At 73.6% G+C, this 55,738-nt stretch carries 52 protein-coding genes (2 of these 52 cut by a window edge); 20 read left to right on the top strand and 32 right to left on the bottom strand.

Features of this window, described 5'->3' with window-relative positions; genetic code table 11:
• The 8 genes from pgsA to thyX all read right to left on the bottom strand — a co-directional run.
• Nucleotides 1-389, bottom strand: partial view of a CDP-diacylglycerol--glycerol-3-phosphate 3-phosphatidyltransferase gene (pgsA, locus tag FHR78_RS13955; protein WP_166761201.1) — the 5' portion only. Its footprint begins 241 nt before the window's first position; 389 of the gene's 630 nt are visible here — the first part of the coding sequence; it begins with the start codon at nucleotides 387-389; its stop codon lies off the left edge, out of view.
• A 13-nt stretch (nucleotides 390-402) separates the two neighbouring features.
• Nucleotides 403-3,324: an FtsK/SpoIIIE family DNA translocase gene (locus tag FHR78_RS13950; RefSeq protein WP_166761120.1), complete on the bottom strand. Its 2,922-nt coding sequence runs from the start codon at nucleotides 3,322-3,324 to the stop codon at nucleotides 403-405.
• Nucleotides 3,325-3,400: 76 nt separating this feature from the next.
• The gene (locus FHR78_RS13945) at nucleotides 3,401-4,630 is read right to left on the bottom strand and encodes an ABC transporter permease (RefSeq protein ID WP_166761119.1); all 1,230 of its coding nucleotides are present in this window, start codon (nucleotides 4,628-4,630) and stop codon (nucleotides 3,401-3,403) included.
• Complete coding sequence (locus FHR78_RS13940; protein ID WP_166761118.1) at nucleotides 4,627-5,370, bottom strand: ABC transporter ATP-binding protein; 744 nt, start codon at nucleotides 5,368-5,370, stop codon at nucleotides 4,627-4,629. Before FHR78_RS13940 ends, FHR78_RS13945 begins: the two co-directional genes overlap by 4 nt.
• Entirely contained in the window at nucleotides 5,370-6,368 is a 999-nt protein-coding gene (locus tag FHR78_RS13935) for a biotin/lipoyl-binding protein (protein ID WP_166761117.1), read from the bottom strand. The genes FHR78_RS13940 and FHR78_RS13935 overlap by 1 nt, the downstream gene beginning before the upstream one ends.
• 124 nt (nucleotides 6,369-6,492) lie before the next feature.
• Nucleotides 6,493-8,169, bottom strand: a complete 1,677-nt coding sequence (locus tag FHR78_RS13930) for a ribonuclease J (protein WP_166761116.1) — start codon at nucleotides 8,167-8,169, stop codon at nucleotides 6,493-6,495.
• Nucleotides 8,170-8,237: 68 nt separating this feature from the next.
• A complete protein-coding gene (dapA, locus tag FHR78_RS13925) occupies nucleotides 8,238-9,215 on the bottom strand; it encodes a 4-hydroxy-tetrahydrodipicolinate synthase (protein WP_166761115.1) in 978 nt (325 codons plus the stop codon).
• A gap of 41 nt (nucleotides 9,216-9,256) precedes the next feature.
• Complete coding sequence (thyX, locus tag FHR78_RS13920; protein WP_347878222.1) at nucleotides 9,257-10,039, bottom strand: FAD-dependent thymidylate synthase; 783 nt, start codon at nucleotides 10,037-10,039, stop codon at nucleotides 9,257-9,259.
• A 146-nt stretch (nucleotides 10,040-10,185) separates the two neighbouring features.
• On the opposite strand from thyX, the gene FHR78_RS13915 reads away from it, so the two are divergent.
• The gene (locus tag FHR78_RS13915; protein WP_166761114.1) at nucleotides 10,186-11,088 is read left to right on the top strand and encodes a TIGR01777 family oxidoreductase; all 903 of its coding nucleotides are present in this window, start codon (nucleotides 10,186-10,188) and stop codon (nucleotides 11,086-11,088) included.
• Between the two features lie 79 nt (nucleotides 11,089-11,167).
• On the opposite strand, the gene FHR78_RS13910 is transcribed toward FHR78_RS13915, so the two are convergent.
• Nucleotides 11,168-11,614, bottom strand: a complete 447-nt coding sequence (locus FHR78_RS13910) for a tetratricopeptide repeat protein (protein WP_166761113.1) — start codon at nucleotides 11,612-11,614, stop codon at nucleotides 11,168-11,170.
• Nucleotides 11,614-12,345: a 4-hydroxy-tetrahydrodipicolinate reductase gene (gene dapB / locus FHR78_RS13905; protein WP_166761112.1), complete on the bottom strand. Its 732-nt coding sequence runs from the start codon at nucleotides 12,343-12,345 to the stop codon at nucleotides 11,614-11,616. Before dapB ends, FHR78_RS13910 begins: the two co-directional genes overlap by 1 nt.
• A gap of 54 nt (nucleotides 12,346-12,399) precedes the next feature.
• On the opposite strand from dapB, the gene FHR78_RS13900 reads away from it, so the two are divergent.
• Nucleotides 12,400-12,927 carry a GNAT family N-acetyltransferase gene (locus tag FHR78_RS13900; RefSeq protein WP_166761111.1) on the top strand — a complete coding sequence of 176 codons (528 nt, stop codon included), beginning with the start codon at nucleotides 12,400-12,402 and terminating at the stop codon, nucleotides 12,925-12,927.
• Here FHR78_RS13900 and FHR78_RS13895 read toward each other — a convergent pair.
• Complete coding sequence (locus FHR78_RS13895) at nucleotides 12,924-13,526, bottom strand: histidine phosphatase family protein (RefSeq protein WP_166761110.1); 603 nt, start codon at nucleotides 13,524-13,526, stop codon at nucleotides 12,924-12,926. The genes FHR78_RS13900 and FHR78_RS13895 overlap by 4 nt on opposite strands.
• A 14-nt stretch (nucleotides 13,527-13,540) precedes the next feature.
• Nucleotides 13,541-14,899, bottom strand: coding sequence for a M16 family metallopeptidase (locus FHR78_RS13890; RefSeq protein WP_166761109.1), 1,359 nt, complete (start codon nucleotides 14,897-14,899; stop codon nucleotides 13,541-13,543).
• Between the two features lie 243 nt (nucleotides 14,900-15,142).
• On the opposite strand from FHR78_RS13890, the gene FHR78_RS13885 reads away from it, so the two are divergent.
• Complete coding sequence (locus FHR78_RS13885) at nucleotides 15,143-15,757, top strand: TetR family transcriptional regulator (RefSeq protein ID WP_166761108.1); 615 nt, start codon at nucleotides 15,143-15,145, stop codon at nucleotides 15,755-15,757.
• A gap of 96 nt (nucleotides 15,758-15,853) precedes the next feature.
• On the opposite strand, the gene FHR78_RS13880 is transcribed toward FHR78_RS13885, so the two are convergent.
• Complete coding sequence (locus tag FHR78_RS13880) at nucleotides 15,854-16,891, bottom strand: aldo/keto reductase (protein WP_347878221.1); 1,038 nt, start codon at nucleotides 16,889-16,891, stop codon at nucleotides 15,854-15,856.
• Nucleotides 16,892-17,165: 274 nt separating this feature from the next.
• Complete coding sequence (locus FHR78_RS13875; RefSeq protein WP_166761107.1) at nucleotides 17,166-19,439, bottom strand: polyribonucleotide nucleotidyltransferase; 2,274 nt, start codon at nucleotides 19,437-19,439, stop codon at nucleotides 17,166-17,168.
• 339 nt (nucleotides 19,440-19,778) lie between these two features.
• On the opposite strand from FHR78_RS13875, the gene FHR78_RS15295 reads away from it, so the two are divergent.
• Complete coding sequence (locus tag FHR78_RS15295) at nucleotides 19,779-21,026, top strand: coiled-coil domain-containing protein (RefSeq protein ID WP_243862573.1); 1,248 nt, start codon at nucleotides 19,779-19,781, stop codon at nucleotides 21,024-21,026.
• A gap of 90 nt (nucleotides 21,027-21,116) precedes the next feature.
• On the opposite strand, the gene rpsO is transcribed toward FHR78_RS15295, so the two are convergent.
• Together rpsO and FHR78_RS13860 are read right to left on the bottom strand one after the other, a co-directional pair.
• Nucleotides 21,117-21,386, bottom strand: coding sequence for a 30S ribosomal protein S15 (gene rpsO, locus FHR78_RS13865; protein ID WP_056262814.1), 270 nt, complete (start codon nucleotides 21,384-21,386; stop codon nucleotides 21,117-21,119).
• A 110-nt stretch (nucleotides 21,387-21,496) separates the two neighbouring features.
• Nucleotides 21,497-21,955: a VanZ family protein gene (locus tag FHR78_RS13860; RefSeq protein ID WP_166761106.1), complete on the bottom strand. Its 459-nt coding sequence runs from the start codon at nucleotides 21,953-21,955 to the stop codon at nucleotides 21,497-21,499.
• Between the two features lie 118 nt (nucleotides 21,956-22,073).
• Here FHR78_RS13860 and FHR78_RS13855 point away from each other — a divergent pair, with 118 nt between their 5' ends.
• Nucleotides 22,074-22,817, top strand: coding sequence for a M50 family metallopeptidase (locus tag FHR78_RS13855; RefSeq protein WP_166761105.1), 744 nt, complete (start codon nucleotides 22,074-22,076; stop codon nucleotides 22,815-22,817).
• Between the two features lie 17 nt (nucleotides 22,818-22,834).
• On the opposite strand, the gene FHR78_RS13850 is transcribed toward FHR78_RS13855, so the two are convergent.
• Nucleotides 22,835-23,374, bottom strand: coding sequence for an adenine phosphoribosyltransferase (locus FHR78_RS13850; protein ID WP_166761104.1), 540 nt, complete (start codon nucleotides 23,372-23,374; stop codon nucleotides 22,835-22,837).
• A 117-nt stretch (nucleotides 23,375-23,491) separates the two neighbouring features.
• On the opposite strand from FHR78_RS13850, the gene FHR78_RS13845 reads away from it, so the two are divergent.
• From FHR78_RS13845 to FHR78_RS13835, 3 genes are read left to right on the top strand one after another with little or no spacing between them, the layout of a single operon-like run.
• Nucleotides 23,492-24,535 (top strand): M4 family metallopeptidase, encoded by a 1,044-nt coding sequence (locus FHR78_RS13845; RefSeq protein ID WP_166761103.1) that lies wholly within the window; start codon nucleotides 23,492-23,494, stop codon nucleotides 24,533-24,535.
• Between the two features lie 31 nt (nucleotides 24,536-24,566).
• Complete coding sequence (locus FHR78_RS13840) at nucleotides 24,567-24,923, top strand: protealysin inhibitor emfourin (protein ID WP_166761102.1); 357 nt, start codon at nucleotides 24,567-24,569, stop codon at nucleotides 24,921-24,923.
• Nucleotides 24,924-24,927: 4 nt separating this feature from the next.
• Nucleotides 24,928-25,527, top strand: coding sequence for a hypothetical protein (locus FHR78_RS13835; RefSeq protein WP_166761101.1), 600 nt, complete (start codon nucleotides 24,928-24,930; stop codon nucleotides 25,525-25,527).
• Nucleotides 25,528-25,642: 115 nt separating this feature from the next.
• On the opposite strand, the gene FHR78_RS13830 is transcribed toward FHR78_RS13835, so the two are convergent.
• From FHR78_RS13830 to FHR78_RS13820, 3 genes are all read right to left on the bottom strand, one after another.
• Nucleotides 25,643-27,925 carry a HelD family protein gene (locus FHR78_RS13830; RefSeq protein WP_166761197.1) on the bottom strand — a complete coding sequence of 761 codons (2,283 nt, stop codon included), beginning with the start codon at nucleotides 27,923-27,925 and terminating at the stop codon, nucleotides 25,643-25,645.
• A 130-nt stretch (nucleotides 27,926-28,055) separates the two neighbouring features.
• Entirely contained in the window at nucleotides 28,056-28,886 is an 831-nt protein-coding gene (locus FHR78_RS13825) for an aldo/keto reductase (protein WP_208393218.1), read from the bottom strand.
• Nucleotides 28,886-29,260, bottom strand: coding sequence for an FKBP-type peptidyl-prolyl cis-trans isomerase (locus tag FHR78_RS13820; protein WP_166761100.1), 375 nt, complete (start codon nucleotides 29,258-29,260; stop codon nucleotides 28,886-28,888). The genes FHR78_RS13825 and FHR78_RS13820 overlap by 1 nt, the downstream gene beginning before the upstream one ends.
• Before the next feature lie 99 nt (nucleotides 29,261-29,359).
• Here FHR78_RS13820 and FHR78_RS13815 point away from each other — a divergent pair, with 99 nt between their 5' ends.
• Entirely contained in the window at nucleotides 29,360-30,709 is a 1,350-nt protein-coding gene (locus tag FHR78_RS13815; protein WP_166761099.1) for an MFS transporter, read from the top strand.
• Here FHR78_RS13815 and FHR78_RS13810 read toward each other — a convergent pair.
• Nucleotides 30,706-32,151 (bottom strand): PrsW family intramembrane metalloprotease, encoded by a 1,446-nt coding sequence (locus FHR78_RS13810; protein WP_166761098.1) that lies wholly within the window; start codon nucleotides 32,149-32,151, stop codon nucleotides 30,706-30,708. The genes FHR78_RS13815 and FHR78_RS13810 overlap by 4 nt on opposite strands.
• A gap of 86 nt (nucleotides 32,152-32,237) precedes the next feature.
• Here FHR78_RS13810 and FHR78_RS13805 point away from each other — a divergent pair, with 86 nt between their 5' ends.
• On the top strand, nucleotides 32,238-33,368 hold the full coding sequence (locus FHR78_RS13805; protein ID WP_166761097.1) for a YihY/virulence factor BrkB family protein: 1,131 nt from the start codon (nucleotides 32,238-32,240) through the stop codon (nucleotides 33,366-33,368).
• A gap of 27 nt (nucleotides 33,369-33,395) precedes the next feature.
• Here FHR78_RS13805 and FHR78_RS13800 read toward each other — a convergent pair whose 3' ends face one another.
• The gene (locus tag FHR78_RS13800; RefSeq protein WP_166761096.1) at nucleotides 33,396-35,003 is read right to left on the bottom strand and encodes an aspartate ammonia-lyase; all 1,608 of its coding nucleotides are present in this window, start codon (nucleotides 35,001-35,003) and stop codon (nucleotides 33,396-33,398) included.
• A 230-nt stretch (nucleotides 35,004-35,233) separates the two neighbouring features.
• On the opposite strand from FHR78_RS13800, the gene FHR78_RS13795 reads away from it, so the two are divergent.
• Nucleotides 35,234-36,760, top strand: a complete 1,527-nt coding sequence (locus FHR78_RS13795) for an MFS transporter (protein ID WP_166761095.1) — start codon at nucleotides 35,234-35,236, stop codon at nucleotides 36,758-36,760.
• 364 nt (nucleotides 36,761-37,124) lie between these two features.
• Here FHR78_RS13795 and FHR78_RS13790 read toward each other — a convergent pair whose 3' ends face one another.
• The 3 genes from FHR78_RS13790 to FHR78_RS13780 form a co-directional block, all read right to left on the bottom strand.
• On the bottom strand, nucleotides 37,125-37,337 hold the full coding sequence (locus FHR78_RS13790; protein ID WP_166761094.1) for a hypothetical protein: 213 nt from the start codon (nucleotides 37,335-37,337) through the stop codon (nucleotides 37,125-37,127).
• Entirely contained in the window at nucleotides 37,334-38,641 is a 1,308-nt protein-coding gene (locus tag FHR78_RS13785) for an inorganic phosphate transporter (protein ID WP_166761093.1), read from the bottom strand. The genes FHR78_RS13790 and FHR78_RS13785 overlap by 4 nt, the downstream gene beginning before the upstream one ends.
• A 105-nt stretch (nucleotides 38,642-38,746) precedes the next feature.
• Nucleotides 38,747-40,294, bottom strand: a complete 1,548-nt coding sequence (locus FHR78_RS13780) for a carboxylesterase family protein (protein ID WP_166761092.1) — start codon at nucleotides 40,292-40,294, stop codon at nucleotides 38,747-38,749.
• 155 nt (nucleotides 40,295-40,449) lie between these two features.
• Here FHR78_RS13780 and FHR78_RS13775 point away from each other — a divergent pair, with 155 nt between their 5' ends.
• Both FHR78_RS13775 and FHR78_RS13770 read left to right on the top strand, forming a co-directional pair.
• Nucleotides 40,450-42,162 (top strand): cation:proton antiporter, encoded by a 1,713-nt coding sequence (locus tag FHR78_RS13775; protein ID WP_166761091.1) that lies wholly within the window; start codon nucleotides 40,450-40,452, stop codon nucleotides 42,160-42,162.
• Nucleotides 42,163-42,223: 61 nt separating this feature from the next.
• Complete coding sequence (locus FHR78_RS13770; RefSeq protein WP_166761090.1) at nucleotides 42,224-43,525, top strand: ABC transporter permease; 1,302 nt, start codon at nucleotides 42,224-42,226, stop codon at nucleotides 43,523-43,525.
• Nucleotides 43,526-43,598: 73 nt separating this feature from the next.
• Here the strand turns inward: FHR78_RS13770 and FHR78_RS13765 are convergent, their stop codons facing one another.
• Together FHR78_RS13765 and FHR78_RS13760 are read right to left on the bottom strand one after the other, a co-directional pair.
• On the bottom strand, nucleotides 43,599-43,904 hold the full coding sequence (locus FHR78_RS13765; protein WP_166761089.1) for a hypothetical protein: 306 nt from the start codon (nucleotides 43,902-43,904) through the stop codon (nucleotides 43,599-43,601).
• A 157-nt stretch (nucleotides 43,905-44,061) separates the two neighbouring features.
• Nucleotides 44,062-44,544, bottom strand: a complete 483-nt coding sequence (locus FHR78_RS13760; protein WP_166761088.1) for an 8-oxo-dGTP diphosphatase — start codon at nucleotides 44,542-44,544, stop codon at nucleotides 44,062-44,064.
• A gap of 99 nt (nucleotides 44,545-44,643) precedes the next feature.
• Here FHR78_RS13760 and FHR78_RS13755 point away from each other — a divergent pair, with 99 nt between their 5' ends.
• The 4 genes from FHR78_RS13755 to FHR78_RS13740 all read left to right on the top strand — a co-directional run bounded on the left by FHR78_RS13755 (nucleotide 44,644) and on the right by FHR78_RS13740 (nucleotide 48,596).
• A complete protein-coding gene (locus tag FHR78_RS13755; RefSeq protein WP_166761087.1) occupies nucleotides 44,644-44,994 on the top strand; it encodes a hypothetical protein in 351 nt (116 codons plus the stop codon).
• Nucleotides 44,995-45,105: 111 nt separating this feature from the next.
• Nucleotides 45,106-45,903 (top strand): hypothetical protein, encoded by a 798-nt coding sequence (locus FHR78_RS13750; RefSeq protein ID WP_166761086.1) that lies wholly within the window; start codon nucleotides 45,106-45,108, stop codon nucleotides 45,901-45,903.
• A gap of 33 nt (nucleotides 45,904-45,936) precedes the next feature.
• Nucleotides 45,937-48,045 carry a S9 family peptidase gene (locus tag FHR78_RS13745; RefSeq protein WP_166761085.1) on the top strand — a complete coding sequence of 703 codons (2,109 nt, stop codon included), beginning with the start codon at nucleotides 45,937-45,939 and terminating at the stop codon, nucleotides 48,043-48,045.
• Nucleotides 48,046-48,053: 8 nt separating this feature from the next.
• Nucleotides 48,054-48,596: a DUF1697 domain-containing protein gene (locus tag FHR78_RS13740; protein WP_166761084.1), complete on the top strand. Its 543-nt coding sequence runs from the start codon at nucleotides 48,054-48,056 to the stop codon at nucleotides 48,594-48,596.
• Between the two features lie 78 nt (nucleotides 48,597-48,674).
• Here the strand turns inward: FHR78_RS13740 and FHR78_RS13735 are convergent, their stop codons facing one another.
• Nucleotides 48,675-49,490 (bottom strand): CYTH domain-containing protein, encoded by an 816-nt coding sequence (locus FHR78_RS13735; protein ID WP_166761083.1) that lies wholly within the window; start codon nucleotides 49,488-49,490, stop codon nucleotides 48,675-48,677.
• Nucleotides 49,491-49,562: 72 nt separating this feature from the next.
• On the opposite strand from FHR78_RS13735, the gene FHR78_RS13730 reads away from it, so the two are divergent.
• The gene (locus FHR78_RS13730; protein ID WP_166761082.1) at nucleotides 49,563-50,918 is read left to right on the top strand and encodes a maltokinase N-terminal cap-like domain-containing protein; all 1,356 of its coding nucleotides are present in this window, start codon (nucleotides 49,563-49,565) and stop codon (nucleotides 50,916-50,918) included.
• An 84-nt stretch (nucleotides 50,919-51,002) separates the two neighbouring features.
• On the opposite strand, the gene FHR78_RS13725 is transcribed toward FHR78_RS13730, so the two are convergent.
• On the bottom strand, nucleotides 51,003-52,760 hold the full coding sequence (locus FHR78_RS13725; RefSeq protein ID WP_166761081.1) for a pyruvate dehydrogenase: 1,758 nt from the start codon (nucleotides 52,758-52,760) through the stop codon (nucleotides 51,003-51,005).
• A 130-nt stretch (nucleotides 52,761-52,890) separates the two neighbouring features.
• On the opposite strand from FHR78_RS13725, the gene FHR78_RS13720 reads away from it, so the two are divergent.
• Nucleotides 52,891-53,163, top strand: a complete 273-nt coding sequence (locus tag FHR78_RS13720; RefSeq protein WP_166761080.1) for a mycoredoxin — start codon at nucleotides 52,891-52,893, stop codon at nucleotides 53,161-53,163.
• Between the two features lie 23 nt (nucleotides 53,164-53,186).
• Here FHR78_RS13720 and FHR78_RS13715 read toward each other — a convergent pair whose 3' ends face one another.
• Together FHR78_RS13715 and FHR78_RS13710 are read right to left on the bottom strand one after the other, a co-directional pair.
• Entirely contained in the window at nucleotides 53,187-53,843 is a 657-nt protein-coding gene (locus tag FHR78_RS13715; RefSeq protein ID WP_166761079.1) for a hypothetical protein, read from the bottom strand.
• On the bottom strand, nucleotides 53,840-54,232 hold the full coding sequence (locus FHR78_RS13710; RefSeq protein ID WP_166761078.1) for a VOC family protein: 393 nt from the start codon (nucleotides 54,230-54,232) through the stop codon (nucleotides 53,840-53,842). Before FHR78_RS13710 ends, FHR78_RS13715 begins: the two co-directional genes overlap by 4 nt.
• 151 nt (nucleotides 54,233-54,383) lie before the next feature.
• Between FHR78_RS13710 and FHR78_RS13705 the strand changes: the two genes are divergently transcribed.
• Nucleotides 54,384-55,331, top strand: a complete 948-nt coding sequence (locus FHR78_RS13705) for a hypothetical protein (RefSeq protein ID WP_166761077.1) — start codon at nucleotides 54,384-54,386, stop codon at nucleotides 55,329-55,331.
• A 48-nt stretch (nucleotides 55,332-55,379) separates the two neighbouring features.
• On the opposite strand, the gene FHR78_RS13700 is transcribed toward FHR78_RS13705, so the two are convergent.
• A protein-coding gene (locus FHR78_RS13700) for a DEAD/DEAH box helicase (RefSeq protein ID WP_166761076.1) crosses the window boundary here: on the bottom strand, nucleotides 55,380-55,738 show its final stretch. It continues 1,774 nt past the right edge of the window; 359 of the gene's 2,133 nt are visible here — the last part of the coding sequence; the start codon falls outside the window, past its right edge; its stop codon occupies nucleotides 55,380-55,382.

Here is a 55,738-nt window from a genome sequence, read left to right as displayed (position 1 = left end):
CCGACCTCGCGGACGAGGATCAGGGCCGTCACCCACCAGGGCAGCTCGCCGAGGATCGAGAGCCCCACGAGGGCGCCCCCCACGAGCACCTTGTCGGCGATCGGGTCGACGATCTTGCCGAAGTCCGTGACGAGGTCGAGGCCGCGGGCGAGCATGCCGTCCAGGCTGTCGGTGAGGATCGCGACGACGAAGAGCACGGCCGCGGCGATGCGCAACGGCCCGCCGGCGCCGTCGTCGACGAGCAGCCACGCGATGAAGAGCGGCGCCATGAGGATGCGCACCACCGTGATCACGTTGGCGATGTTCGCCGTGCTCGCCGGGCCCGGGCCACGGCTCGCGAAGCGTCCCCGCCAGGGGAACGTCGCCGGGCGCGGGGTGTCGGGGGTCATCTCGTCGGTCACGTCAGTCCCTGCCGGTCAGGCCCCAGGCGTCGTCCGACCCCTCGTCGCCGTCGACCTCGTCGTAGCCCCGTGTCATGTCGGCGACGGGGTCGTCGCCGTAGTCGCCGGCGCCGAGCGCCGACGGAGCCGAGGAGGCGCCCGCCCCGCCCCGGGGCAGCTCGTCGCCCATCCCCCGCAGCTTGGCCAGCACGCCGGGCAGCTGCTCGTTCGTCACGAGCACGTCGCGCGCCTTCGAGCCCTCGGAGGGGCCCACGATGTCGCGCGACTCCATGAGGTCCATGAGCCGGCCCGCCTTGGCGAAGCCCACCCGCAGCTTGCGCTGGAGCATCGACGTCGAGCCGAACTGCGTGCTGACGACGAGCTCGGCCGCCGCGAGCAGCAGCTCGAGGTCGTCGCCGATGTCGCCGTCGATCTCTTTCTTCTCGACCACGGCCGCGACGTCGGGGCGGTAGTCGGGACGAGCCTGCCGGGTCACGTGCGCGACCACCTGCGCGACCTCGCTCTCCTGCACCCAGGCGCCCTGCACGCGCATGGCCTTGGAGGCGCCCATCGGCAGGAAGAGCCCGTCGCCCTGGCCGATGAGCTTGTCGGCGCCCGGCTGGTCGAGGATGACCCGGGAGTCGGTGACGCTCGAGACGGCGAAGGCGAACCGGGAGGGCACGTTGGCCTTGATGAGCCCGGTGACGACGTCGACCGAGGGCCGCTGCGTCGCCAGCACGAGGTGGATTCCCGAGGCCCGGGCGAGCTGGGTGATGCGCACGATGCTGTCCTCGACGTCGCGCGGCGCCACCATCATGAGGTCGGCGAGCTCGTCGACGACCACGAGCAGGTACGGGTACGGCTTGAGCGACCGTGCGCTGCCCGCCGGCAGCACGATCTCGTCGTTCACGACGGCGCGGTTGAAGTCGTCGATGTGCCGGAAGCCGAAGCTGGCGAGGTCGTCGTACCTCATGTCCATCTCCTTCACGACCCACTGCAGCGCCTCGGCGGCCTTCTTGGGGTTCGTGATGATGGGCGTGATGAGGTGCGGCACCCCGGCGTAGATCGACAGCTCGACCCGCTTCGGGTCGATGAGCACCATGCGCACGTCGGTCGGCTTGGCCCGCATCAGCAGCGAGGTGATCATCGAGTTCACGAAGCTGGACTTGCCCGAGCCCGTCGCGCCGGCGACGAGGAGGTGCGGCATCTTGGCGAGGTTCGCCACGACGTACCCGCCCTCGACGTCCTTGCCGACGCCGATCGTCATCGGGTGCACGCTCTTGGCCGCGGCCGTCGACCGCAGCACGTCGCCGAGCGACACGATCTCGCGGTCGGTGTTCGGGATCTCGACGCCGATGGCGCTCTTGCCCGGGATGGGCGAGAGTATCCGCACCTCGTTCGAGGCGACGGCGTACGACAGGTTCTTGCTGAGGGCCGTGACCTTCTCGACCTTGACGCCCGGACCGAGCTCGATCTCGTAGCGCGTGACCGTCGGGCCGCGGCTGAAGCCGACGACCTTGGCGTCGACCGAGAACTGACGGAGGACCTCGGTGATGGAGCGGACGATCTCGTCGTTGGCCTCGCTGCGGGCCTTCGCCGGGGGTCCGACGCTGAGCGTCGACGCCGCCGGCAGGCGGTACGGGGCGGCGGGCGAGTCGTCGACGTCGTCGAGCGAGGGCGGGGCGGGCTCGTCGTCGTCGACCGCGAGGAAGTCGGCGGCGACGTCGCTCTCGCCGGGCGCGGCGGCGGACGTGGTCGCCGGCACGGTCGGGAGGACGGTGGTGGCCGCCGTCGCGCCGCCGACACCGGCACCGGCACCGGCGGCGGCCGCGGCCGACGTCGTGGGGGCCGGCTCGTCGTCGTGCAGCGGCACGTCGATGCCGAACGAGCGCACCGCATCTTCGGCGGCGTCGAGGTCGTGCAGCAGGTCGTTCTGGAACACGTCGGTCGGGGCGTCCGACGCCGCCCCGGGGGCAGGCTCGTCCGCCCCGAGGGTCGCCCCGTGGTCGACGAACACGGGGCCGGCGGCACCACGTCGACGGGAGGCGCGACCACGGCGGTCGGCCCCGTCGCCCTCGGCGCCGCTCTGGGTGAGGACGGGGGTGTCGTAGGCGGGCTCTTCTTCGCGGCCGCTCTTGGTGCGGCGCCACCACGGCAGCGCGTCGGCGGCGTCGCCGTCGACCTCGGCCGTGCCCGCCGCGGCGGAGGCGTCGGCGGTGGTCTCGCCGAACAGCCACCGGTAGAGGTCGCCGAGACGGTGGCCGATGCGGTTCGGCGGCGTCTTGGTCATGATCAGCAGGGACAGCGCGAGCAGCACGACCACGACGGGCACGGCCACCCACTCGGTCGCGAGCGCCACGAGCCAGGAGGCGACGAGCCAGCCGAGCACGCCGCCGCCCGTCGCGAGGGCGCGCATGCCCTCGACGGCCTGCGGCTGCCCGCCGTAGATGTGGCAGAGAGCGCTGATCGAGACGATCATCAGGCCCAGCCCGATGCCGATGCGCGTGTTGTCGTGCACCGACGCCGGGTGCCGGAACAGCCAGCCGGCGAAGAGCACCATGATGACCGGCAGGGCGTAGGCGACACGGCCGACGAGACCGCCGAACGTGTAGGCGTCGAAGCCGACGGCGACGGGGCTCGTCGGGTTGAGCCACTCGACGACCGCGCCGGCGACGGCGAGCAGGACGAGCAGGAAGGGCACGCCGTCCCGGCGTTCGTCCCTGTCGAGGGACTCGCTGCCGAACAGCCGGAAGGCGCCGCCGGTGAGGTGGGCGAGGCCCATCCAGGCCGAGGCGAGCACGCCGGGCCCCTCGTCGACGGGCGCCGGCGGCTTGCCTGCGGGGAGCTTCTTGGTGGCCGCCGTCGCCCCGCGGGTCGCCGAGGCCCCCGCGGACGCGCCGCGGCCCGAGCGCGAGCGCGCGGTCGACTTGGTGGGCGTGGCCATGCCGTCGAGGCTACCGTCCGCCGCCGACGCCGACCGGAGGCGGTCGGCGCGGCGGACGGCCGCGGTGCGCTGGCCCTCAGTAGCGGATCGCGTCGATGACCTTGACCCTGACGGCCACGAGCGCCGGCAGGACCCCCGCCACGGCGCCGATGAGCGTCGCCGACCCCAGGCCCACCAGCGCGGCAGTGATCGGGAACGGAGGCAGGTCGTCGACAGACCCCTGCGCGATGAAGCCCTGGACCGTGCCGTTCTCGACGACGAGCACGGCGACCATGACGCCCACGACCCCGGCCACGACCGTGCCGGCGACGCTCTCGAGCATCACCGAGAAGAACACCCGCGGCGCCGTGGCCCCGAACGAGCGCCGGACGCCGATCTCGCGGATGCGCTGCCGCACCGTGACGAGGGCGATGTTCACGAGCCCGAGCCCGCCGAGCAGCAGCACCAGCACGCCGACCCCCGTCACGAGCAGCTTCACGGGCAGGAACGGGTCGGAGTCGCCGGCGAACGCCGCGTAGTCCGACCGGTTCACGTCGACCTGCACCTCGTCGCCGAGCGCCGCCGCCAGGTTGCCCTGGACCATGCCGCTGAGCTCGTCGCCCGACTCCGGCGGCAGCCACATCTCGTACTGCGGCGTCTCGACGTAGCCCGCCTGCGACGCGGGGACGAGGTCGCGGTCGTCCGAGGGCAGCAGGAACAGCGCCGGCGCCTCCCCGGGGTACTGGGCGGCGGTGACGCCGACGACGACCCCCGTCACCGAGTCGCCGCCGCGCAGCTGCACCGTGGGGTGGCCGGAGACCGGCGGACGGCCGAGCTGGTCCCACAGGGGCTCGTTCACGACGAGCGCCGGGGCCATCCGCTGCTCGTCGCCGTCGACGAACCACGACCCGTCGAGCACCGACACGCGGTGCATCTCGCCGTAGTCGGGATCGACGATCTGGGCCTGGACGTCGGTGAGCCCGACGGGCAGCTGCAGCGACCTCGTCGTGTACAGGTTCTCGGTGGACCACGAGACGTCGTAGCGCGCCATGGTCGAGCGGAACTCGTCGGCGAACTGGGCGGGGTCGAGCTCGGTCGCCCCCTGGCTGTAGGCCGAGACGGTGTAGGTGGCGGGGCGCCCGCCCGATCTCTCGGACGACTCGCGGGTGGACTGCTCGGCGAGGCTGCCGAGCCCCACCACGGCCGTGAGGGCCGCGACGGCCACGGCCACCCCGACGAGGCTGAGCAGCACCCGCAGCTTGTTCACGCGGAGCTCGGACCACGCCTCGACGAGCGCCCCGACGACGCCGGACAGCACGCCGTTCACGAGGCCGCGCCCGTGGCCGCGGGGACGAGGGCGGACGGCCCGGAGGGAGCCCCGCCCACCCGGGCGGCGGACAGGACGCCGGCGTCGAGCGAGTAGTGCCGTGCCGCCAGGCTCGCGACGGCCAGGTCGTGCGTGATGGTCACGAGGGCCGCGCCCGTCTCGGCCGAGATGTCGTCGAGGAGGCGCATGACCGTCGCCCCCGTCTCGATGTCGAGCGCGCCCGTCGGCTCGTCGGCGAGGATGACGCGCGGGTCGCGCACCAGCGAGCGCGCGATGGCCACGCGCTGCTGCTCGCCGCCGGACAGCCGGTGCGGCATCGAGTCGACGCGGTGCCCCAGCCCGACCTTCTCGAGCATCTCGGCGGCGATCGCCCGTCGTCGCCAGAACCGGCGCCCCCGCGCGTAGAGCAGCGGCGTGACGACGTTCTCGAGCGCCGTGCGCCCCTGCAGCAGGTTGAACTGCTGGAAGATGAACCCGACCTGCTCGCCCCGGAGGCGGTCACGGGCGCCCGAGCGCATGCCGCTCACGTCGACGTCGCCGAACAAGTGCGTGCCCGTCGTGGGGGCGTCGATCAGCCCGAGGATGTTCAGCAGGGTCGACTTGCCCGAGCCGGACCGGCCGACGATGCTCACGTGCTCGCCCTCGTCGACGACGAGGTCGACCCCGCGGAGGATGTCGAGGGTCGCGTCGTCGGCGAGGGGCACGGTCTTCGTGACGCCCTCGAGCCTGATGAGCGCCATCAGCAGTAGACCTCGCCGGTCGTCGGGTCGACGCAGCCGTCCTGCGGCGCCGCGGCGCCCGGCACGAACTCGAGGACGGAGTCGCCCTCGACCAGGCCCCCGGTGACCTCGACCGAGGTGCCGTCGTTGATTCCGAGGGTGATCTCGCGCTCCTCCTGCGTGCCGTCCGCGCCGACCACGGTGACGATGCCCTTGCCCGCGGCGCCCTCGACGGCGGTGAGGGGCACGGTGAGCACGTCGGTCGCGACGCCGGCGGGGATGGTCAGCTTCGTCGCCAGCCCCGCGAACACCGTGACGTCGCCCGGCACGGCGCAGGTGACGGACTGGCCGGAGCCGCCCGAGGCCGAGACGTCGCCCTCGGCGGGGGCGGCCGCGTCGCCGCCGCCGCCGACGGTGAGGCCGGTGCACGCGAACGGGGCCGGTCCGCCCTGGATCGACGCGGTCCCCTCGGTCGGCCGGCTGACGAGGCGGTACAGCTGGTCGGCCGCCAGCGCCCCGGTGACGTGGAACGTCGGAGGCGCCACCTTCGCGACGGCGTCGCCCACGGAGACCGCCTGGTCCTTGATGACGGGGAGCTCGGTGACGGTGCCCGCCGCGGGCGACGTGACCACGGCGGTCTTGACGATCGGGGCGCGCTCCGTGACCGTGCCGTCGGCCGAGACGAGCGCCTCCTGCGGGGTCTCGGACCGGAGGGACGCGATCTGGTCGCCGGCCGCGACGGCCTGGCCCTTCTCGACGAAGACCGTCACGACGGTGCCCGCGAGGGTCGCCGGCACCGTGGACGGCGCGTCGGCCTGGACCGTGGCGTCGACCGTCACGTCGTTCGTGACGATGCCGACCGCGACCGTGACCTGGGGCTCGACGGCCTCGCCGGTCGGGACGGCGACGGAGCCGGTGGCCGCGTCGGGTGCCGCGAAGAACGCGAGCTTCACGAGGGCGACGGCGATCACGAGGAAGATCAGGATGCGGAGGATCGGGAAGATCCAGGTCTTGGCCACGCGCACGGGCGACTCCCCCTTCGGAGCAACGGACGGAACGTCAACACCCTAGGAGCGGCAGGACGACGGAGGCCTCAGTCGCCGGGATGACTTCCCGACGGCCGAGGCCTCTCGTGCGGCGGGGTCAGGCGCTGATGACCACCGGGACGATCATGGGGCGGCGGCGGTGCTGCGTGGCGACCCAGCGACCGACCGTGCGGCGGACCACCTGGCTGAACTGGTGCGTGTCGCGCGTGCCGTTGCCGGCCGCCTCGAGGAGCGCGGCGACGATCTTGGGGCGCACGTCGTCGAAGACGCGGTCGTCCTCGGCGAAGCCGCGCGACTGGATCTCGGGGCCGACGACGGCCCGGCCGGTGGTCGGGTCGACCGCGACGAAGACGGAGATGAAGCCCTCCTCGCTGAGGATCCGCCTGTCTTTCAGGTCGGCGTCGGTGATCTCGCCCACGGTCGAGCCGTCGACGTACACGTAGCCGAGGTCGAGCTGGCCGACGACCGTGGCGACGCCGTCCTTGAGGTCGACGACGACGCCGTCCTCGCCGAGGATGGTGTTCTCGGCGGGCACGCCCGTGAGCTCGGCCAGGGCGGCGTTCGCGAAGAGGTGGCGGTGCTCGCCGTGCACGGGCATGACGTTGCGCGGGCGGAGCACGTTGTAGCAGTAGAGCAGCTCGCCCGCCGACGCGTGGCCCGACACGTGCACCTTGGCGTTGCCCTTGTGGACGACGCGCGCGCCGAGCTTGGTCAGGCCGTCGATGACGCGGTAGACGGCGTTCTCGTTGCCGGGGATGAGGCTCGACGCGAGGACGACCGTGTCGTCCTGTCCGATCTCGATCTGGTGCTCGAGGTTCGCCATGCGCGCGAGGACGGCCATCGGCTCGCCCTGCGACCCCGTGCTCATGTAGACGATGCGGTCGTCGGGGAGGTCCTTGGCCTTCTTGGCGTCGATGAGCACGCCCTCGGGCACCCTCAGGTAGCCGAGGTCGGCCGCGATGCCCATGTTGCGGATCATCGACCGGCCCATGAAGGCCACCCGCCGACCGTTCGCGTGCGCGGCGTCGAGCACCTGCTGCACGCGGTGGACGTGGCTCGAGAAGCTCGCGACGACGACGCGACGCGGAGCGCGGCGGATGACGTCGTCGAGGACCGGGCCGATGTCGCGCTCGGGCGCCGTGAAGCCCGGGACGTCGGCGTTGGTCGAGTCGGGCAGGAACAGGTCGACGCCCTCCTCGCCGAGGCGCGCGAAAGCCCGGAGGTCGGTGATGCGGTCGTCGAGCGGCAGCTGGTCCATCTTGAAGTCGCCCGTGTGCAGGACGAGACCCGCCGACGTGCGGATCGCGACGGCGAGGGCGTCGGGGATGGAGTGGTTGACGGCGACGAACTCGAGGTCGAACGGGCCGAGCGTCTCGCGGCCGCCCTCCTTCACCGCGAGCGTGTACGGGGAGATGCGGTGCTCCTTGAGCTTCGCCTCGATGAGGGCGAGCGTCAGCTGCGAGCCGATCAGCGGGATGTCCGCGCGCAGGCGGAGCAGGTACGGCACCGCGCCGATGTGGTCCTCGTGGCCGTGGGTCAGCACGACGGCGAGGACGTCGTCGAGCCGGTCGCGCAGGGGCGAGAAGTCGGGGAGGATCAGGTCGACGCCCGGCTGGTGCTCTTCGGGGAAGAGCACGCCGCAGTCGACCACCAGCAGCTTGCCGTCGATCTCGTAGATCATCATGTTGCGGCCGATCTCGCCGAGGCCGCCGACGGGGACGATCCGCAGCGTGCCGTCGTCGAGGGTGCGCGGGGTCTTGATGGTCGTGGGCATCTCGTCCTTCGGATCGGAGCGGGACCCGAGCCCCGCGGGCGTGTCTGGTGCGCCGGGGCGCGACGGGGTCAGCGCGTGGTGCCGTGGACCTTCGGCAGGGCGCCGCCGGCCGCCGCGTTGCGGTCGGGACGGAAGCGGCTGAGGTCGAGCCCCGGGATGTCGCCGACGTGCGAGAGCTCGTCCTCGATGAGGGCGGCCTCGCTGTCCTCCGGGCCGACGAGGGGCAGCCGGACACGGGGGCTCGAGATGCGGCCGAGGCCGTGGAGGATGTACTTCGCCGCCACCGTGCCGGGCACGTGCGTCATGACGGCGCGGACGAGGGGCTCGAGCATCTGGTGCACGGCGGTGGCCGTGTGCAGGTCGCCGGCGTTCACCGCGTCGATCATGGTGCGGTAGGGCGCGGAGACCAGGTTCGCGGTGACCCCGATGAGGCCCGAGGCGCCGATCGACAGGTGCGGCAGGACGTTGGCGTCGTCGCCGGAGAAGTACAGCAGGTCGGTCTGGTTGATGACGCGGCTGACCTCGGCGAAGTCGCCCTTGGCGTCCTTCACCGCGACGATGTTGGGGTGCTTGGCGGCGCGGAGCAGCGTCTCGTACTTGATCGGGATGCCGGTGCGCCCGGGGATGTCGTACAGGATGACCGGCAGGTCGGTCGCGTCGGCGATCATGCGGAAGTGCGTGAGCACGCCGGCCTGCGTGGGCTTGTTGTAGTAGGGCGTGACGATCATGACGCCGTCGGCGCCCGCCTTCTCGCTGGCCTTGTAGAGCTGGATCGCGTGCGCGGTCTCGTTCGAGCCGCCGCCGGTGATGATCTTGGCCCGGCCCGCCGCCACCGACTTGCCGACCTCGACGAGCCTCAGCTTCTCGGGGTCGGTCAGGGTGCTGGTCTCGCCCGTGGTGCCCGTGACGACGATGCCGTCGGCACCTGCCGACACGCAGTCGTCGATGTGCTTCTCGACGGCCGGCCAGTCGACCTCGCCGTCGGCGGTGAAGGGGGTGACGAGAGCGACGAGGACCTGCCCGAAGGGGTTGCTGATGTTCGACACGTCGACCAGCGTACTGGCTCGCCCCGCACCGCCCGCCCGGCTCAGGGGGCGACGCGGCCGTTCGTGCCGAAGGCGGCGTAGGTCAGCGGCATCAGCTCGGCCCAGATGTCCTCCATCTTCTCGGCGCACATCTCGATCTCGCGCTGCGGGAACGACGGGAAGTGCGTGCCCTCGCGCTTCGTGCGGAGGCTCAGGAAGTTCATCAGCGACCGCGCGTTCACGGTCACGTACATCGACGAGTAGATGTTCAGGGGCAGGACGATGCGGGCCACCTCGCGCGCGATGCCCGCGTCGAGCATGCGCTTGTAGGCGGCGTACGCCTCTCGGGAGGTGCGCTCCGTCTCGGCGCGGACGAGCTCGCTCTGCTCGGCGGTGCCGGGCAGGAAGTCGTAGGCCCCGGGCTTGCCGACCTGCTGCAGGTTGCGGGTGGCGGCCGGGACGTAGAAGACCGGGTTGAGCTCGCGGTACCGACCGCTCTCTTCGTTGTAGCTGGCCATGCGGTGCCGCATGAACTCGCGGAACACGAAGATCGGCGCCTGCACGTAGAAGGTCATCGAGTTGTGCTCGAACGGCGAGCCGTGGCGGTCGCGCATCAGGTAGTTGATGAGCCCGGCGCCCTTGGTCGCCTGGGCGCCGTCGGCCGAGGCCTGCGCGCCCTCTAGGGTCTGCTCGCCCATGGTCGAGACCCTCGCCGCGAAGAGGACGTCGGAGTCGTGCGCGCTCGACCGGACCAGCTCGACGGTGACGTCGCTGCGGAACTCGACGGGGTCGGCGGCGGTCTCGGGAGACGAGGAGGCGGGGGTCACGGCGTCGGCATCAGTCACGGCGTCGACTCTACCGCCGACGACCGACCCCGGACGGGCCCTCGACGCGTCCGCGCCGGGCGCCCGGACGACCGGCAGGAGGCGCGTCTACGCTCCCGGGGAGGCGCACCTCCCCCGCGCCCCGCCTCCTCGAGAAAGCCAGGGCCATGACCGACTCCCTCACCGTCCTCGTCTCCGGGGCCTCCGGCCTCGTCGGCACCGAGCTGCGCCGCCAGCTCGTCGCGGCCGGCCACACGGTCGTCGCGCTCGTGCGCCGCGAGGCCCGCGACGCGGGCGAGGCCACCTGGGTGCCCGCGGCGGGGATCGTGGACCCCGCCCTGCTGGACCGCGCGGACGCCGTCGTCAACCTGAGCGGCGCGTCCCTGGGTCGCCTGCCCTGGACGAGCGGCTACAAGCGGGAGATCCGTGACTCCCGCGTGTCCGCCACCGCGACCCTCGCGCACGGCACGGCCCGGGCGGAGGACCCCCCGGCCGTGTTCCTCAGCGGATCGGCGGTCGGCATCTACGGCGACCGGCCGGGCGAGCGCCTCACCGAGCAGAGCGCCCGGGGCACCGGGTTCCTCAGCGACGTCGTCGCCGACTGGGAGGCCGCCACCGCGGCCGCGCCGGAGGCCACGCGCGTCGTGCACCTGCGCACCGGGGTCGTCGTCGGCCCCGGCGGAGCCATGGCGCCGCTGCTGCCCCTCACCCGGCTCGGCCTCGGCTCGCGGCTCGGCACCGGCGACCAGTTCTGGCCGTGGATCAGCCTCTACGACGAGGCGGCCGCCATCGTGCACCTGCTCACGTCGAGCCTGCGCGGGCCCGTGAACCTCGCAGGCCCGACGCCGGCCACCAGCGACGCACTGACCCGCCGCCTCGCGAAGGACCTGGGCCGCCCCTACGCCCTGACCGTGCCCGAGTTCGTGATCGGCACGGCGATGCAGGAGGCGGGCCGGGAGATGCTGCTGCCGAGCCAGCAGGTCGTGCCGGAGGCCCTGCTCGCCGACGGGTTCGAGTTCCGCCACCGCACGGTCGACCAGGCGGTCGACGCGCTCACCGCGACCCTCTGAGGGCGACGGGGCAGAGCCCGGGAAGGGCTCGCCTGTCCACCCGAGGCCGTCGGGCCGCTGCGCGGTCGGACGGAGGCCGTCAGGCCGCGGCGCCGCCGCGCATCCGGGCGGCCTTGCGGACGGCCTGGCGTGCCCGGCGGCGGTCTCCGCACGCGTCGTAGGCGAGGCCCAGCCGGAACCAGGCGCGCCAGTCGTCGGGCGCCTCCTCGACGGCCTGGGCCCAGCGCGAGAACGCGGCATCGGCCGCGGCGCGCTCGTACCGCCCGGAGGCGCGGCGCGGGACCTCGTCCGGAGGGAGCTCGCCCGCCGCCTCGAGCTCGCGGACCATCTGTTGCGTGTGGACGCCGAAGCGCAGCTCGGCGACCAGGGCGAAGACGCCGAGCACGGGCAGGACGATCAGGGCGACGCCCAGCACGACCGCGACCGGTTCGCCCGTCGTCACGAACAGGTACGCCCGCTGCGCGACGAGGACGACGTAGAGGAGGAGGAACAGCGCCATGACGAGCGCCGCGGTACGGCCCTTCATCAGTCGAGCGGGAGCACGGCGTCGAGCCCGACGACGACGCCGGCGACGCCGGGAGCAGCCGCCATCGCGACGAGCAGGCCCTGCTCGTAGGCCCGCGGGGACAGCGTGTCGTGCGTCAGGGTGAGGGTCTCGCCCTCGCCGCCGAAGACGACCTCCTGCTTCGCCACCACGCCGCGCAGGCGCATGCTGTGCACGGGGACGCTCGCGACCTGCTGGCCGCGGGCGCGCTGGTCGGAGGACGGGGCGGAGACCGGGCCCAGGTCGCGTCGCGCCTCGGCGATCAGTTCGGCGGTGCGGACGGCGGTGCCGGACGGCGAGTCGACCTTGCCCTGGTGGTGCGCCTCGACGATCTCGACGCTCTCGTAGAACCGCGCGGCCGTCGTCGCGAACCGCGTGGCGAGCACGGAGCCGAGCGAGAAGTTGGGGACGACCAGGACGCCGGGGCCGTCGACGTCGGCCACCACCGTGCGCAGCTTGGAGACACGCTCGGCGCTCCAGCCCGACGTGCCGACCAGCACCGGCAGGCCCGCCCGGACGACGTGCTCGACGATGCCGGGGCTGACGGCGGGGTGGGTCACGTCGACGACGAGGTCGGCGCCGCGCACGTCGTCGAGGTCGTCGCGGGACGACAGGCCCGCGTGCAGCTCGAGCCCGGGCGTGCGCCGGACGAGGTCGACGACGAACGAGCCCAGGGTGCCCGTCGCACCGACGACGGCGATCAGGGAGGTCATGGCGTCCAACCTACCCGGCGCCGCCGGGACGCCGCCCCGACCTAGCATGGGCGCATGCCCCGGTTCCGTGCCGTCCCCGTGTCGTCCCCCCTCGCCGCCGAGCTGCTCGAGGCGTACTTCGCCGAGCGGAGCGCCACGTTCCCGTCGGGCAAGGGCAGCTACCGCACCGCGTCGCCCGCCGACGCGACGTTCACTCCCCCGGCCGGCACGTTCCTCGTCGCCGAGGCCGAGGCCGAGGCCAACGCTGAGGCCGACGCGATCCCGGGCGACGGAGCCACGCGGGCGCTCGCCTGCGGCGGCGTGCGACGCATCGAGCCCGCCGCCGACGGCCGGGTGCGGTACGAGGTCAAGCACGTCTTCGTGCGCCCGGAGGGCCGAGGCACCGGGCTCGGCCGCGCCCTCATGGCCGAGCTGGAGCGGATCGCCGCGGACCTCGGCGCCGACCTCGTCGTGCTGGACACCAACGACAGCCTCGTCGCCGCCGGCGCCCTCTACCGGTCGACCGGCTACGAGGAGGTCGAGCCGTACAACGACAACCCGAACGCCACGACCTGGTTCGCCAAGCCGGTGACGAGGGGCTAGATCGGCTGCTCGACCGGCAGGCCCGTGCGCAGCTCGACGGGGAGGTGCCCGAGGTCGTTGTGGGTGACGAGCTCCGGCGGCTTCGCCGAGCGGACCCGGATGATGGTGAGCCCGGCGTTGGCCTGGTTGACGCCCATCCACCGCCAGTCGGGGGCGCCGAACACCTCGCGCACGAACCAGCCGATCACGAAGTTGTGGGTGATGAGCAGGTCGTGACGGTCCTCGCGGGAGGGCGTGAGCCACTCGGACACCGCGTCCGCCATCTGCGCCTGCCCTGCCTCGACCTCGTCGTCCGTCACGCCGCCGAAGAACGGCTTGTACGCGGCGGGCATGTCGGCCGTCGGCCCCGAGGGCACGCAGTCGAAGAGCAGCGTCGAGGGCTGCGACTCGAGCGCCGGCAGCCGCTCGGTCATGATGCGTGCGGTCTCGGCGGCGCGCTCGAGCGGGGAGTGCCAGGCCGCCGAGAACGGCACGCCGCCCAGGCGCTCGGCGAGGAGCCGGGCCTGCCGCTTGCCGCGCTCGGACAGCGGCCCGTCGGGCAGCCCGTGCTCGGCGTCCTGTTGCTCGCCGTGCCTGACCAGGTACAGGTAGTGGGACACCGTCGTCTCCTGACTCATGAGGTGACCGGCGCCGACGTCGTCGTCGGTGCCGTGAAGGAGGACTCGTCGACGTCGCCCACGACGACGACGGACTGCGGCCCGGACCGGAGCGACCGCGCGAGGTCGCGCACGTCGTCGAGCTGCACCCGCTCGAGCCGCGCCAGGGAGGCGTCGAGGTCGACGAACTCGCCGACCGACAGCTCGGCCCTGCCGAGCCGGTTCATCCGCGCGTCGCTGTCCTCGAGGGCGAGGGCGGCCGCGCCGCCGAGCTGCCCCAGGGCACGCTCGCGCTCGAGCTCGGTGATGCCCTCGTCGGCGACGCGGTCGAGCTCGTCGAGCATGAGCTGGCCGACGACGCCGACGTTGCTCGGCGTGCAGCCCGCGTACAGCCCGAAGAGGCCCGCGTCGGAGTAGCTCGGGGCGAACGAGTAGACCGAGTACGCGAGACCGCGCCGCTCGCGGATCTCCTGGAAGAGGCGGGACGACATGCCGCCTCCCAGCACCGAGTTGAGGACGGCCAGGGCCGGACGGCGGTCGTCGACGACCGAGATCCCCGGCATGCCGAGCAGCACGGTCGCCTGCTCGAGCGGGCGCCGCAGCACCGTGGTCGGGCGGCTCGGCGTCGGCACGACGAGCTCGGTCGAGCGCCGGGCGACCGGGGCGGAGGGCTCGGTCGACCACGTCGAGCGGGCGAGGGCCTGCTCGAGCCGCTCGACGGCGCGGTCGTGGTCGACGGCCCCGGCGATCGTCACGACGAGGTCGCGGGGCCGGTAGTTGGCGAGGTAGTGGGCGTGGACGTCGTCCCGAGCCGCCCCGCGGATGCTGTCGGGCGAACCGCCGATCGGGCGGCCGAGGGGGTGGTCGCCGAAGACCGACTCGAAGAGCCGCTCGCCCGCGACGTCGGCAGGGTCGTCGTCGGCCATCGCCAGCTCTTCGAGGATGACCCCGCGCTCGGTCTCGAACTCGCCGGGCTCGAGCACGGACGAGGTGACCATGTCGGCCAGGACGTCGACCGCGTCGTCCAGGTCGACGTCGCGCACCCGGGCGTAGTAGCAGGTGTACTCCTTGGCGGTGGCCGCGTTGTGCTCGCCGCCGACGGACTCGAAGGCCACGGCGATGTCGAGCGCGGACCGCGTCGGGGTGCCCTTGAAGAGCAGGTGCTCGAGGAAGTGCGTCGAGCCGCGCTCGCCCTCGCGCTCGTCGCGCGACCCGACGGCGACCCAGAACCCGACGGTGGCGCTGCGGGCCCCCGGCATCTGCTCGGTGAGGACGCGGACGCCCGTCGGGGACACCGTGCGACGCACCAGGGCGTCGCCGGTCGCGCGGAAGGAGAGCTCGACCGAGTCGAGTGGGAGGGAGACCGGGCCGTTCATCGCGTCGAGCCTACGGGACCGCACCTGCGGGCGACCCGGCCACGGGTCGTGGCACCCGAACTGGGGTCGTGCCAGGAGGACAAACAGACGGTTCAGTCTGTCCTCCACGGTGATACGATCGGTGCACCGGCGTCGGGACACCCCCCTGATCCTGCGCCGGTGGCTGGTCGGAGGTCATCCGGCGGTCCGGAGCGGTCGTCCCCCCGCGTCGCTCCAAGCCGATATGCCTCGAGGAGCCACGCTGTGACGGTCGATTCCCCCCCTCCGGCCGTCCAGCGTCTCCCGGGGCGGCCCCGCGCCGACCAGACGACGCCCGGCGCCCGCGCCCGCGTCCTCACCACCGCCGACCGGCTCTTCTACGACGAGGGCATCCGCGTGGTCGGCGTCGACCGGCTCATCGCCGAGGCGTCCGTGACGAAGGCCACGTTCTACAAGCACTTCGGCGCCAAGGACACCCTCGTGCTCGAGTACCTGGGCATCCGCCACGACCGGGCGGTGACCGAGATGGAGGCGCTCGTCGCCTCCACGGGAGGCGGCCGCGCCGCCGTCCTCGCCTTCGTCGACGGCACCGTCGCCCAGCTGCAGTCCCCGCGCTTCCGCGGCTCGGCCTTCGCCAACGCCGCCGCCGAGTTCAGCGACCCGACCCACCCGGTCCGTGCCGCGGTCTCCGAGCACCAGGAATGGCTGACCGACACCCTGGTCGACCTCTTCAAGGACGCGGGCAGCCCCATGCCCGGCGACGCCGCGGACGACTTCCTCCTCGCCTTCGACGGCGCCCTCGTCGGCGCCTACTGCGGCGACGCCATCGCGGCGTCGGCAGCACTGCGCCGCACCGCCGAGCGCCTGCTCGCGGCCTAGCCCGAGAGCGCTCGCTCGCGGCCTGGTCCGAGGGCGCTCGCTCGCGGCCTGGCTCGAGAGAGCCTGCTCGCGGCCTCGCCCGGGGACGCTCTCGACCTAAGCCGAGACCCGGTCGAGCTCGAGCACCTGCGTGCGCGTGAGCTTCACCGTCGCCGCCTGCGCCAGCTCGACGACCTGGGCCGCGCTCGTGGCACTCGCCACGGGCGCGACGACGTGGGGCTTGGCGAGCAGCCACGCCAGGGCGACGGCGGCGGTCGAGACCTCGTGGGCGGCGGCGACGCGGTCGAGCTCGTGCAGCACCCGCAGGCCCTTCTTCGTCAGGTAGCCCGAGACCCCGCGGCCACGGCTGGCGCCGGCGAAGTCCGCCCGGGACCGGTACTTGCCGGTGAGGAAGCCCCCGGCGAGGGCGAAGCGGGGCATGACGCCCAGGCGGAGCTGGGCCGCGACCCGTGACAGCCCCTTCTCGTACTCGCCACGGTGCATGAGGCTGTACTGGTTCTGCAGGGCGACCATGGGGGCCACGCCGAGCATGCCCGCGGCGATGCGCGCCTCGTAGAGGCGGTTGCCGGAGTGGTGCGAGCCGCCGAACCAGCGGACCTTGCCCGCGGTGATGAGGTTGTCGACGGCCAGCAGGGTGCGCTCGAAGGCGACCTCGGTGTCGTCGACGTGCAGGTACAGGAGGTCGATGCGGTCGGTCCCGAGGCGCTCGAGCGACGCCTCGACCGCGCGCTCGACGGACCGCGGGGACAGACCGGGCGCGTCGGCGCCCTTGCCGACCTTGGTCGCCACCACGACGTCGTCACGGGAGCGTCGCGACCGCATCCAGGACCCGATCATCACCTCGCTGCGCCCGCCGGCGTAGCTGTCGGCCGTGTCGACGAAGTTGCCGCCGTGGTCGAAGTACGCGTCGAGCACGGACATGGTCTGGGTCTGGTCGGCCGTCCAGCCGAAGACGTTCCCCCCGAGCGCGACCGGGAACACCCGGAGGTCGGAGACGCCGAGGCGGCGGCGCGGCTGGATCACGCCGAGGTCGACGGGGACGGTCGCGTCGCTGACGGTCTCGGCCGCCCTCGACGCGACGAGAGGAGCAGCGGGCGTGGCGGCAGCCGAGCTGCGCGCCGACGTGTTCGTCACTCCGTGCCCTTCGTGGTCGTGGCGTCGTGCGGGGATCGTGGTGCCGGCGCCGCCTCGCGGGTACGCCGGACGACCACCTCGATGTGCCGCCTGAGATGGCCGGGGAGCGTGGTCCGTGCTCCTGCTCCCAGCGTACGTGCTGCCGTGGTCCGGCGCTCGTCGCCGCACCCGATCGTTACGCGATCCGACGCCCCGAGTTCGGGGGCTCCCCGACGACGGAGCGCCCGCCCCGACGTGGTCGGGACGGGCGCTCCGCGTGGCGGGTCGTCGGGGACTAGACCTCGACGGACTCGTCGTTCGACTGCTCCGTGGCACCGCTCGAGTCGGTGTCCGACTCGTCGGCGACGACGGGCGCCAGCGACAGCTTGCCGCGGTCGTCGATCTTCGTGATCTCGACGAGGATCTTCTGGCCCACGCCGAGGACGTCCTCGACGTTCTCGACGCGCTTGCCGCCGGCCAGCTTGCGGACCTCGCTGATGTGCAGCAGGCCGTCCTTGCCCGGGAGGAGCGACACGAAGGCGCCGAAGGACGCGATCTTGACGACCGTGCCGAGGAACTGCTCGCCGATCTCGGGGTTGGTCGGGTTCGCGATGGCGTTGACCTGGGCACGGGCGGCCTCGGCCGACGGACCGTCGACGGCGCCGATGTAGACGGTGCCGTCCTCCTCGATGGAGATGTCGGCGCCGGTCTCGTCCTGGATCGCGTTGATCGTCTTGCCCTTCGGGCCGATCAGCTCGCCGATCTTGTCCTGCGGGATCTGGACCGAGATCACGCGGGGCGCGGTCGGGGCCATCTCGTCGGGGGCGTCGATGGCCGAGTTGAGCACGCTCAGGATGGCGGTGCGCGCCTCCTTGGCCTGCTTCAGCGCCGCGTCGAGGACGGCGGTCGGGAGACCGTCGAGCTTCGTGTCGAGCTGGATGGCCGTGACGAACTCGGACGTGCCGGCGACCTTGAAGTCCATGTCGCCGAGGGCGTCCTCGGCGCCGAGGATGTCGGTCAGGGCCGCGTAGCGCGTCTGGCCGTCGACCTCGTCGGACACGAGGCCCATGGCGATGCCGGCCACCGGGGCGCGCAGCGGCACGCCGGCGTTGAGCAGCGACAGGGTCGAGGCGCAGACGGAGCCCATCGACGTCGAGCCGTTGGAGCCGAGGGCCTCGGACACCTGACGGATGGCGTAGGGGAACTCGTCACGCGACGGCAGCACCGGCACGAGGGCGCGCTCGGCGAGGAAGCCGTGCCCGATCTCGCGACGCTTCGGCGACCCGACGCGACCGGTCTCGCCGGTCGAGTAGGGCGGGAAGTTGTAGTGGTGCAGGTAGCGCTTCTTGGTGACCGGGCTCAGCGAGTCGATCTGCTGCTCCATCTTGAGCATGTTCAGCGTGGTGACGCCCATGATCTGGGTCTCGCCGCGCTGGAAGATGGCGGAGCCGTGGACGCGCGGGATGACCTGCACCTCGGCGTCGAGCGGACGGATGTCGGCGAGGCCGCGACCGTCCATGCGGACCTGCTCGGTGAGGATGCGGTCGCGGACGACCTTCTTCGTGGCGGTCTTGTAGGCCGCGCTGACCTGGCCGAGGGCCTCGGCGGGCAGCTCGCCCGCGTCGACCTTCGCCGAGACGGCGTCCTTGACCTTGGCCTTGAGCACGTCGTCGGCGTCCTGGCGCTCGATCTTGCCGGCGATCTTGTAGACCTCGGCGAGCTCGCTGCCGGCGGCGTCGGTGACGGCCGCGAGGACCTCGTCCGTGTAGGGCAGGAACACCGGGTAGTCGGCGATCTCCTTGAAGGCCTGAGCGGCCATGGCCGACTGGGCGTCGACGAGCTGCTTCAGGAACGGCTTGGCGGCCTCGAGGCCCTGGGCCACGACGGCCTCGTCGGGCTTCGTGGCGCCGCCCTGGATGAGGCCCCAGGCGTGCTCGGTGGCCTCGGCCTCGACCATCATGATCGCGACGTCCTCGTTGCCCGCGGCGTCGGTGACGACACGGCCGGCGACGGTGAGGTCGAAGACGGCCTCCTCGAGCTGCGAGGCCTTGGGGAACGCGACCCACTGGTCGCCGATGAGCGCCAGGCGCACGCCGGCGATCGGGCCGGAGAAGGGCAGGCCGGAGATCTGCGTCGAGGCGCTGGCCGCGTTGATGGCCAGGGCGTCGTAGAACTCGTCGGGGGCGATGCTCAGCACCGTGATGACGACCTGCACCTCGTTGCGGAGGCCCTCGACGAACGAGGGGCGCAGCGGCCGGTCGATGAGACGGCAGACGAGGATGGCCTCGGTGGAGGGGCGGCCCTCGCGACGGAAGAACGAGCCGGGGATCTTGCCCGCGGCGTACGAGCGCTCCTCGACGTCGATGGTCAGCGGGAAGAAGTCGAAGTTGTCCTTCGGCTTCTTGCTCGCGCTGGTGGCCGAGAGGAGCATGGTGTCCTCGTCGAGGTACGCAGCGACGGCTCCCTGAGCCTGCTGGGCGAGACGACCGGTCTCGAATCGGATGGTGCGCTTGCCGTACTTGCCGTTGTCGAGGACGGCTTCGCCGAACTTGATCTCTGGACCCTCCATGTGGGGGCTACTCCTCTTTGTTTTGCATCGACACCCCGTGTGGGCATCGATGTGCATCGGGAGCGGGCGGCGAGGACGGCATGGGGACATGCACGTGCGGCAACGCGACGGAGGCGGTGGCACGTCTGGTCAGCGGAAGAAACGGTCGGACGCGTTCCGGACCGGCTGCGCGAGGCCCTGCCTCGTGCACCGGTCGGGGCGTTCCGCCTGTCACCACCGGCGACCAGCAGCCGTACCGGCCTGCTCCGAGCGCGATCCTAGCACCCGGCCCCCGACGCCCCCGGGAGCCGCACCGCACGGGGCGGCTCCCGCGGCGGCCGCCCCGGCTAGGGTCGGAGCATGCGCGCCGTCCGACGTCCCCGTCCCGCCGAGGTGCGCGTCGGGCGCCCGCGGGCCGCGACCGCCGTCGTCGTCGCCCTGGCCGCCGCCGCTCTCGTGCTGCCCCTCGCGACGCCGGCGGGCGCCGCTCCCCCGGCCCCGGGCGACGCCGCCTCGGTGCAGCAGCAGATCGACGCCGTGCTCGCCTCCCTCGACGAGGCCGAGGCGACGGCCGCCGACGCGAGCGAGGAGGCCGTGACGGCCGACGCCGCCAGCACGCGCGCCGCCGACGCCCTGGCCGCCGCCGCGGCCCGTTCCGACCAGCTCGACTCCCGGGCGGCCGAGGCCGCCGACGCCGAGGAGGCGGCCCACGAGCAGGCAGGCCAGCTGGCGGCCCACCTGGCCCGCGCCGGCGACGGGACCTCGACGACCAGCGTGCTGCTGGGCTCCGACCGCCCCGACGACGTCCTGCGGCAGCTGGGCACGCTCACCCAGCTCGGCACCCGCTGGAAGGTGGTCCTCGCCGACGCGACGGCGAGCAGCAACGAGCTCGCGGCGCTCCGCGACCAGTCGGACGCCGCCCGGGCGGAACGCGAGCGCCTCGCGACGGAGGCGGCGCAGGAGGCGTCGGTCGCCTCCTCGGCACAGGCCGCGGCCGACCAGGCGGTCGCGTCGGCGACCACCCGCACGGACGATCTCTACGCCCAGCTGGCCGCCCTGCGCCAGAGCACCGCCGAGGCCGAACGCACTACGCGACGCGACGCGGCGGTGCAGGCGAGCACCGAGCTGGCCGACGCGGCGGCGTCCGACCGGGCGGCGGACTCGGGCGGCGGCGCCGCTCCGGCGGCCCCGGCACCTGCTGCTCCGGCACCTGCACCTGCCGCTCCGGCACCGGTCGCGCCCGCCCCGGTCGCCCCGGCACCTGCCCCGGTCGCGCCTGCGCCGACGCCGTCGCCGGCGCCGGTCGCGGTGAACGACCCCGCGGGAGCCAAGGCCTACGCGGCGTCGCGGATCGGTACCGGGGCCGAGTACGCCTGCCTCGTGCAGCTCTGGAACAAGGAGTCGGGCTGGCGGACGACCGCCACGAACCCGTCGAGCGGCGCGTACGGCATCCCGCAGGCCTACCCGGCGACGGCCCTCGCCTCGGCCGGGCTGGACTGGCGGACGAGCTACCGCACCCAGGTCGACTGGGGCCTCAGCTACGTCTCGACGCGCTACGGGTCGCCCTGCGGGGCGTGGGGCTTCTGGGTCAGGAACGGCTGGTACTGAGCCGGCTCCCCCGCCGGGAGGCCGCCGGGACGAGGACGGCCCCCGCCCTGCAGAGCAGGACGGGGGCCGGAGTCGTGACTCGGAGGTCGACTAGCGACGCAGGCCGAGGCGACCGATCAGCGTGCGGTAGCGCTCGATGTCGACCTTGGACAGGTAGCCCAGGAGACGACGGCGCTGGCCGACGAGGAGCAGCAGGCCACGACGCGAGTGGTGGTCGTGCTTGTGCTCTTTGAGGTGCTCGGTCAGGTCGAGGATGCGCTGCGTCATCACGGCGATCTGGACCTCGGGGGATCCGGTGTCGCCGGGGTGGGTCGCGTATTCTTCGATGATCCGGGTCTTGACGTCAGGTGCGAGTGCCATTCAGGATCCCCTCTCTGCTTCGTTGCGCGGCGCCCGTCACAGGATGTGCGAGCTCTCTTGTTCCGCGGCCGTTCAGACGGCAACCTGGCGAGCTTACCAGACGGGTCGCCTCAGGAGGCGACGCGGGCACGACCCGCCTGCGGCGACCTGCGCCCACGACCACGCCTGCGCCGGGGCAGCAGGAGGGCCGTGAACGCCGCCCCCACGGTCGCGCCGAGCGTGTTCGACACCAGGTCGCGCACGTCGCTGACCCGCCCGTCGAGGTAGGAGCTCTGGTACGACTCGATGCCCCACGAGGCGGCGAAGCCCACGACGACGCCGAGCCACCAGAACCGGCGGGGCAGCAGCAGGACCACGAGGGCGCCCATCGGCAGGAACATGATCACGTTCGACGTGAACTCGACCCGGTCGAAGGTGATCCAGGCCGTCTCGTCGTGTCGCGAGAAGAAGCCGAGGGCCCGCCAGAGCAGGTTGCTCGTCCGCTCGCCGTAGACCTCGGGCCGCAGCGTCATCCAGCCGACGAGGGCGAGGTAGGCGAGGGTGAGGAGGAGCAGGACGGCACGGCGCATGCACCCATGGTGGGGCACGCGGCCTCGGAGGACCCCCTCCCGCCCCGAGGACCATCCTCGAGGCGGACCAGGTCGACCCCGGGGAGGGAGGGCGGGAGGCGCCTCCTAGGCTGGCGGGATGGACGAGACCACCGCCTCCCTGGCCGCGCTCTGGGCCCGGGTCGTGCAGCGCGCGGACCCGCTGCCCCCGTCGTGGACCGCGCTCGCCGTCGCGGCCGGCGCCGCGCTCGTGCTGCTGCCCGGCACCTGGCACACGGTGCGGCACGCGGTGACCGTCGTGCACGAGGGCGGCCACGGGCTCGCCGCGGTCGTGACGGGCCGACGGCTGTCGGGCATCCGCCTGCACTCCGACACGTCGGGGCTGACGGTCTCTCGTGGCCCGCGCACCGGGCCCGGCATGGTGCTCACGTTGCTGGCGGGCTACACCGCCCCGGCGCTGGCGTCGCTCGGGGCCGCCTGGCTGCTCGGCGCGGGCTTCGCCGCCGGGCTGCTCTGGGCCCTGCTGCTGCTGCTCGCCCTCATGCTCGTGCAGATCCGCAACTGGTTCGGCCTCTGGGTCGTGCTCGTCGGCGGCGCCCTCGTCGCGGGCGTCACCTGGCTCGCGCCCGTCGAGTGGCAGCAGGTGTTCGGGCTGGTGCTGGTCAGCGTGCTCGGGCTGGGCGCCCTCCGCGCCTCCCTCGAGCTGCAGTCGAGCCGACGCCGGGCCGCGCGGCACGGGGCCCGCACCGAGTCGGACGCCGACCAGCTCGCGAGCCAGACGCACGTGCCCGGCGTCGTCTGGGTGGGCGTCTTCGTGGCGGTCGCGGCCGCCTGCCTCGTCGGCTCGTCGCTGCTCGTGTTCCCGGGGTGGCTCGCGCCTTAGGCCGAGGCCGGCGCGCCCTAGGCGGGCGCGGTGCCGAGGGCGTGCACGGGGAGGCGCGACGCGAGCCGCTCCCGGCCGGGCAGGCCCTCGAGCTCGAGCAGGACCGCGATGCCGACGACCTCGTAGCCGGCGCGCTCGAGCAGCGTCACGGTGGCCTCGGCCGTGCCGCCGGTCGCGAGGACGTCGTCGACGACGAGCACGCGGGTGCCGGCCGGCAGCTGGCTCGGGCGCAGCTCGAGGGTGGCCTCGCCGTACTCGAGGGCGTAGCTCTCGCTGAGGACCTCGCCCGGGAGCTTGCCGGCCTTGCGGACCGTGAGCACGCCCACGCCCTGCTCGATCGCGATGCCGCCCGCGAGGGCGAAGCCGCGGGCCTCGATGCCGGCCACCGCCGCGAACGAGCCGTCGAAGGGCTCGGAGAGGGCCGCGGTCACGGTGGCGAACGCGTCGGCGTCGGAGAAGAGCGGCGTCACGTCGCGGAACAGGATGCCCGGCACGGGGAAGTCGGGGACGACGGCGATCAGGCGGTCGACGAGGGCGGAGGCGTCGGAGGCGGTCATCCGGTCGACGCTACCGGCTCCGGCGGGCGGGAGCGGACGCGGGAGCCGCGGCCGCCGCCCGTGACGATCGTGTGAACGATCGGCCGCGATGTCGGGGGCCGGTGCGAGAGTTCGTCCATGACACGGTTCATCGTCCCCCCGTACCTGCTCGCCCACCTGGCCGCGGCCGACACCGACCGGTTCACGCGCGCCCCCGAGGCCGCCCGGCAGGGCCTGCTCCAGATCGACGAGGTCCGAGCCGCGCGCAGCGAGGCGCCGCCCGTCCGCCAGGGCGCCGTCGCCCGCGGTCGCGAGGTCGAGCGCACCGTCTGGGACGCCCAGGGCACCGAGCAGCTGCCCGGCGTGCGGGTGCGCGGAGAGGGCGAGCCGGCCGGCGACGACGTCGCCGTCACCGAGGCGTACGACGCCCTCGGCGCCACGCACGCGCTCTTCGCCGAGGCCTACGGCCGGTCGAGCATCGACGGCGCGGGCCTGCCACTCGACGCCACGGTGCACTACGGCCGCGACTACGACAACGCGTTCTGGAACGGCGAGCGCATGGTGTTCGGCGACGGGGACGGCGAGGTGTTCCGCCGGTTCACGGCCTCGGTCAGCGTCATCGGGCACGAGCTCGCCCACGGGGTCACGCAGTACACGGCGAACCTCGAGTACCAGGGGCAGTCCGGCGCCCTCAACGAGTCGGTCAGCGACGTGTTCGGTGCGCTCGTCGAGCAGCACCTGTTCGACCAGACGACCGAGCAGGCGACCTGGCTGATCGGCGAGGGGCTCTTCACCGAGGCCGTGCAGGGCAAGGCCCTGCGGTCGATGTCGGCCCCCGGCACCGCCTACGACGACGACGTCCTCGGCACGGACCCGCAGCCCGCCCACATGGACGACTACGTCGAGACGACGGACGACTCCGGCGGGGTGCACCTCAACTCCGGCATCCCGAACCGCGCGTTCTTCCTCGTCGCCGACGCCCTCGGCGGGCGCGCGTGGCAGCGGGCCGGGCAGGTCTGGTACGACACGCTCGTCGGCGGCCGGCTCGCGACGACCGCCTCCTTCACGGACTTCGCCACGGCCACCGTGGCGGCGGCGACGGAGCGCTACGGCGCCGACTCCGACGAGGCTCGGGCGACGGTCGCGGGCTGGCGGGGCGTGGGCGTCGAGCCGGTCGCCTGACCGTCCCGGGTCGCGGAGTAGCATCGCGGCCATGATCGTGACCGTCCAGAGGTCCGGCGGCTTCGCCGGGCTCACCCGCACCTGGCAGGTCGACGTCGACGCCGAGCCCGACACCGAATCGTGGCTCGTCCTGCTCGATCTCGTGCCCTGGTCGGAGGCGCCCGCCCCGACCCAGCCCGTGCAGCCCGACCGCTTCGTCTGGCTCATCTCGGCCGGGACGACCCCCGCGAAGAAGGCGAAGCTGCCCGAGCAGCAGGTCACCGGGCCCTGGAAGGAGCTCGTCGAGCGCGTGCGCGAGACCAGCGACGCCGAACGGGCCCAGCCGCACGACGACTCCCCCGCCGCTGGGCTCGGCCGCGGACCGGACGCCGCCGACCGGCGGAGCTGACCGGGTGCCGTCCCGCGACGTCGTCTTCGCCTCCCTCGCCGCGCTCGTGGTCGCCGGCGGCGCCGTCGGCGTCGGGGTGGTCGGCTCGGGGCTGCCCACCCGGGTCGTCGGGGCCGAGGTCGCTCCCCCGTGGCCCGTACCCGACGTGGGCGACCGGCCGGGCCGGGCCGAGCTCGCGGGCATGCAGAACGTCTGGGGCCAGGACCTCGCGATGCACGTGCACACCCACCTCTCGATCACCGTCGACGGCGAGGACGTCACGATCCCCGGCGACATCGGCCACGACGCCGACACGAAGCTCGCCGCTCCCCTGCACACCCACGACACCTCGGGCATCGTGCACGTCGAGTCGCCCCGGCGGGAGTCGTTCGTGCTCGGGCAGCTGTTCACCGAGTGGGACGTCCACCTCGACGCCGTGCGCATCGGCTCCCTCGGCCCCGACGACGGCCTCGAGCTGACCGCCTTCGTGGACGGGAGCCGCTGGTCGGGCGACCCGGCCGGCATCCGCCTGAGCGACTTCGAGGACGTCGCGCTCGTGCTCGCCCCGCGGGGCGAGACCGTCGCCGCGCCTCCCGCGTTCGCCTGGCCGCCCGACTACCGCTGAGGACCGGCTCTGTCGAGGGCGGGCGTTCCGGGCCGACGGCGGGTCGGCGACGACCCGCCCTCGAGCCGGAACACCCGCCCTCGGCGCTGGCGACCGTCCGAGCGTGCAGGCGGCGCTAGCCGACGACGGTGAGGCGCTGCGTCGGCCGGGTCATGGCGACGTAGAGGCTCGCCGCGCCCCGGGCCGCGCCCGTGCGGACGCCCTCGGGGTCGACGAGCACGACGGCGTCGAACTCGAGGCCCTTCGACGTCGCCGGGCTGAGCACCGAGATCGGCTTCGTGAGGGACGCCGTGCCCGGCGCCACCTGCCCCGGGAACAGCGGCTCGAGGCCGGCGACGAGGTCGGCCACGAGGTGCTGCGGCGCGATGACGGCGAGGGTGCCGTCGGCGTCGACCCCGCGGTCGGCGGCGGCCGCCTCGACGGCCGCGGCGACGAGCGCGTCGTGCGCCGCGCCTCCTCGGCTGTCGCCCGTCGCGGCGAGCGCGGGCACCGCGATCTCGCGGACCGGCCACTCGCTCGACCGCACCGACCGGCTGGGCGTGACGGTCAGCCCGTTCGCGACGGCGAGCCGCTCGGCGTGCTCGACGATCTGGCTCGGCGTGCGGTAGTTGACCGTGAGCTCTTCGAGGCGCCAGGGCGCGGTGGTGCCGGCGACGCTCGACCCGCGGCGACGGCCGAGCAGCGCCTCGAGCGCCCGCTGCCACGAGGAGGCGGCGGCCGGGCTCGACGCCTGGGCGATGTCGCCGACGACGGTGAACGAGCGCAGCGGGCACCGGCGCGACAGCAGGCGCCACTGCATGGGCGAGAGCTCTTGCGCCTCGTCGACCACGACGTGCCCGAAGGCCCAGGTGCGGTCGCCCGCGGCCCGCTCGGCTGTGGTCATCGACGCGGCGCGCTCGGCGAAGCCGCCGGCGATCTGCTCGGCCGACACCATGCCCTCGACGCCCATGTTCTCGATGGCGCGCTCGGCGTTCTCGATGTCGCGCTTGCGCTGCTGCTTGCGGGCGAGCTTGTCGGGGTCGACCCCGGCCTGGAACTCGCCCAGCAGCTCGGCCGCCTCGTCGAGCAGCGGCACGTCGGAGATCGTGAACTGCGAGCCGCGGGCGCGCAACAGGAGGGCGCGCTGCTCCGGGGTCCAGCGGGGGGTGAGCGTCGCCAGCCAGTTCGGCCGCGCGAAGAGGTCCTCGACGAGCTTCTCGGCCGAGAGCGGCATCCACGCCGTGTTCAGCAGCACCCGGACGTCGTGCGACTGCCGGATGTCCTCGCGCAGGACGGCCTCGTCGGACTCGTCGACGGTCGTGCCGTGCTCGCGCATCTGCGAGACGAGCAGACGGGTGAGGGCCGAGAGGGCCGCCTTGTTGAAGGTGACGCGGCCGAGGTTGTGCTGCTTGCCCCGCTCCTGCGCACGGCGCAGGGCGTCGCCGACGAGCTCGGCCGGCACGACGAGCCGCTCGCCGTTGACGTCGACGGTCGTGGCCTGGCTGGGCCTGACCTGCCGCGAGCGCACCGCGCGCTTGATCAGCTCGGCCATCTCGGCCGAGCCCTTGAGGGCCGCGACGTCGGGGGCGTCGTCGACCTGCGTCTCGAGGTCGGGGTAGAGGCCGCCGAGGCTGGAGAGCACGACGCCGCTCTCGCCGAGCGACGGGAGCACCTGCTCGATGTAGCGCAGGAACGACCGTGACGGGCCGACGACGAGCACGCCCGAGCCCCGGAGGCGGTCGCGGTGCGAGTAGAGCAGGTACGCGGCGCGGTGCAGCGCGACCGCGGTCTTGCCCGTGCCCGGGCCGCCCTGCACGACGAGCACGCCGTCGAGGGCGGAGCGGATGATCGCGTCCTGCTCGGCCTGGATGGTAGCGACGATGTCGGTCATGCGACCCGTGCGCTGGGCCGTGAGGGCCGCCATCAGGGCGCCCTCGCCCTGCAGCTGGACGTCGTCGCGGTCGAGGAGGTCGGGGTCGAAGACCTCGTCCTCGAGGCGGGTGACCGTGCGGCCGTCGAGGGTCAGGTGACGACGGGCGCGCACGCCCATCGGCGTCGCCGCGGTGGCCTGGTAGAAGGCGCTCGCGCCGGGCACCCGCCAGTCGAGCAGGATCGGGTGGTGCTGCCGGTCGCGCAGGCCGACGCGGCCGATGTAGCGGTGGGCGCTGCCCGTCTCGTCGGGCCGCTCGAGCTCGAGGCGGCCGAACGCGAGGCGCTCGTCGACGGCGCCGAGCTGCGTGATCGTGTCCTCGTAGAGCCGGGCGAAGGCGTCGCGCTCGCTGCGGCTCTGGTGGTTGCCGCCGACGGCCTCCCGCCGGGTGCGCTCGAGCCGCACGCGGGCGTCGGCCTTCAACTCGTCCAGACGCGCGTACAGCGTGGCCACGTAGGCGCGTTCGCGCTCGAGCTCAGATGACACCAGGTTGCTCCACCCCTCGGGAAAAGACGGCACGCCAGTCTACCTGTGCGCCGCCGCGCCCCGGCTCCACGAACGACGACGCCCGCCCCCTCGACGGAGGGGACGGGCGTGTCGGTCGCGGACGCGCGGGGCGTCAGAACTCTTCGTGCGTCTCGGGGTCGCCGTCCCAGAGTCGGCCGCGCTCGAGGCCGCTGATGCGGGCGACCTCGTCGTCGGACAGCTCGAAGTCGAAGACGTCGAGGTTCTCGCGCTGGCGGCCGGGGTCGGCCGACTTCGGCACGGGCACGGCGCCGAGCTGGACGTGCCAGCGCAGCACGACCTGGGTGGGCGTCCTGCCGTGCGCCGCCGCGATCTCGGTGACCACCGCCTCCTGCAGCAGCTCGCTCTGCTTGGCGAGCGGGCTCCAGCTCTCGGTGACGATGCCCATGCGCTCGTGGACCGCCCGCAGCCCCGCCTGGGGGAAGTACGGGTGCAGCTCGATCTGGTTCACCACGGGCACGACGCCGGTCTCGTCGGCGACGCGCTGCAGGTGCTGCTCGGTGAAGTTCGAGACGCCGACGCTGCCGACGAGGCCGTCCTCCTGCAGCTTCACGAACGCGCGGAACGAGTCGACGTACTTGTCGACCCGCGGCAGCGGCCAGTGGATCAGGTACAGGTCGACGAAGTCCAGTCCGAGATTCTTGCGGGTCTCCTCGAAGCTGGCGAGGGTCTCGTCGTAGCCGTGGTGCCGACCGGGCAGCTTCGAGGTCACGACGAGCTCGTCGCGCGGCACGTCGACGCGGCGGACGGCCTCGCCGACGGCCGCCTCGTTGCCGTAGTTGAGGGCGGTGTCGAGGAGGCGGTAGCCGGACTCGATCGCCGTGGCGACCTGGCTCGCGCCCTCGTCGCCGTCCATCCCGTACGTGCCGAGGCCGAGAGCCGGGATGGTCCGGCCGTCGGCGAGGCCGATCGAGGGGGCCGTCATCAGCTGACGCCGAGGAGGTCGATCACGAAGATGAGGGTCTTGCCCGACAGCGGGTGGCCGCCGCCGGCGGGGCCGTAGGCCAGGTGCGGCGGGACGACGAGCTGGCGACGGCCGCCGACCTTCATGCCGGGGATGCCCTCCTGCCAGCCGCGGACGAGCGCCGCGAGGGGGAAGTTGATGGGCTCGCCGCGGCTCCACGACGCGTCGAACTCCTCTCCGGAGTCGAACTCGACGCCGACGTAGTGGACGTTGACGGTCGAGCCGGTGGTGGCCTCGTCGCCGTCGCCGACCGTGATGTCGGTGATCTCGAGCTCGGCGGGAGCGGGAGCGGTGGGGGCGTCGATCTCGGGCTTGGTGCTGGGGTCGTGGGTCATGCCCCCATCCAACCACCGCCTCCTCGCCGCGTCGTCGGCCTCGTCGACCGGGCCGGGTCCGACGGCGCGCGGGACGTGCACATCGCGCATGATGGAGGCTTGTCCACTCCACCGCCCGCCCCCGAGCCGCCCTCGAGCGGCCCCGCGGCGACTCCCCGCCGCCCCGTGTTCGCCGACCTCACGCCCCTGCGTCAGAGCCCCGCCTTCGCCCGCCTGTTCGTCGGCAACACCGTCAGCGGCATCGGCACCCAGCTGACGCTCGTCGCCGTGGGCCTCGAGGTCTACGACATCACCCGCTCGACCTTCGCGGTGGCGCTCGTCGGCGTCGTGTCGCTCGTGCCGATGATCGTCGCCGGGCTCTGGGGCGGCATGCTGGCCGACGCCTTCGACCGGCGCACCGTCGCCCTGGTGGCCGCCGTCTTCGCCTGGATGTCGACGGCCGCCATCGCGCTGCACGCGTGGCTCGGCCTGCACGAGGTGGGCCTGCTCTACGTGCTGACCTGCGTCAACGCGGTCGCGGGCACGATGATCGCGACGTCACGGGCGTCGATCGTGCCGCGCCTCCTGCCGGCCTCGCTGCTGCCCGCCGCGGCGGCGCTCGGCGGCATCGGGACGGGCCTGATGCTCACCGTGGGGCCCGCCCTGGCGGGCGTGCTCGTCGCGGGCATCGGCTTCGCGCCGACCTACACGGTCGACGTCGTGCTCTTCTCGTTCGCCTTCCTCGGCATCGTGACGCTGCCGCCGATCCGGCCGGAGGGCACGGCCCTGCGGCCGGGGCTCGCCTCGCTGATCGAGGGCGTGCAGTTCCTGCGACGGGCCCCCACCGTGCGCACCACCTTCGTCGTCGACGTCATCGCGATGACGTTCGGCCAGCCGCGGGTGCTCTACCCCGTGGTCGGGGCCGTGGTGATCGGAGGAGGCGCGGTGACGGTCGGCGTGCTCACCGCCTCCTACGCCGTGGGCGCGTTGCTCAGCAGCGTCTTCTCGGGCCGGCTCGGCCACGTGCGGCTGCAGGGCCGCGCGGTCGACCGCGCCATCACGGTCTACGGCGTCTGCATCGCGGCCTTCGGCGTCGTGCTCGCCCTGACCGTGCCGCGGGGGGACGGCGGACTGACCGAGGGGCTCGGGCAGGCCGACCTCGTCGCGCTGACCGGCGCGGCGGTCGCCCTGGCGGGGGCCGGGGCCGCCGACAACGTGAGCTCGATCTTCCGCTCGACCATCCTGCAGACGGCCGCCCCCGACCAGATGAGGGGACGCCTGCAGGGCATCTTCATCGTCGTGGTCACGGGCGGGCCGCGCGTCGGCGACCTGTTCGTCGGGCTCGTCGCGGCCGCGGGGGTCGTCTGGCCGCCCCTCCTCGGCGGGGCGCTCATCGTCGTGCTCATCGCGGTGGTGGCCCGGCTCACGCCGGCGTTCCGCACCTACGACGCGCAGCACCCGACGCCCTAGCGGCCGGGAGGCGGGAGCGGCCGGCCCCAGGGGTCGTGCGTCGGCGGGGCCGCCTGCCAGTCGGGCTGCTGCTGACCGGGCCAGCCGGGCTGCTGCACCTGCCCCTGCTGCGGCCACGTCTGCTCGTCCCACGCCTGCTGCGGCACCTGCTGCTGCGGCCACCCGGGCTGCGGCCACCCGGGCTGCTGCCCCGGCTGCTGCTGCGGCCACCCGACGAAGGCGGCGGGCGGGGCCTGAAGCGCGGCCCGGCTCGCGGCGAGCGCGGCGAGCAGGTCGGCCTCGTCGCGACGCGCCCCCTCGTCGTGCCCGCGGCGGCTCTTGACGAGCCGCTGCCGGGTGAAGGCCAGGCGGGTAGCGTCCGACACGAACCGCTTCATGGCGGGCCCGGTGCCGTTGGCGGCCGCCCAGCGTCGTGCCCGCCGACGCCCTGCCCCGGTCGAGAGCATGCCTACCTCGTCGGCGCTGAACCAGCCGACCGCCGCGTACTCAGCGAGGCGCGCGTGCGTGACGCGTCGCTCGTTGCGGCGGAGGAACACGACCAGCAGCACCATGGCGACGAAGATCGGCACCTGCACGAGCAGGTAGTAGACGAAGAAGGCGTCGCCGACGACGACGAGGGCGCCGTTCCACAGCGCGTGCAGGGCGATGGCGGGGACGACGCCGAGCGCGAACCAGCCGACGGCCCCGAGGCGGCCCGTGCGCCGCGCGGCCCAGCCGAGGGCGATGCCGGTGCAGGCCGTGTACATCACGTGGGCGAACGGCGACATGAGCGCCCGGACGACGAACACGAACACGAGCCCGTCGCTGCCGAGCGTCTGGTCGTCGACGACCTGCAGCGCGAAGTACTGGATGTTCTCGACGAAGGCGAAGCCCGCGGCCACGGTGGCGGCGTACACGACGCCGTCGACCGGCCCGTCGAAGTGGCGGCGGAAGATCCACAGGACGAGCAGCACCCCGGCGCCCTTGGCGACCTCCTCGACGACCGGCGCCTGGACGACCGCGCCGAAGACCTCGGCGCCGCCCTCCGCGCCGATGCCCACGAGCCCCTGGACCGACCCGACGACGTAGTCGACGATCAGGGCGGTGCTGATCGACACGGCCGCGCCCCAGAGGAACGCGAAGAGCAGGGCGACGCGCGGCTCGGGCTCCCACCGGTCGACGAGCCAGATGCCGACGACCACGATCCCCAGCGGCACGAAGGCGAGGAGGCTCGCGGCGAGGATGACGGCCGGCGACAGGAAGATCAAGAAGTAGACGACCACCGCGAGGACGAACACCCCGATGACGGTGAAGCCGACCGCCAGGGCCACGCCGCTGGCGACGGGCCGACGCGGCGGCGCCGGCTGCGCGAAGACCGGCTGCACGGGCCACCAGACGGGCTCGGGAGCCCGGGCGGGCTGCCCGAGCGGCGCGATCTGTCGTCCTGGGTCGTCCCACGTCATGCCCACGACGATAGGGCCCCGAGGAGGCGGCGGCCCGCCCCCGAGGAGGACGCGCTCCGCCTGCTCCCCCGTTGTACCCTCGGGGGATGCCTGCGACGCGGTCCCTCCCCGAGAACCCGTCGCTGACCCGGTACGTCGTGATGCGGGTCTGGCACGACTTCCTGAGGCACCGCACGATCGACGCCGCCGCCTCCCTGACGTTCTTCTCGACCCTGGCCATCCTGCCGACGGCGCTGGCGCTGGTCTCGGGCGTGGCCCTGTTCCAGGACGGCGAGGAGGCGGTGACGGACATCCTCGAGGTCGCCCGCTTCGTGCTCAGCCCCGACGCGATCGACACGCTCCGGCGGCCGCTCGAGCAGATGCTCAGCCTGTCGAACCCCGGCGTCGCGTTCGGCATCGGCCTGTGGCTGACGCTCTGGTCGCTGTCGTCGTACACGACCGCCTTCGGCCGGGCGATGAACACCGCCTACGAGGTCGAGGAGGGGCGGCGCATCTGGAAGTTCCGCGGCCACATGATGATCGTCACCTTCGTGCTCATGGTGTCGTTCGCCGTCATCGCCGCGCTGCTGCTCGTCACCCCGACGCTCTTCGTCGGCATCGGCGAGGCGGCCGGCTTCGGCGAGCCCTGGTTCACGCTGTACAACGTGGTCAAGTGGCCGGTCATCGCCGCGCTCGCGGTGTTCGCCGTCGCCATGCTCTACTACTTCACCCCGAACGTGCGGCCGCCGCGGCTGCGCTGGGTGTCGTACGGCGCCATGTTCGCCCTCGTCATCTGGGCCGTCTGCACGCTCGGCTTCGCCCTCTACGTGTCGACCGTCTCGAACTACGACCGCTTCTACGGCTGGCTCGGCGGCGTCGTCGTCGTGCTGCTGTACTCGTACATCAGCAACTTCGTGCTCGTGATCGGCGGCGAGCTCGACAGCGAGGTGCTGCGGATGCGTCAGCTGCGGCGCGGCGTGCAGGCCGAGGAGGTCATCCCCCTGCCGATGCGCGACACGGCGCGGGCCCACATCCTCGCCCGGAACAGCGCGTGGGACGTCCGGGTCGGGCGTGCGCTGCGCGAGCGCGCCCTGCGCGAGAACGGCGGCGTGCTCGAGGCCGACGAGCTGCGCCACCTGCACCTGCGGGGCGACCACCTGCACCTGCGCGTGCGCGAGGAACGCCCCGGCGCCGACGACCGCGAGCGCGACCGCGGCGAGCCGGTCTCGGCCGACTGACGTCGCCCGCCGCGCGACGCCGTCGGCTCAGCCGGCCGTCTCGTCGCCCGGGTTGCGGGCGCCGGTCGTGTTGGCGGCCCGCGCGACGGCGGCGGCGGGGTCGTCGACCTCGATGACGGGGATGGCGCTGGTCACGGCCTCGAGGCCCGACAGGCGGGCGGGCGACAGGACCTTCTGCACCTGCTGCTCGCTCATCAGGCCCGCCGCGACGACGAGCGTCGCGATCGGGGCGTTCGTCGTGAGCGCCGTGTGGGCGATGGCGGCCGCGGCCGCGTAGCCGATGTAGGGCGTGAGGGCGGTGACGCTGCCGACGTTCGTCTCGACCTGCTGCGTGAGGCGGGCGCGGTTCGCCTGGATGCCGTCGACGCAGTTGACCCGCAGCGTGCGGCAGGCGTAGGTCATCCACTGCAGGCTCTGCATCACCGAGTGGGTGATGACGGGCTCGAACGCGTTCAGCTGCAGCTGACCGGCCTCGGCCGCCATGGTGACGGTCACGTCGGCCCCCGCCACCGAGAAGGCGACCTGGTTGACGACCTCGGGGATGACGGGGTTGACCTTGCCGGGCATGATCGACGACCCGGCCTGGCGCGGCGGCAGCGTGATCTCGCCGATGCCGGCCTGCGGCCCCGACGAGAGCAGGCGCAGGTCGTTGCAGATCTTCGAGAGCTTGATGGCGCTGCGCTTGAGCGCGCCGCTCAGCGTCATGAACACGCCCGTGTCGCTGGTCGCCTCGATCAGGTCGGGCGCGGTGACGAGGTCCATGCCCGACAGCTCGCCGAGGTGGCGGCGCACGGCCTCGGCGTACTGGGGGTCGGCCGTGATGCCGGTGCCGATGGCCGTGGCGCCGAGGTTGATCTCGCCGAGCAGGGGCACGACGTCGCGGAGGCGCTGGACGTCCTCGCCGAGGGTGTGGGCGAAGCCGACGAACTCCTGCCCCAGTGTCATCGGCACGGCGTCCTGCAGCTGGGTGCGGCCGACCTTGAGCACGTCGTGGAACTCGGCGCCCTTGGTCGCGAACGCGGTGGCGAGCAGGTCGAGCTCGTCGAGGAGGCGGCGGAGCGTGAGCACCATCCCGATCTTCACCGAGGTCGGGTAGGTGTCGTTGGTGCTCTGGCTGCGGTTGACGTCGTCGATCGGGTGCAGGTGCTCGTACTCGCCCTTGGCGTGGCCCAGCAGCTCGAGGGCGCGGTTGGCGATCACCTCGTTGCTGTTCATGTTCGTGCTCGTGCCCGCGCCTCCCTGGATGACGCCGACCGCGAACTGGTCGTGCAGGGCGCCCTCGCGGATCTCGACGCAGGCCCGCTCGATGGCCTCGGCCTTGTGCCGCTCGAGCACGCCGATCTCGACGTTCGCGCGGGCCGCGGCCTGCTTGACGAGCGCGAGCGCGATCACGAGGTCGGGGTAGACGGAGATGGGGCGCTGGCTGATCGGGAAGTTCTCGAGCGCACGAGCCGTGTGGATGCCCCAGTAGGCGTCGGCGGGCACCTCGCGGCTGCCGAGCGAGTCGGTCTCGGTGCGGGTGCTCGGGCCGGCGGAGCGGCGGCCGCGCGACGCCGCCCGGTCGTCGGGCCGCCCGTCGAGGTCGTCGGTGCCGGCGTCCGGCTGGTCGTCGGTGCGGGAGCTGTCGGTCGTCACGGTGTCGTGCCTCCGTCGTCGTCGTTCGCCGCCGCGGCCTCGTGGGCCACGACGGTGGGCCGTCCCGAGCCTAGCGAGCCGAGGAGGCGCGGTCCCGGTCCCGCAGAGAACCACGACACATGTCGACCACCCTCGAGAACCGTGGGAAGCTTCTCGACGCCGCCCGAGTTGCACACCCTGCACCGACGCGTCGCCGCGCCGTGCCGCCAGGCCACCAGCAGAGAAGACGAATGACCCAGACGACACACGACGACGCCCGCCCCGACGCCCCCGAGGGCGGCCCGTCGCCGCGAGGCTCCTCCTCGCTGACCCCCGCCGAGCGTCGCCGCCTGACGCGCACGCCCGACCCGCGCGTCGTGACGGCGGTGCTCGCCTTCTCCGGCCTCGTCGCCGCGCTCATGCAGATGCTCGTCATCCCGATCGTGCCGTCGTTCCCCGAGCTGCTCGACGCCGACCCCGCCGACACGCCCTGGATCATCACGGCGACCCTGCTCGCCGGCGCCGTCGTCACCCCCATCGCGGGCCGCCTCGGCGACCTCATGGGCAAGCGCCGCATCGTGCTCGCGCTCGTCGTCGTGATGATCGTCGGGTCGGTGATCGCCGCCTCCACCTCCGAGCTCGTGCCGCTCATCGTCGGCCGCGCCCTGCAGGGGACGGCCCTCGGCATCATCCCGCTGGCCATCAGCATCCTCCGCGACACCCTGCCGCCCGAGCGCCTCGGCGGCGCGGTCGCGCTCGTCAGCGCGACCCTCGGCTTCGGCGGCGCCGTCGGCCTGCCGCTCAGCGCCTGGATCTCGGTGACCTTCGACTGGCACGTGCTGTTCTGGACGGCCGCGCTGCTCGGCGCCGTCGTCTTCGCCCTCGTGGCCTGGCTCGTGCCGGCGAGCACCCTGCGCACCGAGGGCCGGTTCGACCTGCCGGGCGCGATCGGCCTGGCCGTCGGGCTCACCGGCGTGCTGCTCGCGGTCTCGAAGGGCAACGACTGGGGCTGGCTCAGCGGCGCGACCCTCGCCTCCGGCCTGGTCGGCCTCGCCGTCCTCGTCCTGTGGGGCGTCTACCAGCTGCGCGTCGCCAGCCCGCTCGTCGACCTGCGCGTCGCCGTGCGCCCGGCCGTGCTGCTGACCAACCTCGCGTCCGTCGCGCTCGGCTTCGCGCTCTTCGGCAGCAACGTGTCGCTGCCGCAGCTGCTCGAGCTGCCGGCCGAGACGGGCGTCGGGCTCGGCCAGACGATCATGGTCGCGTCGCTGTGCCTCGCGCCGTCGGGCGTCGTCATGATGCTCATGGCCCCCGTCGCGGCCCGCGCCACCGCCCGCTTCGGCGCCCGGCTCTGCCTCGTCGTCGGCGGGTCGATCATCGTGCTGAGCTACGCCGTCGCGGCGGTCGCCTTCGACCAGGTCTGGCAGATCGTGCTCGTCTCGGTGTTGATCGGCTTCGGCATCGGGCTCGCGTACGCGGCCATGCCGACGCTCATCATGCACGCCGTGCCGGCGACCGAGACCGCGGCCGCCAACGGCCTCAACACCCTGATGCGCTCGCTCGGCACGACGAGCGCCTCGGCCGTGATCGGCCTGCTGCTCACCGCGAACTCGATGCCGTTCGGCGACGTCTCGGTGCCCACCGAGGCCGGCTTCCGCCTGACGTTCGTGATCGGCGGCGCCGTCGCCCTGCTCAGCGTGCTGCTGGCCCTGGCGATCCCCCGGCGCGAGCCGGAGTACGCGGACGCGGCGCTGCCGACCGGGCCGGTCCGGACCCGCTGACCCGCGCCTCCTCGGCCCTCGCCCTCCCTCGCCCCCTCGCCCTCCCTCGTTCAGGAGGACGCGTCCTGATCCGCGCGACTCAGGACCGGGGAGTCCTGAGTCGTGCACGGGTCAGGACCCGGCGGGGCCGCGTTCCTGAACGACGAGAGGGGACGCCCGACCCGCGCCCCGCCCTCCCTCGTTCAGGAACGTGCGGCCTGATCCGCGCGACTCAGGACGCAGGAGTCCTGGATCGTGCACGGATCAAGACCCGGCGGGGCCGAGTTCCTGAACGACGAGAAGGGACGGCGGACGGTGCGGCGCGGCTCGGCGGCACGGACCGCTCAGCGGATCGGCGGTTCGTGGACGCGGCGGGACCGACCGCTCAGCGGTGCAGTGCCGGGACGATCAGGTAGATCCCGTAGAGCACGCCCAGGCCGCAGACCACGAAGCAGGCCCAGCCCGCGACCGTGCGCACCGTGCTGCGGTCGTCGACCGTGAGGAGGCGGAGGCCCAGCGAGTAGACCGTCACGAGCGCCGCCGCGGAGAACAGCGACACGAGGGCGACGGTGACGAAGGCGGACCAGTCGATGCTCATCGGGTGGGCTCCTCGTCGGTGCGGTCGGTGCGGTCGGTGCGTGCGGACCGGTCGGCGGCGGCGGCAGTCGTCGCGACCGGGGGGTCGTCGATCCGCACGAACGGCGCCTCGATGCCGCCGGCGGGCGTGTCGACGCGCCCGCGCTTCTCGGCGCGGCGCGCGCGGCGGCGGGACAGCACGCTCGTCGCCGCCACGTCGACCTCCATGGCCGACGACTGGTCGTGCGGACGGCGCCGCGAGAGCAGGAAGATGCCGGCGATCACGGCGACGCCCACGATCGCGTCGACGACCAGGCCGGCGGTGCCGAGCGAGGCGACGAAGGCGGCGACGGCCCCGACGGCGGCGCTCGCGGGGAGCGTGATGAACCAGGCGGCGACGATCTTGCCGGCGGTGCTCCACTGGATCTTCGACCCGCGGCGGCCGAGCCCGGCGCCGATGATCGAGCCGCTGGCCACCTGCGTGGTCGAGAGCGCGAAGCCGAGGTGGCTCGAGGCGAGCACGGTGGCCGTGGTCGACGCCTCGGCGGAGAAGCCCTGGGTCGGCTTGACCTCGGTGAGGCCGCCGCCCATGGTCTGGATGATGCGCCAACCGCCGGTGTAGGTGCCGAGCGCGATGGCGAAGGCGCAGACCACGACGACCCAGAGCGGCGGCCCGGAGCCCGCGCCGAGGGCGCCCGAGGCGATGAGGGTCAGCGTGATGACGCCCATCGTCTTCTGCGCGTCGTTCGTGCCGTGCGCGAGCGCGACGAGCGACGAGGTGAAGATCTGCCCGTAACGGAACCCCCCGCGCTCGCTCTTGTCGTCGCGGCGCCGGGTGATCCGGTAGGCGAGCCGGGTGGCCGTGTACCCGACGAGGCCCGCGATGAGCGGCGCCAGCAGGGCGGGCAGCACCACCTTGGACAGCACGACCGAGAAGTCGACCGAGGTGATGCCCGCGCCGACGACCGCGGCCCCGATGAGGCCGCCGAAGAGCGCGTGCGACGAGCTCGAGGGCAGGCCGCGCAGCCAGGTGAACATGTTCCAGACCACGGCGCCGATCAGGCCCGCGAAGATCATCTCGGGCGAGATCTGCACCCCGCCGTCGCCCTCGCGGATGATGCCCCCCGACACCGTCTTGGCGACCTCGGTGCTGAGGAACGCCCCCACGAGGTTGAGCACCGCGGCGACGGTGACGGCGACCTTGGGCTTCATCGCCCCCGTCGCGATCGGGGTCGCCATGGCGTTGGCCGTGTCGTGGAACCCGTTGGTGAAGTCGAAGAAGAGGGCCAGTGCGATGACCAGGACGACGATGAGCGTGAGATCCACCGGGCAACACTCGCACCCCGGTGAACGCCGGTCAACTCGACGGTGCACGGCACGCATCGAGGAGGTGGACGACAGGTGTCCGGGTCCGCCCCGGCGCCGCTCGCCTCAGACGTGCGGCACGAACTCCTGCCAGGCCCGGCGCCGGTCGCCGCGCGGGTCGTCCTCGACGCGGTCGACCGCGTCGATCACGAGCGTGCGCCGCCGCTCGGGCTCGTACGGGGGCCAGTCCGCCACCGTGCCCGTCGTGACGAACTCGACCCACCGGGCGCGCATGCGGTCGGCGGTGCGGAGGAACGCGCGACGCCCGCCGAGCAGGCTCATCGCCCAGCCGAACGGCGTGCCCATCCGGTCGTACAGCGCCCACAGCTCGAGCCCGTGGAACGCGTCGACCCCGGCCACCCGCAGGATGCGCGTGGCGGCGTCGAACCGGTAGAAGCGGACCTCCTGGTGCCGCGAGTGCCGCTCGGCGACCTTGACGGTCGGGAACCAGAAGGCGTAGTCGCCGCCGAAGTCGAGCGCCGCCGGCCGGTCGGGCAGACCCGGGTACAGCCGCTTGATCGCCTTGCGCGACGGCTTGGCCGTCGCGGCGAAGATCGCCCGGATGCGCGGCTTCGTCGTCGCGAGGATGTCGCGCCGCCCGGTGAAGACCGAGCCCTCGCGGTCGTTCGTGCCGATGACGAGCGGGACGGGGTGCGCCCGGCCGGCCTTGAAGGCGTCGAGCGGCCGCTCGGGGAGCACGTCGCCGTCGATGACGGGACAGAAGCAGATCGTGCCGGGCGCCTCGTCCGGGGTGCGCAGCTGCAGCTCGGCCGCCGCCCGCACGATCGAGGCGACCGGCGCCTCCTCGAGCATCCGGGCCGCGTCGTCGAGCGACGTCGACTCGAGGTCGTCGTCGCGGACCTGGTGGCTGAGCAGCTCGAGGTACTCGGCGCCCCACCGCCGGGTCACGGCCGGCAGGTAGACCGCGTTGGTCGGCGAGCTCTGGGCGATCGCCCGGGCGAACAGGCCGCGGGCCGACGGCACGGTCATCAGCGTGGTCACCGCGGCGCCGCCCGAGCTCTCGCCCGAGAGCGTGACCGCGTCGGGGTCGCCGCCGAAGCGGGCGACGTTGTCGCGCACCCACTCCAGGGCCGCCACCTGGTCGCGGAGGCCGAGGTTCGACTCGATCGGCCGCTTGGCCGTCGACCAGTGCGACAGGTCGAGCCAGCCGAGCGCGCCGAGGCGGTAGTTGAGGCTGACGTAGACGATGCCCGACTCGCGGACGAGCGTCTCGCCCTGCCTCGGGTACTCGCGCGACGAGCCGACGCTGTAGGCGCCTCCGTGCACGTAGACGAGCACCGGGAGGCGGTCGCCCGGCCGGGAGCCGCGGGGCGCGACGACGTTGACGGTGAGGCAGTCCTCGTCGAGGGGCGTGCGACGGTCGACGCCCACGAACTGGCCGCGGTCCTGCGGCGCGGCCGGGCCGAAGCGCGCGGCGTCGCGCACGCCCGACCACGGGTCGGGCCGGACGGGGGCGCGGAACCGGCGAGCGCCGGTCGGGGCCGCCGCGTACGGGATGCCCCGCCAGGCGAGCACGCCCCGCCGGTCCGCCCCGCGGACGAGGCCGCCCGTGGTCTCGCGCAGCAGCGGGTCGTCGTCGGGGGCAGCGGTCACGACCCGACTCTACGAGCCGACGGGCCGCGGCACCCCCGCCGGTCGCGCGCCCGACGACCGTCGTTCATCCGGAGTTCTCCGAGGAGGCGCCTGAGAGGATGGTGACCGACTTCACGAACTGCAGATCTGCACCGACGGAACGGAGCCCCCGCCGCATGGAACTCGCCGAGGTGCTGATCATCCTCTCCGGCTCGCTGCTCGTCACCGGCTTCGCCCGCTGGCGGGGGCTGCCGGCCCCGCTGCTCACGGTCGCCGTGGCGCTGGCCGTGTCGTTCCTGCCCGGGGTGCCCGACATCGAGATCGACAGCGAGGTCATCCTCACCGTCGTGCTGCCCCCGCTGCTCTACTCGGCGTCGCTCGACGTGTCGCTGCTGAACTTCCGGGAGAGCCGCGTGCAGATCCAGCGGCTCGGCATCGGCGCCGTCGTCGTCACCGCCTTCGTCGTGGGGGCCGTCGCGTACGTGCTCATCCCCGACATGACCTGGCCCGCCGCCGTGCTCGTCGGCGCGGTCGTCGCGCCGCCCGACGCGGTCTCGGCCGCCGCCATCGGCCGCAAGCTCGGCCTGCCCCGCAAGGTCATGACCGTGCTCTCGGGCGAGAGCCTGATCAACGACGCGGCGTCGCTGACGCTGGTGAAGGTGTTCCTCGCGATCGTGGGGGGCGCCTCCTTGACCCTCTGGCAGGACCTGGGCATCTTCGGCCTCGCGATCGGCGTGGGGGTCGCCGTCGGCCTCGTGCTCGGCTTCGTCGCGCACCGGGTGCGGATGCGCATCGACGACCCCGTGATCGAGAACGTCATCGGCCTGCTGCTGCCCTTCATCGCCTACATCACCGCCGAGGAGCTCAGCGGGTCGGGCGTGCTCGCGGTCGTGGCCGCCGGCCTCTTCGTCGGCTTCAACTCGCCGCGCACCGGCTACGCGACCCGCCTGCAGGAGAGGCCGTTCTGGGCGGCCGCCGACGTGCTGCTCGAGGGCTTCGTCTTCGCGCTCATCGGGCTGCAGCTCCGCACCGTGGTCCAGGAGGTCGCGGCCAGCGACCGGGGGCTCGGCCAGAGCGTCGGGGTGGCCTTCGTCGTGCTCGCGGTCGTCGTGCTGGTGCGGCCCGCGTTCGTGTTCGCCAGCTACTACGCGGCCCGCGTGCTGCGCTACCTGCTGCTGTCGCGCCTCCTGCGGGGCATGCGCCGCGTGCCGGCCCTGCGACGCGTGCGGTACCACCCGCAGCCGCGGCTCAGCTGGCGCCAGCTCAGCGTCATCTCGTGGACGGGCATGCGCGGCGTGGTGACCCTCGCGGCCGTCGTGTCGATCCCGGCCGTGACCGACAGCGGGGTGCCCGTGCCGGCCCGCGACACGATGTTCCTGATCGCGTTCGTCGTGACGGTGGGCACGCTGCTGCTGCAGGGCCTGACGCTGCCGGCGGTCATCCGCTGGCTGGGCGTGCAGGACACGAGCCAGCGCGACCGCGACCTCGCCGCCCAGCTGCGGCTCTTCGCGACGAGCACCGAGGAGACCCTCGCCCACGTCGAGTCGCGACGCGGCGCCTGGACGGCCCAGTACGGCCCCGAGCTGACCGAGCGCGCCGTCCAGGCCGCGACGGCACGGCTGGTGCGCCAGAACGACGCCCTGCAGCGCGGCGCCGTCGAGGACGCCTCGGACCGCACGGTGACGGGCGCCGAGCGCGACCGGCGCCGCGAGGTGCCCCGGGCGGTGAGCCAGATCCGGCGCGAGCTGCTCGACAAGCGACGCGAGGTCGTGCTGCGGGAACGCGACGCCGGCACCCTCGACGAGGAGGTCATGCGCCACGTGCTGCTCGGCATCGACGCCGAGGAGCTCGCGATGGACACCAACGCCATGTCGAGCACCCGCTCGTGACGGCGGCGGTGCCCGTCCGCCCTGGCGCGCGTATCGTGACGACGACCGAGAAGGAGGACGCGTGACGTCGACGAAGCCCGAGCCGGGCCGCTTCCGCCGCCGGTACTCGACCCTGCACCCGTCGCTGCAGCTGATCGGCCTGCAGCTGTGGCTGCCGCTGTTCTTCATCGTCGGCTTCTGCCTCTGCTACATCGCGGCGTTCCACGCGCCGCACCCGCACGACGTGCCCGTCGCGGTCGTGGGGTCGTCGTCGGCCCTGCAGGGCGCGCTCGACGAGGCCCAGCCCGGCGTGTTCGTCGTCGAGGGCGAGACCGACGTCGAGGAGGCGCGCGAGGCCGTGCGCACCGGTCACGTCGCCGTCGCGTGGGACCCGGCCACCTCGACCATCTACAAGGCGAGCGCGCACCAGTACCAGGTGTCGGCGCTCATCCCGGCGATGCTCACGCCGGTGCTCGAGGCAGGAGGCGCCTCCCCGGTCGTCGAGGACCTCGCGCCCCTGCCCGCGTACGACGAGTACGGCACGGTGTCGCTCTACCTCATGCTCGCCTGGTGCATCGGCGGCTACATGGTCGCCATGTTCATCGGCCTCATGGGGGCGCCGCTGCGGCACCGCACCCGCGTCTCGGTGATCGTCGTCGGCGCGCTGCTCATCTCGCTCATCACGAACGTCCTCGCCGGGCCCGTCATCGGGGCGGTGCAGGGGCACCTGGGCGAGCTGGTGCTGCTCGGCTGGGCCTGGATCACCGCCATCGGCCTGACGGTCAACGGCATCAGCTACTTCGCCGGCCGCTTCGTCGCGCTGCCCGCGATGATCGTGTTCGTCTTCTTGTCGATGCCCGCCTCGGGCGGCGCCTACCCCGCCTGGTTCATGCCCCAGCCCTTCGCCTGGCTGAACGCGGTCGTGGTCGGCAGCGGCATCACCGAGATGCTCAAGCGCGTGCTCTACGACGTGGGCCCGGGCTACGGCCGCGGGCTGACGATGCTCGCGAGCTACGCGGTCGCGGGCGTCGTGCTCATGGTCGTCGGCAAGGCCTGGTGGGAGCGTCGGCGCATCCGCCGCATCGTCACCGGCCGGACGACCATGTTCGCGGACGCCCAGAACGCCAACCGCGAGTTCCTCACGAAGGAGCGGGACGACGTGCTCGCCCGGCACGGCCTGGTCGCGACCGACACCGGCAGCATCGACCTCGTGCCGGTCGACGAGCGGCGACGCCTCGAGACCGGGGCGGTCGACCTGCCGGCGGTCGACGGCGACGTGCACGGCGACATGTTCCTCGGCGCGCCGGGCGGCCTCGAGGACACCGACGTCGACACGCGGCCGGTGCGGGTGGTGCCGCGACGGGACGGGCCGACGGCGCGCTGACGGCGCCGGACGACGACGGGCCCGTGTGCACTGCACACGGGCCCGCGTCACGGTCGCCAGGTCGGTCGCCTGGTCAGCGGCTCCCGGCGGCGACCGCAGCCGCCTCGCGCCTGGCGGACAGGGCCTGTTCGGCGGCCCGGTCCGAGTTCGCGTGGCGGACGGCGACGACCGCGAAGCGCGTGAGCACCGCGGCGGTGCCGATCAGGGAGAGCGCGAGGCCCGTGCTCCCCAGCAGGGCGCCGACGACGATCGCGGCAGCGGCGACGGCCCACCCGAGGGCCACCGCCCATAGCGGCGTCGTCAGCGACAGACCGGACCACCGGCGAACGTCACCCGTCGCGCGTGTCGCGCGGATGGTGACCGCCTGGTGTCCGCTCATGTCGCGCTCTCTCCTGATCGTGGTGATCTGTCACCCGAATGACTCGTCTCGACCGACTCTAGGGACGACACCGGCCGAGTGCGTCCCCCTCTTGCGGGGGCACCCGAGCGGGGGCAGAACGCGGCGGAGTCCTCCGTTCTGCGGACCGGGAGGCGGTTCAGGAGGCGGTGAGCGGCCGGTCGGAGACCACCGTCGCGAGGTCGGCGCCGAAGGTGAACTCGTGGGCCACGTGTCCCCCGGCGAGGACCCCGGGCAGCCACCGTCGGGCGTCGTCCCACATGTCCCCCGCGGGCAGGGCGGCCACGTCGTGCCAGGCCGGGACCAGCTCGTCGCTCTCGGCCGGCTCGCCCTGCCAGCGACTCGTCACGAAGACCGACGACCGCTGGCTCCACGACTCGCGGTGCGGGAACAGGTAGAGCAGCTCGCCCCGGGGGTCGAGGTCGGCCGGGTCGACCGTCACGCCCGCCTCCTCGGCCACCTCGCGGACCGCGGCGTCGACCGCCGTCTCGCCGGGCTCGAGCTTGCCGCCGAGCCCGACGTGGTAGCCCGCGCCGAGACCGGTCTTCTTGCGGCCGAGCAGCACCTGGGCGACCCCGTCGTGCTCGCGGAGCAGGTACGTGACGCAGACGCGGTAGGGCATGCGGCCCAGGCTAGCGACGGGCCGGCGGGCGAGGGGCCCGGCCCGCGGGGGACGCGGCGCCCGGGAGCCGCCCGGGGCGCGCCGCGTAGGGTCGTCGTCATGCCCGAGACGCCCGACGCCCCGCTCGGGGGCGTGCCGGAGTTCCGCGGCGCCGGCCGCAGCCTCGAGGTGCTGCGGGCCGAGGCGCACGACGAGCTCGCCGCGCTGGTCGAGCTGCGCTGCCGCGGCGGAGAGGACCCGTGGGACGTCGTGCCGTCGCTCCCCACCGTCGACGAGCAGGTCGTCATCGGCCTGCGCGCCGACGCCCGGGGCGTCGGGGGCGTGCCCGTCGCGGGCGGCCTCGGCACGGACGACGAGCTGCGGTTCCTGCGCGGGGTCGCCCTGTGGCACCCCGAGCTGTCGCGGGCCGTCTGGTCGCTGATGGGGCGCATCGACGCGGCCTCCCGCTGAGCGGCTCGCCGGACCGCACCGGACCGCGGGCGCCCGGGGCCGCACCGGGCCGGGGCCGTCCGGGCCGCCGCGCCCCTCGCCCGTGTCGGGGGTCGCCGCTACCGTGGCCGCATGATCTGGAGCGACGTCCTCACCGTCACCCTCGGCGCGTTCCTCGGCGCGGGGGCGGCCTTCGGCTCGAACCTGCTCGTCCGGCTGCTCGAGTCGCGCCGGGCCGAGGCAGCCGCGCTCAACGAGCTCGTGACCGAGATCCACTTCCGGCGCGTGCTGCGCCGCGTGCGGGCGACGCGCAGCCCCGACGCCGCGGCGAGCGACCCCGACTGGCAGCACGCCCGGCGCTCGATCGGCGCGCTGCGGGGCGTCATCCGCGCGGCCCGTCGGCGCACCCGCCCCCGCAGCACCGCGCTGCCCGTGCTCAACGAGATGACGCTGGCCTGCAACACGTTCCTCGACGACAGCGACGACCAGCCCGACCTCTACCGCCTGCACCTCATGCAGCTGCACGCCCGGCTCAACGCGAGCGTGCGGCGGCTCCGCGACGACCGCCGCGCCATCGCCGACCTCGAGCCCGGCGAGGCCCACCTCTCCCCCACCGTGTCCGGGCTGACGCCGCCGACGCTGCTCGCCGACGACGTGCTGCGACCGGGAGGCGCGGGTAGCGTCGACCGCATGACGACCGACGCGCGCGACGACCGCACCGACCTGCCCGACGACGACCTCGACGGCACGGTCACGCTGCCCGGCGTCCGCTCCGCGGGCGGCGCCGAGAAGGCCGGCACCGCCGACGAGGCGGCCGAGATACGGCGGCAGGAGGCCGCGCCCGGCCCCGCCGACGTCGACGTCGCCTCCGACGAGTACCCCGAGGTGCCCGACCAGGACGGCCTCACGGGCACCGACCGCCGGGTCTGAGGCACGGCGGGCGCGGCTGGCTAGGCTGGCGCGATGGCCTCCCTCACCCCGCCCCGTGCCCCGCAGAAGCCCGTCGTCCGCAGCCACCACGGCCACGACGTCGTCGACGCGTACGAGTGGCTGCGCGACAAGGAGGACCCCGAGGTGATCGCCCACCTCGAGGCCGAGAACGCCTGGACCGCCGAGCAGACCGACCACCTCGCCGGTCTCCGCGAGACGATCTTCGACGAGATCAAGGGCCGGGTCCAGGAGACGGACCTCGGCGTCCCCGTCCGCGAGGGCGCCTGGTGGTACTACTCGCGCACCGCCGAGGGCCAGCAGTACGGCATCCACTGCCGCGCGCCGATCTCGGGGCCGGACGACTGGACTCCCCCGGCGATCGCGGCCGACCGGCCCGCCGACGGCGAGCAGGTGCTGCTCGACGGCAACGTCGAGGCCGACGGCCACGAGTTCTTCTCCCTCGGCAGCTTCGACGTCTCGGCCGACGGCACCCGGCTCGCCTGGGCCGTCGACACCACCGGCGACGAGCGGTACGTGCTGCGCGTCCGCGACCTCGAGACGGGCCGCGACCTCGACGACCGCGTCGAGGACACGGCGCCCGGCGCCGTCTTCGACGCGACCGGCGAGTGGATCTTCTACCCCACGGTCGACGAGGCGTGGCGGCCGGACACGATCTGGCGGCACCGCGTCGGCACGACCGGCGACGACGTCGTCGTCATGACCGAGCCCGACGAGCGCTTCTGGATCGGCGTCGGCCTCACCCGCAGCCGCCAGTACCTGCTCGTCGAGATGGGCTCGAAGATCACGAGCGAGACCTGGCTGCTCGACGCGACCCACCCGACCGGCGAGTTCCGCGTCGTCTGGCCCCGCCGGGAGGGCGTCGAGTACGAGGTGGAGCACGCCGTGGTGGCCGGCAGCGACCGCCTCCTCGTCGTGCACAACGACGGCGCCGAGAACTTCGAGCTCGTCGACGTGCCGGCCGACGACCCGACCTCGACCACCGACCGGCAGGTCGTGCTGCCGCACGACCAGGCCGTCCGCCTCGAGTCGGTCGACGCGTTCGCCGGGCACCTCGTCGTCGAGTACCGCCGTGAGGCGCTGCCCCGGTTCGCCGTGCTGCCCCTCGACGAGGCGGGCATCGGCGCGCCCGTCGAGGTCGCCTTCGACGAGCCGCTCTTCTCGGCGGGGGCCTCGGGCGGCCCCGAGTTCGCCCAGCCGACGGTCCGCTTCGTGCACACCTCGTTCACGACCCCCTCGACCGTCGTCGACCTCGACGTCCGCAACGGCGAGCGCCGCGTGCTCAAGCAGCAGGTCGTGCTCGGCGACTACGACCCGGCCGACTACGAGCAGGCGCGCGAGTGGGCGACCGCCGCCGACGGCACGCGCATCCCCGTCTCGCTCGTCTGGCGCCGGGACGCCGTGTCCGCCGGCGAGCCCGCGCCGCTGCACCTGTACGGCTACGGCTCGTACGAGCACAGCATCGACCCGGGCTTCAGCGTCGCCCGGCTCTCGATGCTCGACCGCGGCGTGGTCTTCGCCGTCGCCCACGTGCGCGGCGGCGGCGAGATGGGCCGTGCCTGGTACGAGCAGGGCAAGACCCTCTCGAAGAAGAACACGTTCACCGACTTCGTCGACGTCGCCGACCACCTGATCGCCGAGGGGCGGACCAGCCCGGAACTGCTCGTCGCCGAGGGCGGCAGCGCCGGCGGGCTGCTCATGGGCGCCGTCGCGAACCTCGCCCCCGACCGCTTCGCGGGCATCGTCGCGGGCGTGCCCTTCGTCGACGCCCTGACGAGCATCCTCGACCCGTCGCTCCCGCTGACCGTCATCGAGTGGGACGAGTGGGGCGACCCCCTGCACGACGCCGAGGTGTACGAGTACATGGCCGGGTACACCCCCTACGAGAACGTGCGCGAGGGCGTGCGCTACCCGCGCATCCTCGCCGTGACGTCGCTCAACGACACCCGGGTGCTCTACGTCGAGCCCGCGAAGTGGACGGCGCGGCTGCGCGACGTCGGCGCCCCCGTGCTGCTGAAGACCGAGATGTCGGCGGGCCACGGCGGCGTGAGCGGCCGGTACGAGTCGTGGCGCGAGCGGGCCTTCGAGCTCGCCTGGCTGCTCGACGTGCTCGGCCGGGCCTGAGCGACCTCGTGGACCACGTCGCGCTGCTGAGGGGCGTCAACGTGGGGACGGCGGGGCGCGTCCCCATGGCGGACCTGCGCGGCGCGGCCCTCGACCTCGGCCACGAGCGCCCGGCGACCGTGCTGAACAGCGGCAACCTCGTGTTCTCCGCGGCCGAGCCGCTGGGCGCCCGTGACGCCGACGCCCTCCGCGCGGCCGTCCGCGAGCGGACGGGCGTCGACGCCGAGCTCGTCGTCCTCGCCGCCGACGCGTTCCGGCGGATCGCCGCGGCGAACCCGCTGCGCGACGGGGCACGCGAGCCGCGCACGCTGTCGGTCGCGTTCGCCCAGGCGGGTCGTCCCGTGGTCGCGGAGGCGCCTCCCGCGTCCGACCTCGCCCCCGAGCTCATGGTCGTGACGGGCGAGGCGGTCTACCAGTGGCTGCCGTCCGGTGTGCTCGCCAGCCGGGTGCCCGCCGCGTGGTGGCGGTCGCTGGGCGTGCCGGTGACGGCGCGGAACGACGCCACCGTCCGACGGATCGAGGCGCTGCTCGAGTCGCGCCGGGCCGGCTGACGCCGAGCCTCGGCGGCCGCAGGCTGTAGCAGGCGGTCTCAGGTGGACGCGGGCGGTCTCAGGCCGACGCGGGCGGTCTCAGGCGGTCTCGGCGCCGAGGGCTCGGGCGAGCTTCGAGCGCGAGGCGGACGGCACGGCGCCCGCGTCGAGCAGGCGCGCCTCGACGGCGTCGAGCAGGGCCTCGCCCGACGCGCCGTCCACACCGGGGGCGAGCTCGGCCTCCCACTCGCGCCAGCGCCGGACGACGGGCTCCCCGCCCGACGACGTCGGCGCCCCCGACGCGGGCGCCCGTGACACGGTCGCCGTGACGACGTCGTCGGCCACCTCGACGAGCTCGGAGCCGTCGGCTCCGACCAGGCTCGTCGCCGTGCGCGTCGTCTCGAGCACGACGACGGGCGAGACGGGCCGACCGCCCAGCAGGTCCCGGACGCGGCCGAGCAGCTCGGCGGGCACCCCCGAGCCCTCGACCCCGAGGGGCGCGTGCACCTCGCGCCTCCCGCCGGCGGCGGCCGTCGAGTGGTCGGTCCCGGTCGTCCCGGGGTCGCCCGAGGGTGTCTGCTGACCGCTCGAGCCCGCCGGGCCGGTGGGCGGCAGCTTGAGGTGCCACCCCTCGTCGTGCCCGCCGGTGCGGCGCCGCAGGGTGACGCGCGAGCGGAGCAGGAGGTGGTCGTCCGTGTCGTGGTAGACGGCCCGCAGGTGCGCGGGGGCGGCGCGGTCGACGCGCGCGACCTCGAGGACCGGGCTCGCGCCTCCTCGGCCTCGCTCGTCGCCCTGGGGATCGCCATCGGCCTCCGCGCCCGGGCCGGCGCCGCGGACGCCCGTCAGGTCGGGCACGACCGCCTCGTCGCGGACGTCGTACTTGCGCTCGATCTCGGTCTGCTCGCGGGTGCTCATGCACACCGTTCTAGCGCACCGGTCTCGGGACCCGGCGGACTCGGAGCCCGCTCCCGGGCGTAGGGTCGAGCGATGAGCGACGTCGCGCCGACCCTTGCCGGATGGATGGCGCGCCAGCGCTGGTACGCCACGAAGGGCAGCACGCCCGCGATCCGGGTGATCGGCTCGTTCGAGGCCGACCTCGACGGGGTGCTGGCGATCACGCTGCTCGTCGTCGACGAGGCCCCCGACCTGCCCGTGCTCTACCAGGTGCCCGTGGTCGCCCGTCGCACCCCGCTGCCCGGCGGCGACGCGGCCTTCATCGGCTCGGCCGACGACCTGTACCTCTACGACGCCCCGCACGACCCGGCGTGGGCGCGGCACCTCTTCGAGCTGATGTCGGCGGGCTCGCACGTCGACGGCTCGGACGTCGTCGTCGACGGCACCTCCCTGGTCGAGGCCGGGCAGGTGCGCCGTTCGCGCGTGCTCACGGGCGAGCAGTCGAACACGTCGATCATCTACGACCTCGACGGCGGCCCCGTCGAGCACGCCATCGCGAAGGTGTTCCGGGTGCTGCACCACGGCGACAACCCCGACGTCACCACGCAGGCGGCGCTCACCGAGGGAGGGTCGACCCGCGTGCCCACCACGTTCGGCTCGCTGCAGGCCAGCTGGCCCGACCCGGGTCGCGACGAGGGCCGGGCCCACGGCCACCTGGCCTTCTCGCAGGAGTTCCTCGCCGGTGCGGAGGACGCCTGGCGCGTCGCCCTCGACGCCGCCTCGGCCCGAGCCGACTTCACGACGTCGGCCCGCGAGCTCGGCACCGCGGTCGCCGAGGTGCACGCGACGCTCGCCGACCGGCTCGGCACGGTGCCCGCCGACGACGACGCCGTCGCCGACGCCCTCACCAGCATGCGCCGCCGCATCTCGATCGCCGCCCGCGAGGTGCCCGAGATCGCCGAGCACGAGGAGGCGGTGCTCGCCGTGTACGAGGCGGCCGAGTCGCTGACGTGGCCGAGCCTGCAGCGGATCCACGGCGACCTGCACCTCGGGCAGGCGCTGCAGTCGCCCACGCGGGGCTGGGTGCTGCTCGACTTCGAGGGCGAGCCCCTGCGGCCCATGCCCGAGCGCTCGCGGCCGGACCTGACGATCCGCGACATCGCCGGCATGCTCCGCTCGTTCGACTACGTCGCGGGGTCGCTGGCGCAGCAGACGCCCGCGGTCGACGCGTCGGCGTGGGCGCACGACGCCCGGGTCGCGTTCGTCGACGGCTACATCGCGTCGTCGGGCGTCGACGTGCGCGCCCAGCGGGCCCTGCTCGACGCGTTCGAGATCGACAAGGCCGTCTACGAGGCCATCTACGAGAAGCGGAACCGGCCCGACTGGATCGGCATCCCCCTCGCCGCCGTCGCCCGCCTCGTCGCGCGCTCGGGTCGCCGCGCGGGCTGACCCCGTAGCCGCCCGGGGGCGGGACGGACGAAGGAGGCGCGGTGCCCGTCCTGTGGGACCGGCACCGCGCCTCCTGTGCTCCCGCTACGGGCGGGGCACGTTCCGCAGGTTCGAGCGGGCCATCGAGACGACCTCGCCGGCCCCGCCGTTCATGACGATCTTCGACATGGCCAGCGAGAAGCCCTTGACCTGGGAGCCGGTGATGGCCGGCGGCAGCGAGAGCGCCTGCGGGTCGGTCGCGATGTCGATGAGGGCCGGCCCGTCGTGCTCGAAGACCGCCTCGAACCCGTCGCGCAGGTCGCCCGGCTGGTCGACGTGCACCGCGTGGATGCCGATCGAGCGGGCCACGGCCGCGTAGTCGACGTAGGGCACGTCGACGCCGAAGTCGGGGTACCCGTCGACGAGCATCTCGAGCTTGACGAGGCCCAGCGTCGAGTTGTTGAAGACGACGATCTTCACGGGGATCTCGTACATCTTCGCCGTGATCAGCTCGCCCATCAGCATCGAGAGCCCGCCGTCGCCGGACATGGACACCACCTGGCGGCCCGGGAACGCGAGCTGGGCGCCGAGGGCGTGCGGCAGGGCGTTCGCCATCGAGCCGTGCAGGTACGAGCCGAAGATGCGACGGCCGGCGGTCGGCGTGACGTACCGCGCGGCCCACACGTTGGCCATGCCGGTGTCGGCGGTGAAGATCGCGTCGTCGGCCGCGATCTCGTCGAGGATCGAGGCCGCGTACTCGGGGTGGATCGGGACGAGCTTCTCGGCCTTCTTCGTGTACGCCCCGACGACGCCGTTCATCAGCTTCTCGTGCTTCTTGAGCGTCTTCTCGAGGAACCGGCGGCTCTTCTTGGCCTCGACGAGGGGCATGAGCATGCGCAGGGTGGGCAGGACCGCGCCGTGCACCGGCACGTGCACGGTCGCACGGCGGCCGATCACGGCGGCCTCGACGTCGACCTGGGCGACCTTCACCTGGTCGCCGTCGGGCAGGAACTGCGGGTACGGGAAGTCGGTGCCGAGCAGCACGAGCAGGTCGGCGTCGTGGATGCCCGCGTGGGCCGCGCCGTAGCCGAGCAGGCCCGTCATGCCCACGTCGTAGGGGTTGTCGTGCTGGACGACGTCCTTGCCGCGCAGGCTGTGGCCGATCGGCGCCCCGACGACGCCGGCCAGCTCGATGATCTCGTCGTGGGCGCCGCGTCCGCCCTCGCCGACGAAGAACGCGACCGTGCCCGCGGCGTTGATCGCGTCGGCGAGCGCCTGGACGTCCTCCTGCGCGGGCACGAGCTCGGGGGCACGGGTGGTGAGGAACGGCGGGGTCGACCCCTGGGCCTCGAGCTCGGCGATGTCGCCGGGCAGCGTGACGACGCTGACGCCGTGGCCCGCCATCGTGTGGCGGATCGCGGACGCGACCACCGACGGCGACTGGACGGCCGTCGAGATCATCTCGGAGTAGCCCGAGCACTCGACGAAGAGCCGGTCGGGGTGCGTCTCCTGGAAGTAGTCGCTGCCGATCATCGCGCTCGGGATGTGGCTCGCGATGGCGAGCACCTTGGCACGGCTGCGGTGGGCGTCGTAGAGGCCGTTGATGAGGTGCAGGTTGCCGGGGCCGCACGAACCGGCGCAGACGGCGAGCTCGCCGCTCATCTGCGCGTCGCCCGAGGCCATGAACGCCGCGGCCTCCTCGTTGCGCACGTGGATCCAGTCGATGCCGCCCTTCGCCGAGCCGCCGGTGCGGCGCACCGCGTCGACGATCGGGTTCAGGCTGTCGCCGACGATCCCGTAGATGCGCCGGACTCCGGCGGCGACGAGCTGGGCGATGATCTGGTCGGCGACGGTGTCCGCCATGGGGTCCTCCTGGTGCGAGCGCGGTGGTGTCGGGCCGGCGGTGCAGGCGTCCTCACCCGCGCCTCCCGGGCCCGTGTCCTCCCAGCCAACTCCCCCGTCCCTCACCGCCGACCGGGCATAGCCTGGGACGATGACCGACACCGCCACCTCCTACGTCCCCGAAGCCGGCACCATCACGATGTTCAGCACGTCGTGGTGCGGCTACTGCGCCCGCCTGAAGCAGCAGCTCGGCAAGCAGGGCATCGCCTACACCGAGGTCAACATCGAGGAGGTCGCGGGCACTGCCGAGATCGTCGAGAGCGTCAACGGCGGCAACCAGACCGTGCCCACCGTGATCTTCCCCGACGGCTCGACGGCCACGAACCCGTCGCTCGCCGACGTGCAGGCGAAGCTCGGGCTGTAGCGCCCGGCCGCCGGCGCTCGGCGTCAGCGATCGGCAGCGGCCCCGGTGACGGACGGCTCGGGGACGCGGTAGGCCGGCTCCCCTGACCCGGCCAGGGCGACGGTCCTGCCGAGCCGCCGGGTGTCCGCGACGAGGCCGATCGCCCCGGTGACGGCGAAGTACGTGGGCGCCAGGAGCGTCCAGAGCGTCACGTCGCCGTCGAGGACGACGGAGACGGCGAGCAGGATCGCCAGGACGAGGAACACCACGACGAGCGGCCCCGCGAGGAGCACCGGCACCAGCCGGCGCCGGTCGAAGACCGCGACGCGGCGGGCACGTTCGACCGCGTCGTCGTCGAGGTCGGGGTGCCGCCCCTCCCGGCGAGCGGCCTCGAGCTCGCGTCGCTCGTGCGGAGCGAGGGACACGGGCGGCACCGACCAGTGCTCGCCGACCGACCGGCGGTCGCGGCGCGACCACACGGCGACGACGATCCGGAGCACGAGCGCCGCCAGGAGGCTGGCGAGCACCGTCCCGGCAGCCGCGGGGCTCGTGTCCAGGCCCGAGGCGGACGCCGCACCTCCGACGGCGCCCACGACGAGGGCCGCCCCGACCCAGGCCGCGAGGACCGGCCGCCGACGCCCCCTGAGGAACGACGGCGCCCCCTCGACGGCGACGCGGACGCCGTCGCCGACGGCGCTCACGACGCGGCGCGCGCGAAGAACTCGATCTGGTTGCCGTCGGGGTCCTTGACCATGAGGGTCGTGCCGAAGTCGGGCTGCTCGAGGTCGGAGTCGATGCCCACGGACTGGGCGTGCTGCTGCCAGGCGACGACGGCGTCGTGGTCGGCCACGGCGAAGCCGATGTGGTCGAGGCCGGGCACGGTGGGGTCGAACGGGACGGCGGTGCCCTCGGTGTACGCGGTCACGCCCAGGATCTGCCCGTTGCCCACCGAGAACAGGCGGCGGTCGAGCCCGTCGAGCGTGATCTGGCCCACGGGCGGCGCGCCGAGCAGGGACTCGTAGAACGCGAGGCTCGCGTCGAGGTCGGACACGGTGATGGCGACGTGGGCGTAGCCCTGGATCTCGGGCATGGTCTGCTCCTTCAGGTCGGGTGGTGACCCGCCCGACCCAACACCCGCCTCCTGGGAGGCGCCCCTCCCCAGGCACCCAGAACCCGCTCGTCGCCCACAGGCCGGACTCGAGGAGGCGCCCCGCCGGCCCCGAGGACGCCACGCTGACCGGGTGCTCCCCTCCCGCGCCGCAGGCCTCCTCATCCAGTCGCGCCACGACGACCCGGCCGAACGGCGCGCTCATGCCCGTGGCGAGCTCGTGCGCGTCGCGCCCGGCCGGTACGTCCGCTCGTCGCAGTGGGCGCCGCTGACCCCGGAAGATCGACTGGTCGTCCGGACGATCGCCACGCTCGACCGACTCGCCCGTCCGGTCGTCGTCTCGCACCTCTGCGCCGCCGCGCTCTGGGGGCTCCCGCTCGTGGGGGCGTCCAGCCCGACGATCAGCGTCACGGAGCCCGGCCGCGGCCGGACCCACACGGGCGCCCACGTCACGAAGCACCGGGCGCCGCTCGCCGACGGCGACCGGACGACCATCGAAGACGTCGTCGTGACCACGCCCGCCCGGACGGCCGTCGACGTCGCGCTCTCGGCGTCCCGCAGCCAAGCGGTGGCGGTGCTCGACCACTGCCTGCGGACCCGGCTCTGCACCCTCGGCGAGTTCCGGGCCGCGGCGGACCGGCGGGATCGCCGCCGAGGCGCGTCCCGCGTCGCCTGGGTCGGCAGCTTCTCGACGCCGCTGGCCGAGTCGGCCGGGGAGTCCGTCCTCCGCGTCGCCCTCGACGGACTCGGCTTCCCTCCCCCACGACTGCAGGTGCCCTTCCGTGACGAGGCCGGACTGATCGGCTACGGCGACTTCTGGTGGGACAAGATCGGCCTGCTCGACGAGTTCGACGGTCTGCGGAAGTACCGCGCGGCCGAGTGGCGCGGCGGCCTCAGCGCCGAGGAGGTGGTCGTGCGGGAGAAGCTGCGGGAGGACCGGCTGCGTGCGCTGCCCGAGGTCCGCGGCGTCGTGAGGACGGTGTGGGCGGAGCTCTACCGGCCCGCCCAGCTGGCGGCGGCGCTCGGCCGAGCGGGCCTGCGTCGCGAACGCACCGGGTTTCGTACACTGCACCAGGACTAGACGCGGTGCAGTGTACGGAACCCGGTGCAGTGCCCGGGCGGGGCGGGGCTACTCGGCGAGCGCCTCCGTGAGGAGGGCGACGAGGGCGCTCAGCTGGATGTCGGTCGAGTCGACCACCTCGCTGTCGTCGCCGTCGAGGGCGCGGGCGGCGAGCCCCGCCTTGCTGTCGATCAGCTCGGCGATCTTCGTGTCGATCGTCTGGGCGGCGATGACGCGCCAGGCGGTGACGGGCTCCTCCTGGCCGATGCGGTGCACGCGGTCGATGGCCTGCGTCTGCTCGGCGTCCGTCCACGACAGCTCGGCGAGCACGACGTTCGACGCGACCTGCAGGTTGAGGCCGACGCCGGCCGCCGTGAGCGAGCACACGACGACCTCGACCTCGGGGTCGCCCACGAAGGCGTCGATCT

The sequence above is a fragment of the Frigoribacterium faeni genome (genome assembly GCF_011761235.1).
In the GTDB taxonomy this organism is placed as follows: Bacteria; Actinomycetota; Actinomycetes; order Actinomycetales; family Microbacteriaceae; genus Frigoribacterium; species Frigoribacterium faeni_A.
The sequence above is the reverse complement of the archived record's forward strand: the minus strand, read 5'-3'. Positions and strand labels throughout refer to the sequence as shown.

What these genes read in the sequence shown, in the direction of transcription:
- FHR78_RS13950 (WP_166761120.1), bottom strand. Translation starts at nt 3,324, where the DNA reads ATGGCCACGCCCACCAAGTCGACCGCGCGCTCGCGCTCGGGCCGCGGC.
- FHR78_RS13940 (WP_166761118.1), bottom strand. Translation starts at nt 5,370, where the DNA reads ATGGCGCTCATCAGGCTCGAGGGCGTCACGAAGACCGTGCCCCTCGCC.
- FHR78_RS13930 (WP_166761116.1), bottom strand. Translation starts at nt 8,169, where the DNA reads ATGCCCACGACCATCAAGACCCCGCGCACCCTCGACGACGGCACGCTG.
- FHR78_RS13915 (WP_166761114.1), top strand. Translation starts at nt 10,186, where the DNA reads ATGACCGACTCCCTCACCGTCCTCGTCTCCGGGGCCTCCGGCCTCGTC.
- FHR78_RS13910 (WP_166761113.1), bottom strand. Translation starts at nt 11,614, where the DNA reads ATGAAGGGCCGTACCGCGGCGCTCGTCATGGCGCTGTTCCTCCTCCTC.
- dapB (WP_166761112.1), bottom strand. Translation starts at nt 12,345, where the DNA reads ATGACCTCCCTGATCGCCGTCGTCGGTGCGACGGGCACCCTGGGCTCG.
- FHR78_RS13900 (WP_166761111.1), top strand. Translation starts at nt 12,400, where the DNA reads ATGCCCCGGTTCCGTGCCGTCCCCGTGTCGTCCCCCCTCGCCGCCGAG.
- FHR78_RS13890 (WP_166761109.1), bottom strand. Translation starts at nt 14,899, where the DNA reads ATGAACGGCCCGGTCTCCCTCCCACTCGACTCGGTCGAGCTCTCCTTC.
- FHR78_RS13875 (WP_166761107.1), bottom strand. Translation starts at nt 19,439, where the DNA reads ATGGAGGGTCCAGAGATCAAGTTCGGCGAAGCCGTCCTCGACAACGGC.
- FHR78_RS15295 (WP_243862573.1), top strand. Translation starts at nt 19,779, where the DNA reads ATGCGCGCCGTCCGACGTCCCCGTCCCGCCGAGGTGCGCGTCGGGCGC.
- rpsO (WP_056262814.1), bottom strand. Translation starts at nt 21,386, where the DNA reads ATGGCACTCGCACCTGACGTCAAGACCCGGATCATCGAAGAATACGCG.
- FHR78_RS13860 (WP_166761106.1), bottom strand. Translation starts at nt 21,955, where the DNA reads ATGCGCCGTGCCGTCCTGCTCCTCCTCACCCTCGCCTACCTCGCCCTC.
- FHR78_RS13855 (WP_166761105.1), top strand. Translation starts at nt 22,074, where the DNA reads ATGGACGAGACCACCGCCTCCCTGGCCGCGCTCTGGGCCCGGGTCGTG.
- FHR78_RS13850 (WP_166761104.1), bottom strand. Translation starts at nt 23,374, where the DNA reads ATGACCGCCTCCGACGCCTCCGCCCTCGTCGACCGCCTGATCGCCGTC.
- FHR78_RS13845 (WP_166761103.1), top strand. Translation starts at nt 23,492, where the DNA reads ATGACACGGTTCATCGTCCCCCCGTACCTGCTCGCCCACCTGGCCGCG.
- FHR78_RS13840 (WP_166761102.1), top strand. Translation starts at nt 24,567, where the DNA reads ATGATCGTGACCGTCCAGAGGTCCGGCGGCTTCGCCGGGCTCACCCGC.
- FHR78_RS13825 (WP_208393218.1), bottom strand. Translation starts at nt 28,886, where the DNA reads ATGACGGCCCCCTCGATCGGCCTCGCCGACGGCCGGACCATCCCGGCT.
- FHR78_RS13820 (WP_166761100.1), bottom strand. Translation starts at nt 29,260, where the DNA reads ATGACCCACGACCCCAGCACCAAGCCCGAGATCGACGCCCCCACCGCT.
- FHR78_RS13810 (WP_166761098.1), bottom strand. Translation starts at nt 32,151, where the DNA reads ATGACGTGGGACGACCCAGGACGACAGATCGCGCCGCTCGGGCAGCCC.
- FHR78_RS13805 (WP_166761097.1), top strand. Translation starts at nt 32,238, where the DNA reads ATGCCTGCGACGCGGTCCCTCCCCGAGAACCCGTCGCTGACCCGGTAC.
- FHR78_RS13795 (WP_166761095.1), top strand. Translation starts at nt 35,234, where the DNA reads ATGACCCAGACGACACACGACGACGCCCGCCCCGACGCCCCCGAGGGC.
- FHR78_RS13790 (WP_166761094.1), bottom strand. Translation starts at nt 37,337, where the DNA reads ATGAGCATCGACTGGTCCGCCTTCGTCACCGTCGCCCTCGTGTCGCTG.
- FHR78_RS13775 (WP_166761091.1), top strand. Translation starts at nt 40,450, where the DNA reads ATGGAACTCGCCGAGGTGCTGATCATCCTCTCCGGCTCGCTGCTCGTC.
- FHR78_RS13765 (WP_166761089.1), bottom strand. Translation starts at nt 43,904, where the DNA reads ATGAGCGGACACCAGGCGGTCACCATCCGCGCGACACGCGCGACGGGT.
- FHR78_RS13760 (WP_166761088.1), bottom strand. Translation starts at nt 44,544, where the DNA reads ATGCCCTACCGCGTCTGCGTCACGTACCTGCTCCGCGAGCACGACGGG.
- FHR78_RS13755 (WP_166761087.1), top strand. Translation starts at nt 44,644, where the DNA reads ATGCCCGAGACGCCCGACGCCCCGCTCGGGGGCGTGCCGGAGTTCCGC.
- FHR78_RS13750 (WP_166761086.1), top strand. Translation starts at nt 45,106, where the DNA reads ATGATCTGGAGCGACGTCCTCACCGTCACCCTCGGCGCGTTCCTCGGC.
- FHR78_RS13745 (WP_166761085.1), top strand. Translation starts at nt 45,937, where the DNA reads ATGGCCTCCCTCACCCCGCCCCGTGCCCCGCAGAAGCCCGTCGTCCGC.
- FHR78_RS13735 (WP_166761083.1), bottom strand. Translation starts at nt 49,490, where the DNA reads ATGAGCACCCGCGAGCAGACCGAGATCGAGCGCAAGTACGACGTCCGC.
- FHR78_RS13730 (WP_166761082.1), top strand. Translation starts at nt 49,563, where the DNA reads ATGAGCGACGTCGCGCCGACCCTTGCCGGATGGATGGCGCGCCAGCGC.
- FHR78_RS13725 (WP_166761081.1), bottom strand. Translation starts at nt 52,760, where the DNA reads ATGGCGGACACCGTCGCCGACCAGATCATCGCCCAGCTCGTCGCCGCC.
- FHR78_RS13720 (WP_166761080.1), top strand. Translation starts at nt 52,891, where the DNA reads ATGACCGACACCGCCACCTCCTACGTCCCCGAAGCCGGCACCATCACG.
- FHR78_RS13710 (WP_166761078.1), bottom strand. Translation starts at nt 54,232, where the DNA reads ATGCCCGAGATCCAGGGCTACGCCCACGTCGCCATCACCGTGTCCGAC.